At 62.7% G+C, this 56,474-nt stretch carries 53 protein-coding genes and 3 tRNA genes (2 of these 56 cut by a window edge); 32 read left to right on the forward strand and 24 right to left on the reverse strand.

Features of this window, described 5'->3' with window-relative positions; genetic code table 11:
- Positions 1-573 carry the 5' portion of a hypothetical protein gene (locus EU811_RS09825; protein ID WP_142938283.1) on the reverse strand. The gene continues 201 nt to the left of window position 1, outside the view, so only the first 573 of its 774 coding nucleotides appear in the window; its start codon is at positions 571-573; its stop codon lies beyond the left edge, outside the window.
- 91 nt (positions 574-664) lie between these two features.
- Between EU811_RS09825 and EU811_RS09830 the strand changes: the two genes are divergently transcribed.
- Complete coding sequence (locus EU811_RS09830) at positions 665-1,936, forward strand: MFS transporter (RefSeq protein WP_142938284.1); 1,272 nt, start codon at positions 665-667, stop codon at positions 1,934-1,936.
- A gap of 201 nt (positions 1,937-2,137) precedes the next feature.
- Positions 2,138-3,007: a zinc metalloprotease HtpX gene (gene htpX / locus EU811_RS09835; RefSeq protein WP_142938350.1), complete on the forward strand. Its 870-nt coding sequence runs from the start codon at positions 2,138-2,140 to the stop codon at positions 3,005-3,007.
- A gap of 59 nt (positions 3,008-3,066) precedes the next feature.
- Here the strand turns inward: htpX and EU811_RS09840 are convergent, their stop codons facing one another.
- Positions 3,067-3,558, reverse strand: a complete 492-nt coding sequence (locus tag EU811_RS09840) for a YajQ family cyclic di-GMP-binding protein (RefSeq protein ID WP_017200185.1) — start codon at positions 3,556-3,558, stop codon at positions 3,067-3,069.
- A gap of 182 nt (positions 3,559-3,740) precedes the next feature.
- Here EU811_RS09840 and EU811_RS09845 point away from each other — a divergent pair, with 182 nt between their 5' ends.
- A complete protein-coding gene (locus EU811_RS09845) occupies positions 3,741-4,007 on the forward strand; it encodes a hypothetical protein (RefSeq protein ID WP_017200186.1) in 267 nt (88 codons plus the stop codon).
- A gap of 128 nt (positions 4,008-4,135) precedes the next feature.
- Positions 4,136-4,217, forward strand: a tRNA-Tyr gene (locus EU811_RS09850).
- Positions 4,218-4,462: 245 nt separating this feature from the next.
- Here EU811_RS09850 and EU811_RS09855 read toward each other — a convergent pair.
- Positions 4,463-5,272 (reverse strand): potassium channel family protein, encoded by an 810-nt coding sequence (locus EU811_RS09855; RefSeq protein WP_142938285.1) that lies wholly within the window; start codon positions 5,270-5,272, stop codon positions 4,463-4,465.
- A gap of 46 nt (positions 5,273-5,318) precedes the next feature.
- Positions 5,319-5,540 carry a hypothetical protein gene (locus EU811_RS09860; protein ID WP_142938286.1) on the reverse strand — a complete coding sequence of 74 codons (222 nt, stop codon included), beginning with the start codon at positions 5,538-5,540 and terminating at the stop codon, positions 5,319-5,321.
- A gap of 163 nt (positions 5,541-5,703) precedes the next feature.
- On the opposite strand from EU811_RS09860, the gene EU811_RS09865 reads away from it, so the two are divergent.
- On the forward strand, positions 5,704-6,249 hold the full coding sequence (locus EU811_RS09865; RefSeq protein WP_142938287.1) for an acyl-CoA thioesterase: 546 nt from the start codon (positions 5,704-5,706) through the stop codon (positions 6,247-6,249).
- Here EU811_RS09865 and EU811_RS09870 read toward each other — a convergent pair.
- The 3 genes from EU811_RS09870 to EU811_RS09880 are packed head-to-tail and all read right to left on the reverse strand — an operon-like array spanning position 6,246 to position 8,753.
- Positions 6,246-7,046, reverse strand: coding sequence for an ABC transporter permease subunit (locus EU811_RS09870; RefSeq protein WP_142938288.1), 801 nt, complete (start codon positions 7,044-7,046; stop codon positions 6,246-6,248). The two genes, EU811_RS09865 and EU811_RS09870, sit on opposite strands and share 4 nt — an antisense overlap.
- Positions 7,039-8,079: an ABC transporter ATP-binding protein gene (locus EU811_RS09875; RefSeq protein WP_142938289.1), complete on the reverse strand. Its 1,041-nt coding sequence runs from the start codon at positions 8,077-8,079 to the stop codon at positions 7,039-7,041. Before EU811_RS09875 ends, EU811_RS09870 begins: the two co-directional genes overlap by 8 nt.
- Complete coding sequence (locus EU811_RS09880; RefSeq protein ID WP_142938290.1) at positions 8,076-8,753, reverse strand: TetR family transcriptional regulator; 678 nt, start codon at positions 8,751-8,753, stop codon at positions 8,076-8,078. Before EU811_RS09880 ends, EU811_RS09875 begins: the two co-directional genes overlap by 4 nt.
- A 142-nt stretch (positions 8,754-8,895) precedes the next feature.
- Here EU811_RS09880 and EU811_RS09885 point away from each other — a divergent pair, with 142 nt between their 5' ends.
- On the forward strand, positions 8,896-9,273 hold the full coding sequence (locus EU811_RS09885) for a thioredoxin family protein (protein ID WP_142938291.1): 378 nt from the start codon (positions 8,896-8,898) through the stop codon (positions 9,271-9,273).
- 106 nt (positions 9,274-9,379) lie between these two features.
- On the opposite strand, the gene EU811_RS09890 is transcribed toward EU811_RS09885, so the two are convergent.
- On the reverse strand, positions 9,380-9,658 hold the full coding sequence (locus EU811_RS09890; RefSeq protein WP_011775682.1) for a putative quinol monooxygenase: 279 nt from the start codon (positions 9,656-9,658) through the stop codon (positions 9,380-9,382).
- Between the two features lie 83 nt (positions 9,659-9,741).
- On the opposite strand from EU811_RS09890, the gene EU811_RS09895 reads away from it, so the two are divergent.
- Positions 9,742-11,433: an AMP-binding protein gene (locus EU811_RS09895; RefSeq protein WP_142938292.1), complete on the forward strand. Its 1,692-nt coding sequence runs from the start codon at positions 9,742-9,744 to the stop codon at positions 11,431-11,433.
- Here EU811_RS09895 and EU811_RS09900 read toward each other — a convergent pair whose 3' ends face one another.
- The 3 genes from EU811_RS09900 to EU811_RS09910 all read right to left on the reverse strand — a co-directional run bounded on the left by EU811_RS09900 (position 11,434) and on the right by EU811_RS09910 (position 14,289).
- Positions 11,434-12,246, reverse strand: coding sequence for an ABC transporter permease (locus EU811_RS09900; protein WP_142938293.1), 813 nt, complete (start codon positions 12,244-12,246; stop codon positions 11,434-11,436).
- Positions 12,246-13,214, reverse strand: a complete 969-nt coding sequence (locus tag EU811_RS09905; protein WP_187697115.1) for an ATP-binding cassette domain-containing protein — start codon at positions 13,212-13,214, stop codon at positions 12,246-12,248. Before EU811_RS09905 ends, EU811_RS09900 begins: the two co-directional genes overlap by 1 nt.
- 103 nt (positions 13,215-13,317) lie before the next feature.
- On the reverse strand, positions 13,318-14,289 hold the full coding sequence (locus EU811_RS09910; protein WP_142938295.1) for a DNA-3-methyladenine glycosylase family protein: 972 nt from the start codon (positions 14,287-14,289) through the stop codon (positions 13,318-13,320).
- Between the two features lie 155 nt (positions 14,290-14,444).
- Between EU811_RS09910 and EU811_RS09915 the strand changes: the two genes are divergently transcribed.
- From EU811_RS09915 to EU811_RS09935, 5 genes are all read left to right on the forward strand, one after another.
- Complete coding sequence (locus EU811_RS09915; protein ID WP_142938351.1) at positions 14,445-14,837, forward strand: VOC family protein; 393 nt, start codon at positions 14,445-14,447, stop codon at positions 14,835-14,837.
- 54 nt (positions 14,838-14,891) lie between these two features.
- Positions 14,892-16,277: a cystathionine beta-synthase gene (locus EU811_RS09920; RefSeq protein ID WP_142938296.1), complete on the forward strand. Its 1,386-nt coding sequence runs from the start codon at positions 14,892-14,894 to the stop codon at positions 16,275-16,277.
- Between the two features lie 52 nt (positions 16,278-16,329).
- A complete protein-coding gene (locus tag EU811_RS09925; RefSeq protein WP_142938297.1) occupies positions 16,330-17,493 on the forward strand; it encodes a cystathionine gamma-synthase in 1,164 nt (387 codons plus the stop codon).
- A 116-nt stretch (positions 17,494-17,609) separates the two neighbouring features.
- A complete protein-coding gene (locus EU811_RS09930) occupies positions 17,610-18,161 on the forward strand; it encodes a winged helix-turn-helix transcriptional regulator (protein WP_142938298.1) in 552 nt (183 codons plus the stop codon).
- A complete protein-coding gene (locus EU811_RS09935) occupies positions 18,158-19,579 on the forward strand; it encodes an MFS transporter (protein WP_142938299.1) in 1,422 nt (473 codons plus the stop codon). The genes EU811_RS09930 and EU811_RS09935 overlap by 4 nt, the downstream gene beginning before the upstream one ends.
- A gap of 158 nt (positions 19,580-19,737) precedes the next feature.
- On the opposite strand, the gene EU811_RS09940 is transcribed toward EU811_RS09935, so the two are convergent.
- Genes EU811_RS09940 through EU811_RS09955 form a run of 4 tightly spaced genes read right to left on the reverse strand, consistent with a single transcriptional unit; the run spans position 19,738 to position 26,019 of the window.
- Positions 19,738-22,824 (reverse strand): glycoside hydrolase family 2 TIM barrel-domain containing protein, encoded by a 3,087-nt coding sequence (locus EU811_RS09940; RefSeq protein ID WP_187697117.1) that lies wholly within the window; start codon positions 22,822-22,824, stop codon positions 19,738-19,740.
- The gene (locus EU811_RS09945; RefSeq protein WP_142938300.1) at positions 22,824-23,738 is read right to left on the reverse strand and encodes a carbohydrate ABC transporter permease; all 915 of its coding nucleotides are present in this window, start codon (positions 23,736-23,738) and stop codon (positions 22,824-22,826) included. The genes EU811_RS09940 and EU811_RS09945 overlap by 1 nt, the downstream gene beginning before the upstream one ends.
- Positions 23,735-24,688, reverse strand: a complete 954-nt coding sequence (locus tag EU811_RS09950; protein WP_142938301.1) for a carbohydrate ABC transporter permease — start codon at positions 24,686-24,688, stop codon at positions 23,735-23,737. Before EU811_RS09950 ends, EU811_RS09945 begins: the two co-directional genes overlap by 4 nt.
- Positions 24,685-26,019 carry an ABC transporter substrate-binding protein gene (locus EU811_RS09955; RefSeq protein ID WP_142938302.1) on the reverse strand — a complete coding sequence of 445 codons (1,335 nt, stop codon included), beginning with the start codon at positions 26,017-26,019 and terminating at the stop codon, positions 24,685-24,687. Before EU811_RS09955 ends, EU811_RS09950 begins: the two co-directional genes overlap by 4 nt.
- Positions 26,020-26,168: 149 nt before the next feature.
- On the opposite strand from EU811_RS09955, the gene EU811_RS09960 reads away from it, so the two are divergent.
- Positions 26,169-26,807, forward strand: a complete 639-nt coding sequence (locus EU811_RS09960) for a TetR/AcrR family transcriptional regulator (protein WP_142938303.1) — start codon at positions 26,169-26,171, stop codon at positions 26,805-26,807.
- A gap of 64 nt (positions 26,808-26,871) precedes the next feature.
- Here EU811_RS09960 and EU811_RS09965 read toward each other — a convergent pair whose 3' ends face one another.
- From EU811_RS09965 to EU811_RS09980, 4 genes are all read right to left on the reverse strand, one after another.
- Positions 26,872-28,047 carry an acyl-CoA dehydrogenase family protein gene (locus EU811_RS09965; protein WP_142938304.1) on the reverse strand — a complete coding sequence of 392 codons (1,176 nt, stop codon included), beginning with the start codon at positions 28,045-28,047 and terminating at the stop codon, positions 26,872-26,874.
- A gap of 133 nt (positions 28,048-28,180) precedes the next feature.
- Positions 28,181-29,707, reverse strand: a complete 1,527-nt coding sequence (locus tag EU811_RS09970) for an APC family permease (protein ID WP_142938305.1) — start codon at positions 29,705-29,707, stop codon at positions 28,181-28,183.
- Positions 29,704-30,909, reverse strand: a complete 1,206-nt coding sequence (locus EU811_RS09975; protein WP_142938306.1) for a glutathionylspermidine synthase family protein — start codon at positions 30,907-30,909, stop codon at positions 29,704-29,706. Before EU811_RS09975 ends, EU811_RS09970 begins: the two co-directional genes overlap by 4 nt.
- A 2-nt stretch (positions 30,910-30,911) precedes the next feature.
- Positions 30,912-31,610, reverse strand: coding sequence for a Tat pathway signal protein (locus EU811_RS09980; protein ID WP_142938307.1), 699 nt, complete (start codon positions 31,608-31,610; stop codon positions 30,912-30,914).
- 152 nt (positions 31,611-31,762) lie between these two features.
- On the opposite strand from EU811_RS09980, the gene EU811_RS09985 reads away from it, so the two are divergent.
- The 8 genes from EU811_RS09985 to EU811_RS10025 all read left to right on the forward strand — a co-directional run bounded on the left by EU811_RS09985 (position 31,763) and on the right by EU811_RS10025 (position 40,318).
- Entirely contained in the window at positions 31,763-33,283 is a 1,521-nt protein-coding gene (locus EU811_RS09985) for a sensor histidine kinase (protein ID WP_142938308.1), read from the forward strand.
- On the forward strand, positions 33,280-33,954 hold the full coding sequence (locus EU811_RS09990) for a response regulator (protein WP_142938309.1): 675 nt from the start codon (positions 33,280-33,282) through the stop codon (positions 33,952-33,954). Before EU811_RS09985 ends, EU811_RS09990 begins: the two co-directional genes overlap by 4 nt.
- 32 nt (positions 33,955-33,986) lie before the next feature.
- The gene (locus EU811_RS09995) at positions 33,987-34,643 is read left to right on the forward strand and encodes an MOSC domain-containing protein (protein WP_142938310.1); all 657 of its coding nucleotides are present in this window, start codon (positions 33,987-33,989) and stop codon (positions 34,641-34,643) included.
- A 394-nt stretch (positions 34,644-35,037) separates the two neighbouring features.
- Positions 35,038-37,203 carry a DEAD/DEAH box helicase gene (locus tag EU811_RS10000; RefSeq protein ID WP_142938311.1) on the forward strand — a complete coding sequence of 722 codons (2,166 nt, stop codon included), beginning with the start codon at positions 35,038-35,040 and terminating at the stop codon, positions 37,201-37,203.
- 496 nt (positions 37,204-37,699) lie between these two features.
- Positions 37,700-37,771, forward strand: a tRNA-Thr gene (locus EU811_RS10010).
- A gap of 61 nt (positions 37,772-37,832) precedes the next feature.
- Positions 37,833-37,906: transfer RNA gene (locus EU811_RS10015), tRNA-Met, on the forward strand.
- 65 nt (positions 37,907-37,971) lie between these two features.
- Positions 37,972-38,628, forward strand: coding sequence for an NAD(P)-dependent oxidoreductase (locus EU811_RS10020; protein WP_142938312.1), 657 nt, complete (start codon positions 37,972-37,974; stop codon positions 38,626-38,628).
- Positions 38,629-38,746: 118 nt separating this feature from the next.
- Positions 38,747-40,318 carry a Na+/H+ antiporter gene (locus tag EU811_RS10025; protein ID WP_142938313.1) on the forward strand — a complete coding sequence of 524 codons (1,572 nt, stop codon included), beginning with the start codon at positions 38,747-38,749 and terminating at the stop codon, positions 40,316-40,318.
- 27 nt (positions 40,319-40,345) lie between these two features.
- On the opposite strand, the gene EU811_RS10030 is transcribed toward EU811_RS10025, so the two are convergent.
- On the reverse strand, positions 40,346-41,569 hold the full coding sequence (locus EU811_RS10030; protein ID WP_142938314.1) for an ROK family protein: 1,224 nt from the start codon (positions 41,567-41,569) through the stop codon (positions 40,346-40,348).
- A 268-nt stretch (positions 41,570-41,837) separates the two neighbouring features.
- Here EU811_RS10030 and EU811_RS10035 point away from each other — a divergent pair, with 268 nt between their 5' ends.
- From EU811_RS10035 to EU811_RS10055, 5 genes are all read left to right on the forward strand, one after another.
- Entirely contained in the window at positions 41,838-43,070 is a 1,233-nt protein-coding gene (locus tag EU811_RS10035) for an ABC transporter substrate-binding protein (RefSeq protein ID WP_142938353.1), read from the forward strand.
- Positions 43,071-43,093: 23 nt separating this feature from the next.
- Complete coding sequence (locus tag EU811_RS10040; protein WP_142938315.1) at positions 43,094-44,038, forward strand: carbohydrate ABC transporter permease; 945 nt, start codon at positions 43,094-43,096, stop codon at positions 44,036-44,038.
- A complete protein-coding gene (locus tag EU811_RS10045) occupies positions 44,038-44,940 on the forward strand; it encodes a carbohydrate ABC transporter permease (RefSeq protein ID WP_160147637.1) in 903 nt (300 codons plus the stop codon). The genes EU811_RS10040 and EU811_RS10045 overlap by 1 nt, the downstream gene beginning before the upstream one ends.
- A 77-nt stretch (positions 44,941-45,017) precedes the next feature.
- On the forward strand, positions 45,018-46,772 hold the full coding sequence (locus tag EU811_RS10050) for a glycoside hydrolase family 13 protein (RefSeq protein WP_142938316.1): 1,755 nt from the start codon (positions 45,018-45,020) through the stop codon (positions 46,770-46,772).
- A 22-nt stretch (positions 46,773-46,794) separates the two neighbouring features.
- A complete protein-coding gene (locus EU811_RS10055; protein WP_142938317.1) occupies positions 46,795-47,754 on the forward strand; it encodes an aldo/keto reductase in 960 nt (319 codons plus the stop codon).
- A gap of 97 nt (positions 47,755-47,851) precedes the next feature.
- Here EU811_RS10055 and EU811_RS10060 read toward each other — a convergent pair whose 3' ends face one another.
- Genes EU811_RS10060 through EU811_RS10075 form a run of 4 tightly spaced genes read right to left on the reverse strand, consistent with a single transcriptional unit; the run spans position 47,852 to position 51,674 of the window.
- Positions 47,852-48,784, reverse strand: coding sequence for a TauD/TfdA dioxygenase family protein (locus EU811_RS10060; RefSeq protein WP_142938318.1), 933 nt, complete (start codon positions 48,782-48,784; stop codon positions 47,852-47,854).
- Between the two features lie 51 nt (positions 48,785-48,835).
- Complete coding sequence (locus EU811_RS10065; protein ID WP_142938319.1) at positions 48,836-49,756, reverse strand: ABC transporter permease; 921 nt, start codon at positions 49,754-49,756, stop codon at positions 48,836-48,838.
- Positions 49,756-50,643 carry an ABC transporter ATP-binding protein gene (locus tag EU811_RS10070; RefSeq protein ID WP_142938320.1) on the reverse strand — a complete coding sequence of 296 codons (888 nt, stop codon included), beginning with the start codon at positions 50,641-50,643 and terminating at the stop codon, positions 49,756-49,758. The genes EU811_RS10065 and EU811_RS10070 overlap by 1 nt, the downstream gene beginning before the upstream one ends.
- 2 nt (positions 50,644-50,645) lie before the next feature.
- The gene (locus EU811_RS10075) at positions 50,646-51,674 is read right to left on the reverse strand and encodes an ABC transporter substrate-binding protein (RefSeq protein WP_142938321.1); all 1,029 of its coding nucleotides are present in this window, start codon (positions 51,672-51,674) and stop codon (positions 50,646-50,648) included.
- 378 nt (positions 51,675-52,052) lie between these two features.
- On the opposite strand from EU811_RS10075, the gene EU811_RS10080 reads away from it, so the two are divergent.
- From EU811_RS10080 to EU811_RS10105, 6 genes are all read left to right on the forward strand, one after another.
- Positions 52,053-52,916 carry an HpcH/HpaI aldolase/citrate lyase family protein gene (locus tag EU811_RS10080; protein ID WP_142938322.1) on the forward strand — a complete coding sequence of 288 codons (864 nt, stop codon included), beginning with the start codon at positions 52,053-52,055 and terminating at the stop codon, positions 52,914-52,916.
- A 19-nt stretch (positions 52,917-52,935) separates the two neighbouring features.
- The gene (locus tag EU811_RS10085; protein ID WP_142938323.1) at positions 52,936-53,856 is read left to right on the forward strand and encodes a DUF2797 domain-containing protein; all 921 of its coding nucleotides are present in this window, start codon (positions 52,936-52,938) and stop codon (positions 53,854-53,856) included.
- Between the two features lie 120 nt (positions 53,857-53,976).
- On the forward strand, positions 53,977-54,201 hold the full coding sequence (locus tag EU811_RS10090; protein ID WP_142938324.1) for a DUF3188 domain-containing protein: 225 nt from the start codon (positions 53,977-53,979) through the stop codon (positions 54,199-54,201).
- 57 nt (positions 54,202-54,258) lie between these two features.
- Entirely contained in the window at positions 54,259-54,708 is a 450-nt protein-coding gene (locus EU811_RS10095; RefSeq protein ID WP_024817634.1) for an FAS1-like dehydratase domain-containing protein, read from the forward strand.
- 2 nt (positions 54,709-54,710) lie between these two features.
- Positions 54,711-55,148, forward strand: a complete 438-nt coding sequence (locus EU811_RS10100; protein ID WP_142938325.1) for a MaoC family dehydratase — start codon at positions 54,711-54,713, stop codon at positions 55,146-55,148.
- A 41-nt stretch (positions 55,149-55,189) separates the two neighbouring features.
- On the forward strand, positions 55,190-56,474 hold the 5' portion of the coding sequence (locus tag EU811_RS10105) for an MFS transporter (RefSeq protein ID WP_142938326.1). 26 nt of this gene lie beyond the right edge of the window; only the first 1,285 of its 1,311 coding nucleotides appear in the window; its start codon is at positions 55,190-55,192; the stop codon falls past the right edge of the window.

Here is a 56,474-nt window from a genome sequence, read left to right on the forward strand (position 1 = left end):
CGGCAAAACATCACGGACCAGCGCCACCGCCCGGACAGGCTCAATCACTGTGTGGTGCGGTCCTGCTTGCACCGCCCGCACCAGCGGACCGGGAATAGTGGAAGGCTCGACGGCGTCGCCCGCCCCCGGCTCAGAACTCATGGCGGCTTCTGGCCGCCTCCGCCGCAGCGCCTCACGGACGGCGGCATCGGTAGCTTCCAAGTGATCAGGCTCCCCGAGACGACGGTGGGCCGGCAACGAAAGCTGAGCCCCCGGCGTCGTGGTTTCTCCGTCCCAGCGCCCGAACAGATGGAACGTAGGTGTTGAAGACTCAGCCACAGGCTCGCCGATGGCGGAGCCCAGCGGATGCCAACGGTGGGCGAACATCACCGCGTAGCGGGTTGCCCCCAACACGTCATGGAGTGCTGCGCGCACAAGGTTGTGGCAGAAAAGCCAGTCGGTCGCTGATGCATGGGCGAACTCGGTGGCAGGGTCAGACAACCGGATCAGGATGTGCCCGGCCGTGAGGGGGTGGCGCGGCCGGGCTATTTCCCAAAACCCCGAACGGTACAGCAATCGTCGCTCCAAGCCCATGTCAACTCCTTCCCCGGGGTGAGCCTACCAAGCGTTATTGAAGGCGGGGAGAGTTACGGGAGGTTGCCTCAGGGGTAGTTAGGGTAAGACGGTGGCGAAACTATTGGCAGATATCACCCCTTTGAAGGAGAGCCCGGCTTTTCGGCGGCTCTGGCTGGGGGCCTCGGTAGCTGCCATAGGAACCCAATTGACCTTGGTGGCCGTTAGCCTGGAGGTCTACCGGCTCACACAGGAGAGCTTCTACGTGGGCCTCCTGGGCATCTTTGCGCTGGTGCCCTTGGTCATCGCCGGGCTTTACGGAGGCTCCGTTTCGGACGCCTACGATCGCCGCAAAGTTGCCCTCGTTGCTTCGCTTGTCCTATGGGCCACCACGGCCGCCCTGGCCTTGCAGGCGTGGCTGGAAATCGGAAACATCTGGCTCCTTTATGCGCTGGTGGCCGTACAAAGCGGCGCCCAAGGCATCAACGGCCCGGCCCGCAGTGCCATCATTCCGCTCCTGGTCCGCAAGGATCTGCTTCCCGCGGCCAATGCCCTGAGCATGCTGACGTTTGGGCTGTCCATGACCGCAGGGCCACTCCTGGCAGGCGTGCTCGTAGCCACCATCGGCTTCGGTTGGACCTACACCATTGACGTCATCAGCTTCACGTTCGCACTGTGGGGGCTCTTCAAACTCCCACCCCTCCCACCGTCCAAGGATGCCGTGCGGCCGGGGCTGCGTTCCGTGGTGGAGGGCTTCCGGTTCCTCGGCACCCGGCCCAACGTACGCATGACCTTCATCATCGACCTCATTGCCATGATCTGCGCCCAACCCCGGGCCTTGATGCCGGCCATCGGGGCAGTAATGATCGGCGGAGGCGAAACCACGGTGGGTGTTCTGCTTGCCTCCACAGCCGTGGGTGCTTTCCTGGCCGGGCTCTTTTCAGGGCCCCTGGGGAGAGTCCGCAAGCAGGGCAGCGCCGTGGTGTGGTCGGTGATCGGCTGGGGCGCGTCCATTGCCGGTTTTGGGCTGGTGGTGCTGCTGGCCGGCGACTCAGGGAAGGGTGGCGTCACCGCCTGGCTGATCCCCGCCGCGCTGTGTTGCGCCCTCGCAGGGATCTCGGACTCCATTAGCGCCGTCTTCCGTACCACCATCCTCCAGTCAGCCACGCCGGACCACATGAGGGGGCGGCTTCAGGGTGTGTTCATCGTGGTGGTGGCCGGAGGTCCCCGAGTGGGGGACATGCTGGCCGGCGGTGTCACCCAGTTCCTGAGTGAAGGCGGAGTGTTGCTCCTTGGGGGACTTCTCTGCATAGTCCTGGCCTGGGTGGCTTCGCGAATGCAGCCCGGATTCGTCGCCTACGACGCCAAGCATCCGGTGCCCTAGGCCACAAGGGTCACGCCTTGGCGTCCGGGCCGTTTCGCGTAGCCCCTTTTGCGTTGCGAGGCCTGCTCTGCAGGGTTTCGGGGACGTTTACCCTGCGTAGCGGGCCCCGCAACGTAGGCTGACAACGGAACACGACGGCCGCCGTCGGCGTTAATCCGTACAGAACCCCTGCCACAGCCGAGGAAAGTGACCAGATCTACCGTGCATAAACACAACAATGGACTCAAGACCGCGGCGCTCTTTGGTGTGCTGTGGGCGGTGTTGTTGGGTTTGGGCGCCATCATCGCGGCCGGGACGCGCAGTACCACGCCCATCTGGATCATGGCGTTGATCGGTGTGGGAACCACTGCTTATGGCTACTGGAACAGCGACAAGATCGCCATACGCTCCATGGCCGCCTACCCGGTCACCGAGGCGCAGGCACCGCAGCTCTACCAGATTGTTCGGGAGTTGTCCGCACGTGCCAACAAACCCATGCCCCGTATCTACCTTTCACCCACCATGACGCCCAACGCCTTCGCCACCGGTCGCAATCCCAAGAACGCTGCCGTGTGCTGCACCGAGGGGATCCTCCATCTGCTGGATGCCCGTGAACTCAGGGGCGTCCTGGGTCATGAGCTGATGCACGTGTACAACCGCGACATCCTCACTTCGTCGGTAGCTGCTGCCGTGGCCGGCGTCATCACTTCCGTAGGCCAGATGCTGCTGATCTTCGGCAGCGGCGACCGGCGCAACGCCAACCCGCTGGCCACCATCGCCATGGCCCTGCTCGCGCCATTCGCAGCGTCGCTGATCCAGATGGCGATATCCCGCACCCGCGAATTCGACGCCGATGAGGACGGCGCGGAGCTCACCGGCGATCCGTTGGCGCTCGCCTCAGCTCTGCGCAAGATCGAATCCGGCGTCACCCAGTTGCCGCTCCCGCAGGACCAGCGGCTGGTCAACGCCTCACACCTGATGATCGCCAACCCGTTCCGCGGTGGTGGCATGCGGCGTATGTTCTCCACGCACCCGCCCATGAAGGAACGGATCAACCGACTGGAACGGATGGCCGGGCGACCGCTTTTGTAATTGGCATAAACGTCGCTGGCCCGCTTTNNAAAGCGGGCCAGCGACGTTTTAGGAGGGGACTAGCTGCGGAAGTTTACAAACTGCAGGTCAGCCTCTTCGAACTTCTTGAGGATGTTCATGGTCTCCTGCAGGTCATCACGCGACTTGGAGGTGACGCGAAGTTCGTCGCCTTGGATCTGGGACTTGACGGACTTAGGGGCCTCATCGCGGATGATCTTGTTGATCTTTTTGGCGATGTCCTGGGCGATGCCCTCCTTGATGGTGCACTCCAGGCGGAACTCCTTGCCGGAAGGGAAAGGTTCGCCCTGGTCGAGGGACTTCAGGGAGATGCCGCGCTTGATGAGCTTGGACTGGAAGACATCCAGGACAGCCAGGACGCGGTCCTCGGAGTTGGCCTTCATGAGGATCTTCTCGCCGCTGAAGTCGATCTCAGCGCCGACGCCCTTGAAGTCGTATCGCTGCGCAATTTCCTTCTGGGACTGGTTCAGCGCGTTGGCAACCTCTTGCTTGTCTACTTTGCTTACGACGTCGAATGTGGATTCGCCTGCCATGACTCTCCTTAGGTTGGGGGCCCTGTGAGGGCGGGTTGGTCTGGCATCCAGCCTAGTACGGAAGGCGTCGGTTGGGGCCGGGCAGTTCATTCACAGTTCGCTCACAGCGCATGCAGGGTTGGAACAGAGGCGGGCGGTTGAGAGTTGAACCAGTTGGAAGAACGCATCCACGGAGGATCAGCATGAGCAGCAAGGCCGTCCAATCCATCAGCAAGTCCGCTTCTGCAGCAGCAGGGTCCATTGGCACGGCCGCAGTCGCCGCAGCAAGTGCTGTAGCCGCAGCAGCTGTGGCGGCATCGATTGTTCTGAGTCCGGTTCCCGATGCTGCCTCCCGTATGGACGGAGTGCATGCGGACTTGCTGCGCGCTGTGCAGCTCAACCAGATCACTGCCGAGCAGGCCGAAAAGTTCGAGGCCAAACTGGCCGGAAGGATCCTCGGAGAAGCCTGAAATCCCGCGAAATCCCGGGCGTCAGGCGCCGATTAGATTCTTCGCCGAAAGTTCTGTAAGGTTGTCTCTGCCTTCGGTTACCGGATCTAAAAGAAACGGTCTCCGGAAGTGATCTTCTTTTGAAGTTCGGCAGATTACCCGAGCGGCCAAAGGGGGCTGACTGTAAATCAGCTGGCAACGCCTACGGGGGTTCGAATCCCTCATCTGCCACCCAAGGAAAATCCCCGGAACCACTGGTTCCGGGGATTTTTTGTGTGCCCACGAGTAGTTTTGGCTTCTTGATACCGCTTCGCCCAGGGAGGCGCCCTAGGAGGGTGTGCGGCTACCACCCACTTTGATTGCACTAACCCTGCAACACGCAGGAATGCGGGGCGTGTCGCAATACCCGGGTCGCAAAGTAGGTGGTGACGGTACGGGGGATAGGGCCCGACGCCGGATAGGGCCTGACGCCGGGACTAAGCCTCGCGCTCCGGCCCGCGTTCTGCAGCCGGCCTGAGTTCCGTGGCCTGCCTGACTTCGGTGGCTTGCCGGAGCTCGGCGATCTCCATCCGCAGCGCGGCGATTTCCGTCACGAGGTCCGCCATCTCGGCGCGGACCGGTTCCTCGGCAGCTGCGGCCTTGACTTCCGCTGCTGCGGCCACCTCCTCGGCATTCTCCTCGATTCGTTGCAGGAGCCAGGAGGCAATGGACGCCGTGACCATACCCAGGACCGCGATCCCGCTCATCATCAGGGCGGCAGCCACCATCCTGCCGATGGGAGTTACTGGGTAGAGGTCTCCGTAGCCCACGGTGGTGATAGTGGTGATGGCCCACCAAGCGGCGTCTCCGAAGGTGAGAATTTTGGCGTCGGGCGCGTTCTGCTCAACGTCCAGCACGGCCAGGGCTCCGATGAGGATCAGCATCGCGGCTGCGCCAGCAACATAGGTGGCCACACGCCCGCGCAGTGTTTCGCCCACGGTGCGCTGCAGGACGGAGAGCAGCGTGACCAGCCTCAGAAGGCGGAGGGGGCGGAAGAAGGGGAGTATCACGATCAGAAGTTCGTGGAGATTCCAGAGGAACCACCGCATGCGGTCCTCGGCAAGCCAAAGATTAGCGAAGTAATCCACCGCGAAAATTCCCCACGTGATCCACAGAACCACTTCGAAGGGGATTGCCTCGGCCCCGCTGACGCGACCGATGACCTGCCACGCGTAAGCCGTGAGGAAAATCAATGCGGTGGCCATGAGGGGCCATTCAACCAGGTCCCTGTATCGCGCTTGAGTCATACGGGAATACTAGCCACAGCGAGCGCCCTGTCTTGACGGGGCGGGATCAGGCGGCCGGCGTCTCCAGCCAGTAGCCGTCCAAGTGGTGCACCAGTTGGCGCCCCAAGCCACCCTTGAGCTGGATCCACAGGGTACTGCGATCGTCGGTCATGCCATCGATGGTTCCCTCGATCCGGTTGCCGCGGGCATCCTGGAGGACCACGTGCTGGTGGCGGGAAAGTTCGGGCCAAACGTCGCCTTGCGGCCTGACGGTTTGCAGCGTGCTCATAGGGGTCCCCCTTGTATCTTCCATCAATATGAGTTTCAGACATTATTCACGTCTTTGATGAACCGGCGGTAGACGTTAGACATAAACCTGCTGCGCCCAAGAAAAGGGTCCACTATTCGGTTCATGCATTCCCCAACAAGTTACTGGTGGGTAACATTGAGTTATGCATTTGCTTCTTCGCACCCTCATGTTGCTGTTCACGTCCTCCAAGCGCTCGCCGCTCGGCGTTTGGGAAGAATCGTCGCTGCCCCTACGGGTTCTGCCCACTGACATCGACATCGCGATGCACGTCAACAACGGCATGTATTTCTCGTTGATGGACCTCGGCCGTTTCGACCTCATGGTCCGCAGCGGCATCTGGACAAGAATGCGCAAGCGGGGTTGGAGCCCGGTGGCAGCCGGTGAAACCATCGCCTTTCGCAAGTCTCTTCAACTCTGGCAGCAATACACCATCGAAACCCGCATCATTGGCCTGGACACGAAGGCCATCTATTTTGAACAGCGCATGGTAGTAGACGGTGAAATCTATGCGCGGGCGCACATCGCCACCCGCTTGGTCTGTAAGGGTAAGCCAGTTACGCAGGAAGAAATCATCGCTGAGTTCGGAGCGCCACCGGCTGACCTTGAGTTGCCCGAATGGATCCACGAATGGCGGGAAAACAATGCCCTTCCCGGATCGCGGCGGCCAGCGCCGCACGTCTGGAGCTAAACCCCCACATCGCGTCGCTGCAGCGCGACTGCGCCCAGCACAATTAGCCCCGCCGAAATGCCGTACAAGCCCGCGGTAGCTCCCCAGTCCGCGCCGTTGGCTACCGGGGAATTGCCGTATGCCCAGTGGTACGGCGAAAGGTTCAGCAACCACTGGACGTCGGGACTTTGCCGTCCCACGGCGTTGAACACATAACCAAGAACAGCTACGGCGGCACCGGCGGCGATCCCGTAGACTTTCCGGCCGCTCAGTGCCCCGGCGAAGAGCGCGGCGGTCCCGCTGAGAAGTGCCAGGGCTGCGAACAGCAGTACCGCACCTGCGAGATGTCCGACGTCGATGCCCAGTTGCGAGGGCCCGTTCAGTCCCAGCACCAACAGAAAAACAAGGACCGAAAGCAACGCAATGCGAACCACGATTGCCAAGGCGCGTTCAAGGACTATCTGCACCCGGGTAACACTGTGGGCAAGCGTCAGTTCCAGCAAGCCGGATTCTTCGTCGCCCCCTACGGCCGCGGCACCCCAGCCGATGGAGGCCATGGACATCAGCAGGAATCCGATCAACCCGAACATGGTGGCCTGGGTGTAGCCGGGTCCCGAAGCGATTTGATCGTAGTTCAGGGCTTTGGTCATCTCAGGAGGAAGCGCATTGATCAGGTCCTGCATCTGCGCACTGCCTCCAATCGAGGGATAGAGCGGCAGGTACAGCATGCATGCCGCCGACAAACCAACTGCCCAAGCAAGCGTTGAACGCCATGAGTCAGTCAGGGCCTTGGTGAACAAGGGGAGGATTCTAGGCACGGTGTGCTCCTCCCACGTGCCGGCCCTGTGTTTGACCATTTCCAAGCCCCGGAGGTTGGCCAAGCCCCGGAGACTGGCCCGGCTGAGAAGACTGGCCCGGCTGAGGAGTTTGGGCTGTGTATAGAGTGAGCACAGCTTCCTCCAGGTCCGGTTCTTCGAGGACCAGGTCCGTCAAGTTCAACCTGGCCAGCGCCTGAACCAAGGGCTGAACGTGGCCGGACAGCATCGCCGTGGCCTCAACTGTTCCGGATGTGTGACCGTCGGCCTTGAGCTCCCGCACCACCATATTGGCGACGCCTGGCACCCGGGCCAGCAGCGCGCCGACGTCGTGCGCTTCCGTTTCGGTGCTGGTGAACCGTACCTGCCGGACTGCTGCAGTCCGGAGCGCTTCCACGGTGGAAACGGTCACGATGCCGCCGTCGCGGAGGATGGCGACGGCGTCGGCGGCCTGCTGCACTTCGCTGAGAACGTGCGAACTGAGGAACACAGTTGCGCCGCCATCCACTGCCTCGCGGACCATCGCATGGAACACCTGTTGGACCAGGGGATCCAGGCCGCTGGTGGGTTCGTCCAGCACCAGGAGTTCGGGCTTATGCATGAAGGCCTGAAGCAGCCCCAGCTTTTGCTTGTTGCCTTTGGAGAGTTTCCGGGTCTGTCGATCCAGATCAAGGTTCAGCCGCTCGGCGAGTTCGTTGACATGCTTGGGGTCCACCGGGCCGCTGATCGCCGCGAAGTGCTCCAGCATGCGGCGCCCCGTGGTCCTGTTTTCCAAGTGAAGCTCGCCGGGGAGGTAGCCGATCCGGCGGCGGAGGGCAGTGCCGGCAGAACGCGGATCTTCTCCCAAAACGGAAATGGACCCCGCGCTGGGCCGAATAATATCCAGCAGGCAGCGCATGGTGGTGGTCTTGCCTGCGCCGTTCGGGCCAATGACGCCGAAGACTGTCCCGCGGTCAACCGCGAAATCGAGTCCGTGCAGGACTTCGCGGTGACCGAACTTTTTGCGTAAACCCTCGACGACGATTGCCTGGGTCACGGGGCATGCTCCTTTCCGTGGTTGCTGGTTTCTTGTTCAAGGGCGTCGCGGGCCGCATCCAGGAAACGCGCATCGGTGTAGAAGCCGTGCGTGTAAATCTCCAGGGCGGGCAGGGTCAGTTGCCGGAGAAGGTCGGGGCCGATGCCGTGCGGTTCAGGGTCCACCAGTCCCAGCGTCCGTGAGAGGTGCCGGCCCAGCATGAGGATTGAGAGGCTGTTGGAGGCGATCACGACGGCGGTGGACCGGACGTCGTCGAACGCCCTGATGGTTCCCGCCGCTATCCCGGCGTGGATGATGTCCTGCGTTTGCTTCACGACGGCGTCGAAGAAGGCGTCGCCGGCCTCGGATTCGTCGCTGAGGGTGCGTCGGATGTAGGTGATTTCGTCGGAGTATTGGTCGGGGTGGTTCATGTAGTCCTGGATCAGCTGCCGAGTGGAGACCGGATCGGTTTTTTCGCGGCCCTGGGTGGCTGTTTGCGCGAGGACATGCTGATCACAGGCATCACGAAGCCCGGTTTTGCTGCCGAAGTGGTGGATGACCAGGCCTGGGCTGACCCCTGCGGCAGAGGCAACTGACCTGATAGTTGCGCGGGCGAAACCATCGCGGCCGAAGATCCCAATGGCGGCGTCGCGGATCCGGGCCCGGGTGGTCAAATCCTCTGCGTTTGAACGCATGTTTCAAAGACTAAACACTTGTTCAATCCGGGACAAGGCTTGCTTTAAAACTTCCCTCTCGGCGTTTATTCCCGGTGACGCAGACAGCGAACAGGGAGCCCCTCCGCGGGACTTCGCGGGCGGGGTCGCGTACCGTGGAAGCATGGCTACAGTTGACATCACTGGAGAACAGTTCGCATCGACCATCGAGGACAATGACATTGTCCTGGTGGATTTTTGGGCATCTTGGTGTGCCCCGTGCCGTCAGTTTGCCCCCACGTACGGGGCTGCTTCTGAGAAGCACACTGACGTGGTGTTCGCGAAGGTAGACACCGAGGCTGAGCAGCAGCTCGCCGCCGAGGCCGGGATCACGTCCATCCCCACGCTCATGGCTTTCCGCGAAAAGGTTCTGGTCTTCTCGCAGCCGGGTGCCCTGAATGGCCCGCAGCTTGAGCAGGTCATCGAGGCCGTGAAGGGGCTGGACATGGAAGAGGTCCACGCGCACGTCGCCAAGGCACGTGCCGAGGCTCAGGAAAACTAAGACGCACCGGCGGCTTCGAAACATCGAGGCCGCCGGAAAGCATCGAGGTCGCCGGAAAATTCCGGCGACCTCGATGCTTTAAGGCGTTCTCGCAGTTTTGCGGCGATTACAGCCGTTCGAGCTTGACCGGCTCGGCAAGCAGAGCGCTGAGGGATTCGTTGAGGTCCTGGACGGCGATGCCCTTGGAGTGCTTTTCCAGAAGCTCTTCGGATTCCCAACGCTCGGTCAGGACGAGCTTTTCCTCGGTCGCTTCGGTCAGTTCGTAACGGATGCAGCCGGGCTCGTTGACGACCTCGTCGATCGCGATTTCCAAAGCGAGCTTCACGCGGAAGAACTCGCCTTCGTTGGGGATGAACGTGGCCTGCAGGTCAATGGGTGCACTCATGGTTCCAACCCTACCGGCAGGACACGCCGCCGCTGGAGGTGGTTACGGTTCTGTTGCGGGCAGTCCCTTGGTAGCGTTCCGTCATGTTGTCCTATACCGCCGGAGACACTGCCGTCCCGCTGCTCGAAGAGACCATTGGTGCCAATTTTGAGCGCGTCGCGGCGCAGTTCCCCTTGCGGGATGCGCTGATCGAGGCCGCTGCAACACCAGGCGGCGATGCTCGCCGGTGGAGCTACCAAAAGTTGAACGACGACGTCGATCACCTCGCCCGCGCACTGCTCGCCATGGACGTGGGCAAAGGTGAGAGGATCGGCATTTGGAGTCCGAACTGCGCAGAGTGGACCATCCTTCAATACGCCACAGCAAAGATTGGCGCCGTGCTGGTCAATGTGAACCCGGCGTATCGCAGCCACGAGCTGGAGTTCGTGGTGAAACAGAACGGCATGAGAATGCTGGTGGCCGCACCAAGCGACAAGAACAGCGACTATGTGGGCATGGCCAGGGATGCGGCCGGCAACTGTCCCGAGCTCCGGGAGATCGTTTTCCTTCCGGGAGCGCCGGAACTGGGACTCACTGTGGGCGTCCCCGTAGCCAACCACGAACTCACGTACAGCCAACTCCTGACCCGGGCAGACGGCGTCGGGCCTTCAGCACTGCGTGAACGCATGGCGGAACTGGACCCTCACGATCCCATCAACCTGCAATACACCTCAGGCACCACGGGATTCCCCAAGGGCGCCACGTTGACGCACCACAACATCCTCAATAACGGGCACTCGATCGGCCGGCTCCTGAACTACACCGAGCATGACCGGGTGGTGATTCCCGTGCCGTTTTATCACTGCTTCGGCATGGTGATCGGAAACCTGAATGCCCTGAGCTTCGGCGCGGCCACCATCATTCCAGGACGCGGGTTCAATGCATCGGCGGCGTTGGAAGCCGTGCAGGACTTCGGCGGGACTTCCTTGTACGGAGTGCCCACCATGTTCATCGCCGAGCTCGCGCTGGAGGACTTCACCTCCTACGATCTCTCCACGTTGCGGACAGGAGTGATGGCAGGCTCCTTGTGTCCTATCGAAGTGATGCGCCGGGTGATCGATGAGATGCACATGGTGGATGTTGCCATTTGCTACGGCATGACCGAGACCTCGCCCGTGTCCACCATGACCCGCCCGGGGGACACGCTGGAGCAGCGGACCAGCACGGTAGGCCGGTCAATGCCGCACCTGGAGAGCCGCATCATTGACCCGGGTTCCGGGGAAGTGGTGGAGCGTGGCGTGATCGGCGAGCTCTGCACACGGGGTTACTCGGTGATGCAGGGTTACTGGGGCCAGCCGGACAAAACCGCGGAGGCAATCGACGCTGATGGCTGGATGCACACCGGTGACCTGGCCCGCATGGACGAGGATGGCTACCTGGTGATCGAGGGCCGCATCAAGGACATGGTGATCCGTGGCGGCGAGAATATCTACCCCCGCGAGATCGAGGAATTCCTGTACCTCCACCCGTCCGTCCAGGATGTTCAGGTCATCGGCGTCCCGGACCAGAAATACGGAGAAGAGCTCATGGCCTGCATCATCCTCAAACCCGGTGTTGCCGCGCTGACGGTCCAGGACATTGCCGAGTACTGTCGCGGCAAACTGGCCCACTACAAGATCCCGCGCTACATCGACGTCCGCGAATCCTTCCCCATGACGGTCTCCGGCAAGGTGCGGAAGGTGGACATGCGGCAGGACGCGATTTCCCGGCTACATCTCCAAGCGCAAGGCAGGTAGTTAGTTGGTATTGCGCTTGATGGTCCGGATTCCCACCGCAAGCCCGACGGCGGCCGTCACCACAGCGGCCACGAGCCCCCACATGGTGTCCGTACCGATACGTCCGGCAAACAACTCACGTTCAGCATTGACCAGGTAGGTCAGTGGATTGAACAGGCTGGCCACCTTCATCCACCCCGGACCGGCCTCAATGGGCAGCATGATTCCGGAGAGGATCATCAGCGGGAACAGCAGGGTTTGCTGCACGCCCCAGAAGATCCATTCCTTGTTCTGCGAAACCAAGGCCAGCGAATAGGACAAAGCGCCCAGCCCGATGCCGAAGATGCCCAGAATGACCAGACCCAACACCACGTGCATGGGGTAGAAAACGAAGCCGAAGGGGATGCAGACCACGGCGATCAGCAAGCCCTGCAGTACCAAGGGAGCCCACTCCTTCAACGCCCGGCCAATCATCAGGGAGGACCGCGAGAGCGGCGTGGCAAGAATCCGCTCATAGGAACCGGTCATGAGTTCGTACTGCAGGTTGGAACCGGTCATGGAGGTGCCGAACAAGGCAATCATCACCACCACCCCGGGAAGGAACCATTGAAGCGTGGACTGGCCACCGAAGGCTGGAGCCCCCACGGCCGCACCCAGCAGTGGCCCGAACAACCCGAGGAACACCAGGGGTTGGATGAGGGAGAAAATCAGCGAGAACGGATCCCGCAGCGGCAGCAACATCTCACGCCAGAACACAAACCACGTGTCCGTCACAACGCTGCGCGGCCCCCGCTTCTGGAGAGTCACACCCGGGGCAACGGCTTGTTCAATCATCAGACTTCAGCTCCTTCCCGCAGGCTGCGGCCGGTCAGTTCCAGGAAAACGTCGTCCAGCGTTGGCGGTTTCAACTCCAGGGACTGGGCGGGAGCGCCGGCGTCGTGCATTTCCTTCAGCAACCCCGGCGCAAGCCGGGCACCGTGGGCCAGCCGAAGCCGGAAGCGGACTACGCCGTCGTACGCGTTTTCCTCCATGTCGCCTTCGGCGGCAGCGCGGCCCAGCAGCCCCCGCACCTCGGACGCGGCACCGGCGGCGACCTCCACTGCCAGGAGGTCCCCGGCAAGATTCGCTTTGAGCCGTGAAGCGGTGTCGTCGGCGATGATGGTTCCGTGGTCGATCACAATGACGCGCTCGGACATCGAATCGGCCTCATCCATGTAGTGGGTAGTCAGTACGATGGTGGTCCCGTGTTCCTCGCGCATCCGCATGATGTGCTCCCAGAGGTTGGCGCGGTTCTGGGGATCCATGCCTGTGGACGGCTCATCGAGGAACAGCAAGCCGGGCGAGTGCATCAGCCCGAGGGCAACGTCCATGCGTCGCCGTTGCCCGCCGGAAAGTTTGATGACCGTGCGCTTGGCGAGTTCGCTGAGGTCCAGGGAAGCCATGAGAGATTCGGCGCGGGCTTTGGCGTCTGTGGTGTTCATTCCGTAGAAGCGGCCTTGCATGATCAATTCGTCGATCACCCGGTAGCTGTGCCCGCCCCCGTTGCCTTGTCCGATGTACCCGATCCGGGCACGGACGCCCGCAGGATCCTTGTCCACATCAACCCCAGCTACGGTGGCGGAGCCGGACGTGGGTCTCAACAGCGTGGTGAGCATCCGCAGGGTTGTGGATTTGCCGGCGCCGTTGGGGCCCAGGAAAGCAACCAGTTCGCCGGGGGCGACGTCAATGTCCACGCCCTTCACGGCCTCGACGGTTTCCTTCTTCACGGTGAAGGTCTTGGTGAGCTTGTTGGTGTGGATCACGGTCACTCCAGGGACGGCTGGTGATGGCTCCTAAGCGCCACCGTATACCCGCCCGGAGAGGCCGTCCATGCCCCTGCGGACACCTTCGGTCCGCAATGAAAGCTCAGTGTCCGCGGTGATCCTGAACGGTCATCCGGGGCCCGAACGTGGGCTTGCGGAAGCCGCTGAGGTACAGCATCCGGACCAGCCGCTGCCTGTGTCCGCGCCACGGCTCCAGGAGCTCGATCATGCCTGCGTCGTCTGTTTTTTGTCCTGTCAGGGCGTACCCGACGTAAGCAGCCAGGTGGTAGTCGCCCACGGAAATCGAGTCCGGGCAGCCGTGGGTTCGTTGAACTACTTCTGCTGCGGTCCAAATGCCGATGCCCGGTATGGTCTGCAGCTTGGCGCCGGCTTTCGCCGCGTCCAGCCCGGCAAGACGTTCAAGCGCGACGGCGGACTGCAGCGCCCGCATGACAGTTGCCGAGCGCTGTGGTCCAACACCGGCTTTGTGCCACTCCCACGAAGGAATGGCCAGCCACTGCCTGGCGGTAGGAGGGACCAGAAGCCCGGCAGGAGCCTTACCCGGGGCAGGCGTTCCGTAGCGGTACATCAAATACCGGTACCCGCGCCGTGCCTCCAAAGACGTGACCTTTTGTTCCAGGACGGCCGGCACCAGTGCGTCCACCATCCGCCCGGTGGAGGGCAGCCGCAAAGCCGGGTTCCGGCGTCGGGATTCTGTGACCAAGCGCGGGAGGGTGGCATGGAAGGTGGGTTCGTCGAAGGCCGACCAATCGTCGTCGGCGCCCAGCAACCTGGGCACAGCGGCCACGGCGTCCTCCGCCCCGGGCCCCCAGGCCTGTGCGTCCACGAAGGATTCGGTCCCCAGCCCACCTCCCGAGAGGCGCAGCGTCACTGGGCCGGAGGGTGCGGTGAACGCCATCCAAAATCCGCTGGAATGCGTTGCGAAGGACGGATCCGCCTTGCCGCGCATGAGCGGAAACATGGTGTGGTCCAAACGGAAGGAACTGCCCGGATACCACCGGACGGCCGCATCTGCCGCGGCCGCGACAATAGGCGGAGCGTCTGCGATGGTCATATATTTATGGTCCCACGACCGGCTGACAATCTGCTGACGGTAACCCCTGACGGACCCCCTTAGGGCAGCAGCCGGCCAGGGCTAGACTCCGTGATGTGGCGAGGATGCGCCGCGCCATGAACCACCACAAATCCATGGAACAAGGAGCGCGAATCATGGCCGCCATTGTGCATTTCGAGATTCCTACGGACAATCAAGACCGGGCCAACACCTTCTACCGGAGTGCCTTCGGCTGGAACCTGAGTCCCATGCAGGGGATGGACTATACGATCGCCATCACAGCACCTTCCGATGAACAGACAGGCGCGCCAAAAGAGCCCGGTGCCATCAACGGCGCCCTGTTCCCACGGACCGACGCCCTGAAGACACCCGTCCTCACCCTGGACGTAGAGGACATTGATGCCGCGCTCAAGCAGGTGGAATCTGCCGGCGGCAGTGTGGTCCAAGCCAAGGAGGCCATGCCCGCCATGGGCTGGTATGCCTACTTCAAGGACACCGAAGGCAACGTTTTGGGCCTATGGCAGAACGACACCTCTGCCGGCGCATGATCGCTGACGGCGCCGGGTCCAGACCCTAAGCAACCAGACGGTAACTTTGTATCTATGAAGTATGCCCAGTCCGTGTTGGACCTCATCGGCAATACGCCGCTCATCAAGCTCAACCACGTCACCGAGGGAATCAGGGCCACCGTCCTGGTGAAGCTCGAATACATCAATCCCGGCGGATCCATCAAGGACCGGATCGCCGTGAAGATGATCGAAGACGCGGAAAAGGACGGTCGGCTCAAGCCGGGCGGAACCATCGTTGAGCCGACGTCGGGCAACACCGGGGTGGGACTGGCGCTTGTCGCCCAGCAAAAGGGTTACAAGTGCGTCTTTGTGGTGCCGGATAAGGTGGGCGAGGACAAGCGGGCCGTGCTGAGGGCGTACGGGGCCGAAGTGGTGGTGACGCCCACCGCGGTAGCACCTGACAGCCCGCAGAGCTACTACGGCGTCTCCGACCGTCTGGTCAAGGAGATCCCAGGCGCCTTCAAACCGGACCAGTTCTCCAATCCCGCCGCCCCTGGCAGCCACTTCGAGACTACAGGCCCGGAAATCTGGCGGGACACGGACGGCCGGGTCACTCACGTGGTCATTGGCGCCGGAACCGGCGGCACCATCACCGGTACGGGCCGCTACCTCAAGCAGGTCTCGGCGGACCGCGCGGATTCCGACGGCGGCCAGGTCAAGGTCATTGGGGCGGACCCGGAAGGCTCGGTCTACTCAGGCGGAACCGGCCGGCCGTACTTCGTGGAGGGCGTGGGCGAGGACATGTGGCCCGGCAACTACGATCCCGCGGTGCCGGATGACGTGATTGCCGTATCCGACGCTGACTCCTTCTCCATGACCCGCCGCCTCGCCCGCGAGGAGGGCCTGCTGGTGGGCGGTTCCTCCGGCATGGCCGTCGTTGCGGCGTTGCACGCAGCCAAGGACCTGGACGAGTCCGCCGTGGTTGTGGTGATCCTCCCGGACTCGGGCCGTGGCTACCTTGCCAAGATCTTCAACGATCAGTGGATGCGTTCCTACGGCTTCCTGGCCGGCGGCGAGGAAGCTTCCGTGGGCGAGGTGCTCAAATCCAAGACGGGAGAGATGCCGGACCTGGTCCACATCCACCCGAACGAAACGGTCCGCGATGTCATCAACATCATGAACGAGTTCGGCGTATCCCACATACCGGTTCTTTCACAGGAACCCCCGGTGGTGATGGGCGAGGTCCTCGGGGCAGTTGATGAGCGCAGCCTCACCACAAAACTGTTCCGCGGCGAAGCCAAGCTGGCTGACAAGGTCTCCGAACACATGGGCGAGCGCCTGCCCGTGATCGGCTCCTTGGAGACCCTTTCCGCCGCCCGGGAGCTGCTGTCCGACGTCGATACCCTGATGGTGACCTTCGCGGGAGCCCCCGTGGGAATCCTGACCCGGCACGACCTCCTGGCCTACTTGAGCAACTGAGCGCCCCGCGCCGATTCCACTGCAATCCCTGAACGAAACTAGAGGAGCTTCAATGTCTGCCATCAACAACGCCGGGTTCAACACGCGCGCCGTCCACGCTGGACAGGCTTTCGAACCGGTGACCGGCGCTGTTGTGCCGCCACTGCACTTCAGCACCACGTACGCCCAGGACGGGATCGGCAACCTCCGTTCAGGATACGAATACGGCCGTGGAGGCAACCCCACCCGCGACGCCCTCCAAGATCAACTCGCCGCCCTTGAAGGTGGCACGGCTGCGTTTTCCTTCGGCTCGGGTCTGGCAGCTGAGGATTCACTGATCCGGGCGCTTGCCCGGCCGGGGGACCACATTGTGCTGGGCAATGACGCCTACGGTGGCACCTATCGCCTGATCAACCGCGTGCTGGGGGACTGGGGCATCGGCAACACCCCGGTGGACATGTCCGATCTCGATGCCGTTGCTGCTGCTGTTGCTGCCAACAAGACGCGCCTGGTGTGGGTGGAGACGCCGTCCAACCCGATGATGAAAATCACGGACATCGAGGCGCTCGCCGCAGTAGCGCACGACGCCGGTGCCCTCCTTGTGGTGGATAACACCTTCGCGTCGCCCTACTTGCAGACCCCCCTCGCCTTGGGGGCCGATGTTGTGGTGCACTCCACCACCAAGTACATCGGGGGCCACTCCGACGTTGTTGGCGGCGCCGTTGTGGTCAAGGACGCGGATCTTGCCGAGAAGATCGGGTTCGTTCAGTTTGCGGTGGGTGCGGTTTCCGGCCCGATGGATGCCTTCCTGACTACCCGCGGTTTGAAAACGCTGGGTGTTCGCATGGACCGTCACAGTGAGAATGGCCAGGCTGTGGCCGAATGGTTGCTGCAGCGTCCCGAGGTTGAAGCCGTCCTTTACCCGGGCCTCCCGGATCACCCAGGTCATGAGCTCGCTGCCAAGCAGATGAAGAAGTTCGGCGGCATGGTGTCCGTACAGTTCAAGGGCGGCGAAGCGGCTGCCCGTATGGTCGCCGAATCCACCTCGGTGTTCACTCTGGCAGAGTCCCTGGGCGGCATCGAGTCCCTCATGAACTACCCCTCGGAGATGACCCACGCTTCGGTGAAGGGGACCGAGTTGGCTGTTCCGGTCAACCTTCTGCGCCTTTCCTGCGGCATCGAGGAAGCGGAGGACCTGATCGCAGACCTGGAACAGGCCTTCGCCAAAATCAGATAGTCCTTCGAATCCGGCTCTTGTTCGCACTCTCACCGGGGAAGTGAGGAACAAGAGCCGGATCTTTTCGCGTGCGCAACGCCTAGCTTTCTTTAGCGAAGTCAGCTAATTTTGTGCGCATGCCTCTTCGTTCTGACTGGTCTGCGCGCACGTGCAGCCTTGCCCGTGGGTTGGATGTCCTCGGCGACCCCTGGGGGAGCCTGGTCCTCCGCGAGATCTTCTTCGGCAACGGCCGCTTCGATGCGATCAAGCAACGCCTCGAAGTAGCCGACAACGTCCTCAGTAAACGCCTGGGATGGCTTCTGGACGCTGGGCTGCTCGCCCAACGCCCCTATCAGGACGGCGCCCGCACACGGCAGGAATACGTCCTCACCCCCAAGGGAGAGGACGCGCTTCCCGTGCTCAACGCCATCATCATCTGGGCTGAGAAACACCTGGACGCTCCCAACGAGGTGTCCCACATGAAGGTCATCCACACTGACTGCGGTCAAGCCACCATGTCCGCCGATACCTGCACCAGCTGTGGCGCCCGGCTGACCGCAGCCAACACCAGCTGGCACAGCTTCAAACGTAGCGACCATCCACTTCCGCTCGCCGTCGCACCCCTTGAAACCCGAAACACAGCTGAAACCCGAACTGCCGCTTCCCCTGGTACGGAGATCCCCGCATGACCGCTCCCGACGTAAAAGGGACCCCGCCCGAAGAAACACGGACCCCCACGGGAAAGACGGGCAAGCGCCGACGCCTTCACCCCGCCTGGATCGTTGCAGCGGTTGCCTTCCTGGCGCTGGTTGGAGCCGCCGGATTCCGTGCGGCGCCCGGCGTCCTCATGGTCCCGCTGCAGGAGGAATTCGGCTGGTCCACCACGGTCCTGTCCCTGGCCGTAAGCATCAACCTGGTCCTGTTCGGCTTGACGGCTCCGTTCGCCGCGGCCCTGATGGAGCGCTTCGGTATCCGGAAGGTCACCTCGCTGGCTCTCTGCCTCATCGGGCTCGGCTCCGCCCTGACGGTCTTCGTCAACCAGTCCTGGCAGATCCTGCTCACGTGGGGCCTGCTGATCGGACTGGGCACCGGTTCCATGGCCCTGGTCTTCGCCGCCACCATCGCCAACACCTGGTTCGCCAAAAGCCGTGGCCTGGTGATCGGCATCCTGACGGCCGGTAGTGCAGCCGGCCAGTTGGTATTCCTGCCCTTTATCGCGGCCCTTGCCCAAAACCCGGGCTGGCGCGGTGCATCCTTGCTCATCGCGGCAGGTGCGCTCGCCGTAGTCCCGCTGGTGCTGCGCTGGCTGCGGAACTCACCTGCCGACGTCGGGGTGTTGCCTTACGGTGCCGAGGAAGCCGCAGCGGCTGAACCCGCCGCCGCTGAATCTGACACGAAAGCCGCCGACGCCGGAACAACCGCTGCGACGTTAGGCAAGCCCGCCGCTGTGGTTGCTGTGCCGGGGGCAGGGGATTCTCCCAACGCCGCGATTCGTGCACTGCAGGTCCTCAAACGCGCGAGTAAAGTACGGACGTTTTGGGCATTGGCTGCGGGTTTCGCGATCTGTGGTGCTACCACCAATGGACTGATCGGCACGCACTTCATTCCGTCCGCACACGATCACGGCATGCCTGAAACCACAGCGGCGGGTTTGCTGGCCGTCGTCGGGATCTTCGACATCGTGGGGACCATCGCGTCCGGATGGTTGACGGACCGCTTCAACCCCAAAGTGCTGCTGGCTGTGTATTACCAGTTCCGGGGGATCGGTCTGCTGGTGTTGCCGCTGCTTCTGGGCTCGTCGGTTGAGCCGAGCATGATTATCTTCGTGGTGGTCTACGGGCTCGATTGGGTAGCCACCGTGCCTCCCACCGCCGCTATTTGCCGCTCGGTTTTCGGTGCCGACGGGTCTGTGGTGTTCGGCTGGGTGTTCGCAGCCCACCAGCTCGGGGCTGCCGTTGCGGCACTCCTGGCCGGGTTCATCCGCGATGCCACCGGGCACTACAACTACGCCTGGCTGGGCGCAGCCGCCATGTGCACGGTGGCCGCTGTCATTAGTGCCACCATCCGCAAGGATGCAGCTAAGAAGGAGCCCGTGGCGGTCGCCTGACACCCCTGCCCTTTCGTTGTGGGGCCCGCTCTGCGTGGTATTCCCGCGTCGAATCGCGCAAAACGGGCCCCACAACGCACGGGGGTGGTGTTGTGGGGCCCGCTCTGCGCGTTATTCGTGCCCGGAAGCATGCAGAGCGGGCCCCGCAACGGGGGGATCTAGCCCGCTTCAGTGATCCGGAACGTCAGCGTCCGTGCTTCCGGACGCAGCGCGTGGTCCGGCCAGACGTCCGGGCCGCACGCCCTGGACCCGAGCCCGTGCTGGGCGGCATCGAGGTACAAGTAGCTGCCCTTGCTTGCCGGCAACTCGTGCGGGTGGGCTGCGGCGGAAATCTCCTGCGCCGTGTGCCGTGAGAGTGTGAAACCGGGCAGGCGCCCAGGGGAATCAGGGATAGCGCTGAACCCCAGCCAGGGTTCTCCGGAGTTCTGCAGGTCCAGCGCGCGAACCGCACTCCGGTGTCCCGTTTCCTGCGGTTTGGCGTATTTCACCGAAAGCTCGTCGATGCCCGCCGAGTAGCGGCCCACAAGCGTTGCATGCATGCTGTCCGGGTAGGACTCACGGGGGCCAGCGCCGAACCACGACGCACCATCCACTGATCCGGGCAGGTCAAAGCGGACCCCCACCCTCGGCCAGATGATGTCCCACCCCGAGCTGGGAACAATGTCCAGACGGAGCCACAGCTCGCCGTCGGACAGCTGCCAGTTCTCCTCCACAGAGACCCAATGTGCGGCATCGGCTGCAGCGTAGCGGGTCCGGACGGAGACTCCCGATCCGCTGGCCGAGACCTTCTCCACCCTGGCCGTCAACCGGTCAAGACCGGCGGCACGCCAGATGCTCTCGGATGACGGTGCGGCAACACCGTCGCCGTTGTTGAGCCACGGATCGGCGAGGTCGTAGCTGCCCCGGCCGGCGCCGGCATCGTTATCGGTGGGAGCCCGCCACAATTCCAGGCGCGGCCCGGACACCGGCAGTCCGGCCAGCGAGACCAGCCGGCCGTCGTCAAAGACCCCGGGCCCTAGGGCAACCGTACCCGCCACTCCGTGGACGGCACGGTTGGCCGAAGACTGAGGGCGCGGGATGCTCAGACGAGGCGCAGCGTCTGAGAGTTGGAGCTGCGCAGCGGAGATCACGTGCCCGGCCTCGGCCCACGCTGTGTCCTTGCGAAGGACCGACTCCACAGTCAGCCAGCACTCTCCCGAGTCCATGGATGCGAACTCCGGCAACTCAATCAGCGCCGAATTCCCCGCGGGGAGGGGGACGCCGGCCGAGGTGACGACGTCGAGCTCACCGGACGCGGTCACCTCGCCGTCCACTTCGGTGCGCCAGCGAAGGACGACGTCGGACGCATCAGCGGTGTGCCGCAGGTTGGCAACGGAAACGGAACGGCGCGTGCCGCCGTCGTGCGTTTCCGTGCTGAAACCCAGGCGCAGGGGCGCGACGATCTGTTTGTACTCAAAGAGACCGGGGCTGGGCGTGGAGTCGGAGAGGACCATGCCGTCCATCACAAAGTTGCCGTCGTGGACCACTTCGCCGAAGTCCCCGCCGTAGGCAAAGAACTCGGTGCCGTTGGCGTCCGTGGTGCGGATACCGTGGTCCCGCCATTCCCAGACAAAGCCGCCATGCAGCCGCGGGTAGCGGTCCACCAGGTCCTCGTACTGGTCGATTGCGCCGGGTCCGTTGCCCATGGCATGGACGTATTCGCAGAGAATGAACGGTTTGGTGCGCTGGCGTGCGGACTCCGCCGCGGAACATCCCAGGAGCAGCGAGCCGGAATCGTCCCGGCCGATCGCTTCGGTTTCCGGCACGGAGGAGTACATCCGGGAATAGACGTCGGTATAAGCGCCGGTGTAGTCGCCTTCGTAGTGGACGGGGCGGCCAGTGTCCCGGGCATGCGTCCATGCGGACATCGCGGCCAGGTTGGAGCCGCTGCCCGACTCGTTGCCCAGGGACCACATGACGATCGAGGGGTGGTTCTTGTCCCGCTCCACGGTCCGTTCCATGCGGTCCAGGTACGCTTCACGCCACGCGGGATCATCGCTGGGGTTACCCACCCAGCCGTGCCGTTCAAAGCCGTGGGTTTCAAGATCGCATTCGAGGATCACCCAGAAGCCCATCTCGTCCGCGATGTCCAACAGGCGGGGATGCGGCGGGTAGTGGCTGGTGCGGATGGCGTTGACGTTGAACTTCTTCATCAAGGCAAGGTCCTGGCGGGCAAAGTCCTCGTCAAACACGCGGCCGCGGTCAGGGTGGGTCTCATGCCTGTTGACGCCATGGAACACCACGCGCTTGCCGTTCACCAGGAACCGGTCGCCCTCGATCTCCACGGTCCGGAATCCCAGGCGCAGCGAAATGGTTTCCCCATCGCTGGACACGGTGGCGTTGTAGAGGCGCGGAACCTCTGCGGACCAGGGCTCGACGGCGGCAATTGCCACCGGGGTGACGTCGGCAGGGGAGTTCCAGACGACGTCGACGTCCAGCTCGGGTACGGACAGCCGCACCGGGTAGGCGGCGTTGTCAGCCGTGATTTCGGGGTCGATGACGCCCGCGTTGTTGGCATAAGACGTGCGCAACCAGACGTCGTCGATGCCCTTCGCAGGGCGGGCCTGGAGGGTGACATCGCGGAAGATGCCCGGCATCCACCACTGGTCCTGGTCCTCCACGTAGCTGGACGCAGACCATTGATGGACCCGCACAGCCAGGACGTTCTGTCCGGGGCGTGCTGCCTCGGTGACGTCGAATTCCTGGGCGAGCCGGCTGCCGGTACCCACCCCGATCTCGCTGCCATTGAGCCACACCTTGTAACGGGATTCGATGCCGTCGAACCTCAGAACAAGGCGTTCGGTGTCCTTCCAGTCGGCGGGCAGTTCGAAGCTTCGGCGGTAATCCCCGGTGGGGTTCTCATCCGGGACATGGGGTGCATCGGTAGGGAAAGGAAACTGGACGTTGGTGTAGATGGGCCGTCCATAACGGTCATCGCCTTCCAGGACCCAGTGCGCGGGAACCGGGATCTGGTCCCAGGTGGAGTCATCCAGGGCTTCCTCGGCGACGCCTTCAGTGGGTTCGCCGGCGGGGAGGACACCTCGGCCGCCCGGGGTTCCGGGAGCCCCCGGGAGAAGCCGGAAACGCCACGTCCCGTTCAGGGAGATGGTGGGTGCGTCGGTGTGCAGCCAGGAACGGGCAGGGAGTCTCTTGCCGGATCCCGGACCGGTGTCAGTGATGTAGCTGGCGTCCAATGACGTGGTCATTACTTAACGGCTCCTTCTGTCAGTCCGCCGCGCCAGAAGCGCTGCAGGACAACCATGGCGATGCTGAGAGGAATGATGGAAAGCAGCACCCCGCCCGTGGTCAGTTCATAGAATTCGGGCAAACGGTCAACCTGGCTCAACCAGTTGTTCAGGCCCAGCGTGATGGGGTAAAGCTCGGAATCGGACAGCATGACCAAAGGCAGGAAGTAGTTGTTCCAGATGCCCACCAGTTGGAACAGGAACACGGTGACCAAGGCCGGCGTCAGTACCTTGAGCCCAATGGTGTGGAAGATGCGGAGCTCGCCCGCGCCGTCGATCCGTGCGGCCTCAATCAGCGAGGTATCCACTGTGGCTTGGGCGTAGATCCGGCAGAGGAACAGGCCGAAGGGTGAAACCAGGGAGGGCAGCAGGACGCTCCAGTACGTGTTGGCCAGGCCCATCTGGCTGAACAGCAGGAAGAGCGGCAGGGCAGTGGCAGTACCCGGAACCAGGACGCCGCCAAGGATGGTGCCGAACACCAGGTTGCGTCCCTTGAACTGGTACTTGGCCAAGGCATAGCCGCCTGCTGCGGCAAAGTATGTGGCCAGGAGCGCGCCGACACCTGCGTAGATGGCCGAGTTCAGGAACCAGCGGCCAAAAATGCCGTTGTCGTAGCTGACCACACGGCCGATGTTTTCCCACAGAGAGAAAGTGGGCGCGAACCAGAAGCCGTTGGTGGAGAAGAGGTCTTCCGTGGATTTCGTGGAGGCCACGAACACCCAATACACGGGAATCAGGAAGTACAAGGCCACCACCACCAAAAGTGCGGTGACAATGATGGTGGATGACCGCCGTCGTCCGGCCGAACGGTCCGGACCCGCCGATGTCTTGCTGCGGATGGCGGGAGTGGCGGGCTTCGTTGCTGTGGAGGTCATGAGGACTTCCTGTTCGTCAGTGCGAGGAAAGCGAAGGAAAGGGCGAAGGCGGCCACGGCGATGATGACCGACTGGGCTGCAGCGACGTTGTAGTCGTTGTAGGCGAACGCGGTGGTGTACGCGCTGAGATTGGGCGTGTATTGGCTGTCGATGGCCGGAGCAACGGTCTTGAGGACCTGCGCTTCAGCGAACAGTTGCAGCGTTCCGATGATGGAAAACACCGTGGTGAGCATCAGTGCGGGGCGGATCATGGGGAGTTGGATGCTCCGGGCAACACGCCACGTGGAAGCGCCGTCCACCTTGGCTGCCTCATAGAGTTCCACCGGGATGGCCTTGAGCTGCGCCACGATGATCAGCATGTTGTAGCCCGTGTAGCTCCACGTGACGATGTTGGCAATGGACCACAGGACGCTGTTGGCGCCCAGGAAATCGGGAGTCAAGCCAACGATCTTGGCTGCGTCAAACAGCGGGCTGAGCCCGGGCACGTACAGGAAGGACCAGAGGATGGTGGCGATGACGCCCGGTACACCGTAGGGGAGGAAGTAGGCGGCACGGAAGAAGCCAGGCCACTTTGCCGATGCTGACTCGAGCATGAGAGCCAACGCCGTGCACAGGACGATCATCACGGGAACCTGGACGATACCAAAGAGCAGCATTCGGCCAATGGACGCCACAAAGCTGCCGTCGGCCAGAGCCTGGGCGTAATTGCTGAAGCCGGCGAACTCACTGGTCACGCCGGCTTCACCGAAGAGCCCGCTGCGGGTCACCTTGGTAAAGCTGGACATGATGGCCACAACAATGGGCAGCAGGAAGGTGAGGACAAAGAGCCCCAGGAACGGAGCCAGCAGAAGCCAGGGGGCGCGTGCAGCAGCGCCGGCCCGCTTGCCCGGACGGTTTGGTGCCGTGGCGGCGGGGCGCTGCACTGTAGATGCGGTGCGGGTGGTGGTCATGCCGTTTCCTTCCGAATGCTGAGGCCCTTGTTCTTGAAAACGGTGATGATCTGCTGCTCGGAAGCTGCGATTGAATCGACCAATGAGGTACCGAAAGCCTTTTTGCGGAAGCCGTCGCTGAGGATGTTGAACGACTGCTGGGTCACCGGCCACCAGGACCAGTCCGGGTTCTGCTGTTGGGCGGCGGGAACAAAGACTTCCTCGTTATAGCGTTGGCCACCGAAGAACGCCGAGGGCTGCTGCCGATCCGTGCCAATAAAGTCGGGGTTGGGTGACCAGCCGATGCCGCTGTGCTTGATCTCGGCGTCGATTCCCTCTTTGGACGTGGTCAGCCACACCGCAAACTCGAGTGCTTCCTTGGGGTGTTTGCTGTTGGCCAACACCGCCGCCGTAGAGCCACCCAGGTAGCTGGAGCCAAAGCCGGTGTCGCCCCACGTGGGCATCGGCGCGACGCGCCACTTACCTTCGGAGCCACTGACGCCCTGCACCAAAGCATCGCCCCAGCTGCCGGTGATGGTGGAGGCAATGCCACCCTTGCCGGCGGCCGCAAACCAACCCGGGGAGAAGGCGCCGTACGCGGTGGTGACGAGGTCGTCGTCGATCGCTTTGTCGAAGAAACGCGCGGTGTTGAGCGTGGCGTCGTCGGTCATGTTGATGACCCAGCCATCCTCTTCCGGTCGCAGCCACTGGGCGCCGGCCTGCCCCGCGAAGGACGCGAAGGGAGAGGCATCGCTGATGGGGAAGCAGTCCAAGTAACTGTCCACGGAGCGAAGTTCGGCGGCTAAGGCAGCCCACTCGTCCCAGGTCTTCGGGGCGCTGCCCCCCACCTTGTCCAGGATGGCGGGCTGGTAGAACATGCCCATGGGGCCGGCGTCCTGGGGGATGCCGTAAACGCCCCCGGTGTAGCTGACTTGCTTCCACAGGGTGGGGTCGTACAAGTGTTCGTGTTCCTTGGCGCCATAGCGGTTCAGGTCAACCAGTCCGTTCACCAGCATGAACTCCGGGATGGACCGTAGTTCCACCTGAGCCAGGTCAGGTCCGCCGCCAGCGGCCAGGGCTGAGTACAGCTTCTGGTACCCGCCTGCGTTGCCGCCCGGGATCCACACCACATCCACTTGGATGTTGGGATTGGACGCATTCCAGACATCAGCGACGTTTTGGAAGTCCTTAAGCCAAGCCCAGTAGGTCAGCCGCACGGGCTCCCCGGCGGCGGGGATGGTTGGTGCGGCGTTGACGGACTGCGTTCCTGGAGTAGCGCACCCGCTCAGCAAGCCCATGGCTGCTGTTCCCAGGCCTGCGCCCAGGAGTTGTCTTCGCGTGAATCGGGTCACGAGCCTTCACCTCTTCGTGTCAGGTTGACGATGACGTGGCTGGGAATTCCTTCAGTCCGCCGCGGCAAGTGTGACTACGGTAACAGAAAATTCGAGTAGTCACTCGAATTTCATTTTTGAGTCGAAACACACATGTACACTGGCTAGCCATGACCACAAAGGACGTGGGCCGAGCAGCGCGGCGGGGCCCCTACGCAAAATCCGAAGAACGGCGCCGGACCATTCTTGATGCCGCCCATGAGGTGTTCGCTGCCCACGGCTACCGGGGCGGGTCACTGCAGGACGTTGCCGACCGGGTGGGGCTGAGCCAAACCAGCCTGCTGCACTATTTCCCGTCCAAGCGTGATCTCCTGATGGCAGTCCTGGAGCGACGCGACGAAATCACCGGCGATGCCTTCCCTGATGACATGGAAGAGGGCCTGGTCGATTCAGTACTCCGGACGGCGCTGTTCAACGAGAACATTCCGGGCCTGGTTGAGCTGTACACCATTCTGTGCGCGGAGTCCGTTACCGATTCGCATCCAGGGCGCGTTTACTTCACCGAGCGCTTCGATCGGCTGAGGAAAAGCTATGCACGGCGCTTCGCCGAGCTGGCTGCAGAAGGCAGGTTGAGGGCCGGCGTCGATCCTGATGAAGCTGCAATGTCCTTGGTTGCACTGTGGGACGGGCTCCAAACACAGTGGCTGCTGGCCCCCGACGACGTAGACGTGGTCAAGGGGCTCCGCGGCTACTTCAATCTGCTGGTCCTCCCCGAACCCAAACCCAACCCCAACCCCGAACCCAACTGAGTCGCAGTAGTGCGCGTTATGAGGCCGGCTCAAAACGCGCTCTACTGCGACTCAGTTGGGTGCGCTAGCCACGGAAAGCTCCGATGCCCGTGATGTGCTGACCCAGGATCAGGGTGTGGACCTCATCAGTTCCCTCATAGGTCCGCACCGACTCCAGGTTGTTGGCGTGCCGAAGCGGTGAGTAGTCCAAGGTGACGCCGTTGCCGCCCAGGATCGTCCGAGCCTCCCGGGCGATCTTGATGGCCTCGCGGACGTTATTCAGCTTGCCCAAAGAAATCTGCTGGGGCTGAAGATGGCCGGTGTCCTTCAAGCGGCCCAAATGAAGGGCCAGCATGGTGCCCTTCTGGATTTCCACCAGCATGTTCACAAGTTTCTCCTGCGTCAGCTGGTAGCCCGCCAGCGGCCGACCAAACTGGAGGCGATTGCCGGCATAATCCAACGCAGCTTCGTAGCAGTCCCGGGCCGCTCCCATGGCACCCCATGCGATCCCGTATCGCGCCTCATTCAGGCATGAAAATGGTCCCCGAAGTCCCGAGGCACCCGGGAGGATGGCTTCAGGACCCAGCCTCACGCCGTCGAACTTTACATCGCACTGAATGGAAGCGCGCATGGAGAGCTTCGGCTCAATCGGCGTAGCGCTCACACCGGAGGTCCCGGCGGGAACCAGGAACCCTCGGATGCCGTCTTCAGTGTTCGCCCATACCACCATGACGTCTGCAATGGTCGCGAGGCCGATCCAGCGTTTGGCACCATCCAGGACCCAACCGTCGGCTGTTTGGCGGGCAAAAGTTGTCATGGATGACGGATCAGACCCCGCCGTCGGCTCGGTCAGCGCGAAACAGCCGATCAGCTCCCCGGCGGCCATTCGAGGAAGCCATTGCTCTTTCTGTTCCTCCGAGCCCCACTTATGGATGGCCGTCATGGCAAGGGAGCCCTGGACCGAGACGAACGTGCGGATCCCCGAATCGCCGGCCTCAAGTTCCATCGCGGCGAGGCCATATTCGACGGCGGTCCGGCCGGGGCAGCCGTAACCGTCCAGGTGCATTCCCAGAACACCGAGCTCACCCAGCTCCGTTGCGATCCCGCGGGGGAAATGAGCGTCCTCGTACCAGCGTGCGATGTTGGGGCGGATCCGCTGTGCGGTGAAGTCGCGGACCCGCTCGCGGAGGGCCAGCTCGTCTGCCGTCAGCAGGGAATCGAGGGCAAGGATGTCGGAGGTGTTCGTCGTTGAATCGCTCATTCCAGCATCTTAAGCGGCCAACGCTGCGTTCCTCCCCGGTTAGTTCCCCGGTTCACCGAAAGAAGGGCCGGAAACGCCCGTGTCGCAGGGTGTTTCCGGCCCTTTCGGGAGACTAACTGGGGAGGAACGCAGCCTACTCGCCGCGGACCACACCCACCTCGGCGCGCTCACCGGTGAAGTAACCCCGGGTGGAGGGTGCGAAGCGGCAGACGACCGCCAACACAACGCCTAGGGCCAACAACAGTACGCCGCTGACGAACGCCCCGCCGATGCCGAAGATCTGCGTGTCGCCGTAGGCCGGGTCCCACATCTGCACTGCGGAGATGAAGAAAGCCGCAGCAAGGGATAGTGCACCAAGGAACGGCAGGATGCCGCGGAACCACAGGTTCCTGGCCGAATCCCGGAGCGTGGAGCGGAAGAACCATACACAGGAGAAACCAGTCAGCGAATAGTAAAACGCAATGAACAAACTGATAGCACTGATGGAGTCCGAGAGCAGGTTTTCACTCAGGAAGCTCATGGCAACGTAGTACACCACAGCCACCGCACCCATCACCTGAGTGGAGAAGCCCGGAGTCATGAAGCGCTCGTGGACCTTGCCGAACCGGGGAGGAAGCGCGCCGTGGACACCCATGGACAGGGTTCCGCGGGCGGTGGGCAGGATGGTGGTCTGCGTGGAGGACAGGACTGAGGCAAGCACAGCCACAATGATCAGCCAGCCCCAAGGACCCAGCACAACGTCTTTCATGGCCAGGAAGACGTCGTCCTGGTTTGCCTCGTTGCCCAGTCCGATGCCGTCGGTACCGATCGTGGCGTACATCATCACCAGGAGGGCCACGGAAACGTAAATCGCCAGAAGGACTGTGGCGGAGAGAACGGCGCCACGGCCGGGGGTCTTGGCAGGGTTTTCCGTCTCCTCATTCAGCGCCAGGCACGTGTCCCAGCCCCAATAAATGAACAAAGCCAGCAGGACACCATGAACCACGGCGCCGGGATCTGCAAAGGCGCCGGCAGGATTGAACCACTCAAAGTCGAAGGCCTGCCCTTCAGGCGCACCGCCTGCGATCCGGAAAACAATGGCCACCGCAAAGATGCCCAGCGAAATGTACTGAATGTAGGTCAGGGTGCGCTGTACATGCTCGCCCAAACGGATGCCGCGGTGGTTCACGTACGTCATGAACACAATGAACAGCACACCGGTGGCAGTGACCAGCCAGGTGTTATCGGCCAGTGAACCGTCGCCGATCAGCAGCCACACGTACTTGCCCGCGATTTGCGCCAGGTTGGCCAGCACCACCACACCTGCCAGGGCCACGCCCCAGCCGCCCATCCAGCCAGCCCACGGACCGAAGGCTTTGCGGGCCCAGAAGAACGTAGTACCGCAATCCGGCATGGCGCTGTTGAGCTCACGGAAAGCGTAGGCAATGAACAGCACGGGGATGAAGCCGAGGATCAGGATCAGGGGAGTGTAGTTGCCGTTGACTGCAACAATGAGTCCCAGCGTTGCCGCAAGCGAGTAGACGGGCGCGGTGGATGCAAGGCCCAGCATGACGGAGTCGCCCAGGTCCAGGATTCCGGCGTGGAGGCCTTTGGAAGGTACGACGGCGGTGCGGTCGCCGCCCGCTGAGCCGCCACCCGGCGTCGAGGTTTCTGTGCTCATAGTGCAGCTCCGTAGGCAGTAGCAGGGGGCGCGATGGGCGCCGGGGCGTCAATGGTATTGGGGACAAAGCGGCAGAAATAGTCCGTGATGGGTCCGTCTGATTCGCGGATTCCGCAGCCCACGGATTCGCCATCCACTACCCACAGGCCCAGGACAGGATGGTTGCCGTCGAAGTCGGGGAGGGAGTGGTACTGCTGGAAACACCAGCCTTCGCGACCATAACCACCTGGCTGTTGGATTTCGATGCCGGGGGCGTGAATGCGAATGTTATCGCCCTCGCGTCCATGCAGCGGCTTGGCCACCCATTCCTTGAGAGGACCGGGATCGCCGAGGTAGGCAGGCAGCAGGTTCTCATGATTGGGGTAGAGGTGCCACAGCGCAGCCAGCAGGGCTTTGTTGGACATCAGCATCTTCCACGCCGGCTCAACCCAGCGCGGGTTGTGGGCGCGCTGAAGGAGACGGTGTCCGAAGGGTTCCTTCATCATCAGTTCCCACGGGTACAGCTTGAACATGGTGCTGATCATGAAGTTGTCCAGGTCCACGAACCGGTTCAGGTTGGGGTCCCAGCCAATATCGGACATATTGATCCCGATGGTGGTCCAGCCGCCCTGGCTTGCAACATCCCGCATGTACGCCGCCGTCATCCAGTCCTCGCCGGATTCCTCCGCCTCGGAGTGGGCAACATGCAAGGTGCTCATGCCGGTGCGGAACTGCAGCTTCTTCCACTGACGGATCAGGGCCTCATGGATTCCGTTCCACTGGTCCTTCTCCGGGAAGACGTCCTGCAGCCAGAACCACTGAGCCACGGAAGCCTCGATCAGCCCGGTAGGGGTATCGGCGTTGTACTCCAGCATCTTGGCCGGACCACCCTTGCCGTCATAGATGAAGTCGAAGCGACCGTAAATATCCATGTCGCCGGCCTGCAGCGACTCCCCGGCCAATTCCAGAGCCTGCCGCCCGATGCCGATATCGCCCATGGCCCCGGTGGCGAGGTACTTCGCCGCCTCCAAGCACATGATGTGCATGTCCTCGGCGGTTTTCTCGAGGTTTTCCACCTCGTCTTCGGTGAATTCGTAATAGGCCGATTCGTTCCAGTACTCGATGTTCCGGCCATCGGGCATGGTGGTAGTGGAAAATACCAGGCCCTGTTCTTCGATCTTCTGCTTCCAGTCCGGCCTGGGCTCGGAGGGGAGTCGACGCACGCCTAGCCCCCCGAGCTTCCGCCGCTTTTGGAGCTGCTGCCAAAGCCGCCGCGGCTGACCGTGCCGCCCTTGGTGCTGTACCCCTTGGAAGCCTTGGCGTCCGTGGGCACATTCTTGGTGTAGCTCGGGTAGGAGCTGCGGTTTTGGCCCACGGCAGGCACGCTGGCCCCGCGGGAATAGAAGTACCAGGCGTAGACCCCTGAACTGCGGCCCGCCGAACTGCTGTTGTCGCACTGGTTGTCATCAACGCGCTCGCCGGTTTCCTCATTGAAACAGACCTGCGCGTAGTCAGCTTCCTCCTTGTTGCTGGCCACAATCGCAGTGATGGTTCCGGCCAGGAGGGCAGTCACACCCAGACCCACCACCAGGGTGCGGCGATGCGAGCGCTTCTTCTTCTTGGCCGCCTCCGCCTCACCGCGCTCGCGTTCTTTAGCGAAGGGGTCAACCACGGGGAGGGGTTGGCCGGGCTTGGGTGCTCCAGCCCCAGGCTGGGGTGCCCCGGCGGGCTTTTTCCTGCGCTTGCCGGTGCTGCCCTGCGCCGGTTCTTTCTCGACGGGCGTGAACAGCTCAGGGTGGAGCTCGGGCTTGGGTACCTGCCACGGAGGAGGCTTGGGCGGATTGTTGCCCGCCGCAAAGTCGCCGTTGTTGTCCCTGCTGCCGCCGTTGTTGCCGGCTGCGTCAGGGCTGTCATTCGGGCCCATGTATATCCCCCTGGATAGACCGTTGAAGTGTCCGGCGCCACGCCGGACCAGAATACTCAGAGCAAGCCTAGTCCCTGTGCGCCGCGCAGGCACGGGTGACGGCCGTGAATGGGGATAAGTCCCCATGTTTGGAAGCATGTAAGGATGTAGCCATGGCGGGACCTGAAGCAAACAGCAACGGCGACGACGGCGTGCTGCTGCGGCTCCCGCCGATCCTCGGCATCGGCACCGCCCGGGTGATCACGGGCCTGGTGTTGGCTGTTGTGTTGCCGCCAGGCATTGAACTCATGGTCACGGTCCTCGGATTCCGCAACTTCGCGATCATCATGCTGTTGCAACTGGCAGTAGCTGTTGCGGTGGCGGCCATTGGTGGTTTGTGGCCGGCTGTGGTGGCCGCGGTGCTGGGCAGCTTCCTCCTTAACTACTTCTCCGCGGACCCGGTGGGGTCCCTCTCCATCGCCGATCCCACCACCTTGTTTACGTTGGTGGTTTTCCTTGCGGTGGCCTGTGGGGTTGCCCTCGCGGTGGGCCTTGCCAGCCGCAGGGCGCAGGAGGCAGCCCGCTCAGGTGCAGAGGCTACGGCCTTGAGCGAGCTGGCCCTACGCATCCTGAGCTCTGATGGGAGCCTGGAGTCCTTCCTTGAGAAAGTCCGCAGCAACCTGGGAATGGAAGCGGTGACGCTACTGGGTTCATCGCAGCAGGGCGCGTCAGCCGGTTCGACGCCGGAGTGGCGGGTCCTGGCGGGTGCCGGCCCGAACCCGCCGGTGACCCATGCCGCCGCAGACCATGCCGCCGTCGTCGATCCCCATTACACGTTGCTGCTGCGCGGCGGACCGTTGTCAGCCCACCAGCAACGGATGCTGGCCGCCTTCGGGGCTTTTGTTGTGGCTGTCCGGGATCGGCAACAGTTGGTGAAAAGCCGGAGGGACAACGTGAGGTTGGCTGAAGGCAACAAGATGCGCACCTCCATCCTGCGAGCCGTCTCCCATGACCTCCGGACTCCTTTGGCCGGGATTAAGCTCGCTGTCAGCAGCCTGCGCCAGGACGACGTGACATTTCCTCCCGACGTGGAACGGGAGCTGCTGGAGACCATCGAAGAGTACGCCGACCGCTTGGACCATTTGGTGGACAACCTCCTGGACATGTCGCGCATTACGGCGGACGCGGTCAATCCGCTGCTGACGGGCATTGTGTGGGCTGAGGTGTTGCCGCAGGCGCTAAGGGGGGTCCCCAGGGAGCGGCTGCGCAATGAATTGCCGCCCAATCTTCCCCCTGTGCAGGCCGACGCCGGCATGCTTGAACGGGTGGTGGCCAACATTGTGGAGAATGCCATGAAGTATGCGCCGGAGTCCGATGTGGTCCTGACGGCGCGTGCCGGAGAGGGCATCACCCTGGGGGACTGGCCCGCCAGCGAACTGAGAATCATCGATCACGGCGGGGGAGTGGGGCATAAGGAAGTGGTGGATATATTCCAGCCGTTTCAACGCTTTGGTGATTCCCCATCGCAGTCGCCTGCAGGCGGGATCAGCGCCGGTGGCGGGATCGGATTGGGCCTGGCCGTGGCGAAGGGCTTCAGTGAAGCCATGGGCGGCAGGCTTGCTGCGGAGCCGACGCCGGGCGGTGGCCTGACCATGGTGGTCACGTTGCCGCTGTGGACCGGGGGTGCGCAATGACGCTGGTGCTCATTGTTGAGGATGAAGCCCGTATTGCCCGCGCCATGCAGGTGACCCTCCAAGCGCATGGCTATCAGGCGCTGACCGTCGGCACCGGTGCCGAGGCCTTGCAGGCTGCGGCCAAGCAACCAGTGGAGATTGTGGTGCTGGACCTCGGGTTGCCGGACATGGACGGAGTGGAGATCATTCGTCGCATTCGCGGGTGGAGCAGCATGCCAATCATTGTGCTGTCCGCGCGGCACGCCTCTGAGGACAAGGTAGAAGCGCTCGACGCCGGTGCGGACGACTACGTGACCAAGCCCTTCGGTTTGGATGAGCTGCTTGCGCGGCTTCGGGTCGCCTCGCGCCGGGTTGTTACCGAACATGAGGAACCAACACTGGCCACCACGGACTTTATGGTGGACCTGGCTGGCAAGAAGATCATCAAGGATGACGCGGAAGTGCGCCTGACACCCACGGAGTGGAACATCCTGGAGCTGCTGGTCCGTAATAAGGGGAAGCTGGTGAGCCAGCAGCAGATCCTCACCCAGGTGTGGGGGCAGGCGTATGCGAAGGAAACGCAGTATTTGCGCGTATATATTGCCCAGCTTCGGCGGAAGTTGGAGCGGGATCCTGCCGAACCAAGGCACCTTCACACGGAAGCGGGCATGGGCTACCGTTTCGATCCTTAATCCTGGCCCCTTGCGTCCGTACACTGTTGTCCATGAACACCGCATCCCTCCTTGCCGTCTGCCGTGTGCACCAGTTGCTGCCCGACCCCGAGGGGAGCGTGGGCGTCACCGGCATGGACAAGCGCCCCGTGGAGGGGCCGGTTAAGGTCCACAGACTCGGACTGCATGGCGATGTGCAGGCAAACCGGGTTGATCACGGCGGGGAGGACCAGGCTCTGTACGCGTATTCGCAGGCTGATGCTGACTATTGGTCAGGTGAGCTGCAGCGGGAGATGCCAGCCGGAATTTTCGGCGAGAACCTGCGCGTCACCGGCATCGAAACCACCGGGGCTGTCATTGGCGAACGTTGGAAGATCGGTTTGGATGTGGAGCTGGAAGTCACCTCACCACGGGTTCCGTGCGCCACCTTCCAACGGGTGATCGGCGAGCCGCAATGGGTGAAGCGTTTCACGCAGGCCGGCCGGGTTGGCACCTACCTTCGGGTGATCAAGACAGGCACCATTTCCGCGGGGGATCACATCCACCGCACTTTCGTCCCCCGGCACGGAATTACCGTGGGTCAGTGGTTTAGTGAGCCCACTCCGGAACTGGTCCAGATCCTGCTCGATGCCGATGCCGACGGCGAGATCCGGTTGCAGGAGGACTACCACCCCGTCTTCGAAAAGGTCCTGCGCAGAAACGGACTCTAGGTCCCCACCGTGTGGCCGTAGATCCGGGTGTGAACAAGCTCACCCCGCCCTTGTGCTCCCTCGGGTCGCGCTGATGGGCCTGCGTGCCCTACACTTGAAATATCCCCCACTCCGGAAATCCCTTTATCCTGCCCAATTCTTGAGGCAGGACTGGTAAGTGTTGGGGCCCGCAAATGTGTGTGGGCATTTTCATAGGGAGAGCCGGCTAAAGAAAACGCTGTACAGACTGCTGGGATAGCAGCCAAGAGATGCAGCGGGAAGTCCTGCCATGGGATTGCGATAGCGCCGGACTTCTTGCGACAAACAGGGCACCTTTCCTGTTTCTCGCGACGAGTAATGCGGCCAAGCCCAACCGGGCCGCGCCGACTGCCCTATGGATGAGGAATTTCCCCCTATGACCGAAAATCTCAACGAAAACTTCGACGCCCAGACCGCCGAGTCCGCTGCTGTAGCTGAGACCTCCGCACCCGCCGAAGCTGAAGCACCGGCTGCTGCCGCTGCCCCCGTCGAGACTCCTGCAGCTGAGACTGCAGCCCCCGCCTTCACCGAAGCTCCTGCCCCCAAGGCAGAGGACGAGGACGAAGAAGGCGTCAAGTTCGTCGATCTTGGCATCGATGGACGCGTCCTGGCCGCCCTGCAGGATGTCGGCTATGAGAAGCCGTCCCCCATCCAGGCAGCCACCATTCCGTTGCTGCTCGAAGGCCGCGACGTCGTAGGCCTCGCCCAGACCGGTACCGGCAAGACCGCGGCATTCGCCGTTCCTGCCCTGTCCCGCCTGGCTGAACTCCACGACCTCAACGGCCCGTCCCGCAAGACCCAGGCGCTTGTCCTGGCTCCGACGCGTGAACTGGCCCTCCAGGTTGCTGAGGCATTCACTTCCTACGCCAAGCACATTGACGATTTCACCGTCCTCCCGGTGTACGGTGGCTCCGCTTACGGCCCACAGCTGGCCGGCCTGCGCCGCGGTGCACAGGTAGTTGTCGGCACCCCCGGCCGCGTGATTGACCACATCGCCAAGGGTTCATTGGACCTCTCCGAGCTCCAGTACCTGGTGCTGGACGAAGCTGACGAGATGCTGCGCATGGGCTTTGCCGATGACGTTGAGCAGATCTTCCAGCAGACCCCTGATACCCGTCAGGTTGCGTTGTTCTCCGCCACCATGCCGGGCCAGATCCGCCGCATGTCCAAGCAGTACCTGAACAACCCGGCTGAGATCTCGGTGAAGTCCAAGACCACCACCGGTGCCAACACCAAGCAGCGCTACCTGCAGGTCATGGGCCCGCACAAGCTGGACGCCCTGACCCGCATCCTCGAAGTTGAAGAGTTCGACGGCGTTATCGCCTTCGTGCGCACCAAGATGGCTACCGAGGACCTCGCCGACAAGTTGAAGTCCCGCGGTTTCCAGGCTGCCGCCATCAACGGCGACATCCCGCAGCAGCAGCGCGAACGCACTGTTGACGCGCTGAAGGAAGGCCGCATTGACATCCTGGTTGCTACCGACGTCGCCGCCCGTGGCCTTGACGTTGAGCGCATCAGCCACGTGATCAACTACGACATCCCTCACGATACCGAGTCCTACGTGCACCGCATCGGCCGCACGGGCCGTGCGGGTCGTTCGGGTGACGCTATCCTCTTCATGACGCCGCGTGAGAAGTACTTGCTGCGTTCCATCGAAAAGGCGACGCGTCAGCCGGTTGAGCAGATGCACCTTCCTACTGCCGAGACTGTGAACACCCTGCGTCTGGGCAAGTTCGCAGAGCGCATTACGGAGACCCTCGCATCCGAAGACGTTGCCGCGTTCCGCGACCTCATCTCCTCCTACGAGGAAGAGCACAACGTTCCGGCCTCTGAGATCGCCGCAGCCCTGGCCGTCATGGCGCAGGGTGGACAGCCTCTGCTGGTGAAGGAACTGCCTGCAGCTCCCGAGTACCAGAAGCGTGAGCGCTCCAAGGATGGCTTCGGCTCACGTGGGCCGACCCGCGCGCTGACCGAGGGCAACGCCACCTACCGTATCTCCGTGGGACGCCGCCAGCGTGTCATGCCGGGTTCGATCGTAGGCGCCATTGCCAACGAAGGCGGCATCTCCTCCGCACAGATCGGCGGCATCGATATCCGCTCGGACCACTCCTTGGTGGAGCTCCCGGCAGACCTGAGCGCCGATCAGTTGCGTGCATTGTCCCGCACCCGCATCGGTGGTGAGCTGATCAACCTCGAGCTGGATAACGGCCGCAGGCCCAACAGCGAGCGCGGCGGCTACTCCGGTGGCGGCGCTGGCGGACGCGGTGGCTACGGCGACCGCGAAAACCGCGGTGGCGGAAACTTCAAGGGTTCCGGCGGCTTCAAGAAGGACTTCCGTAAGTCCGACGGCGAGCGTACCTCCGCTGACCGCGGTGGCCGCTCCTACAGCGACCGCTCCGAGCGGACCGCAGGCAGCTTCGGCGACCGCGATCGCGGCCAGGCCAGCGGATCCCGCTTCGGCGGCCACGGTGATGGTGCACGCAAGCCCCGCAGTGGCGGCGAAGGCGGACACCGCGATTTCAACCGCAAGGGCAAGTGGTAAACACTTTCGCAAGTGGTAAACACTAAGTAGTTCCCGTCAGGGGGTCGGCTATCGAGCCGGCCCCCTGACGTGTTTAACGCTTACCTCCGGGTCCTGGTGGCTGCGCGCCGGTGTGCGGCGGGAATTTCCCATGAGGCGGGTTCCGTGCGGCCGCGGACGCTGCAGCAGCGCAGGAGGCCGCTACGGGGGCCGGACAGCCAGGTCCAGTGGCGCCGCGGGCCACTGAGGTTGTGGTGGAGCAGGGTGACACCATGAACGGGATCGCCGCGCTGTATGGGTGGACCTTGGTTCCCTGATTGCCGCCATCGCGGATACGGTGCCAAATCCGGACCGGATCTACCCTGGACAGGTGCTCCGGTTGCCCTGAAGCTTGCCTGTTTGAAGCCGAAAATAGATCAAGGATTGAGCGTCTTCGCAAATTGTGTCGGCGCTGTCTTTTCGCGTTTTTTCGCCGATTTGTAGCTTCCGAAAACGTCCGGTAGAGTATTTACTCGTTGCCCCCCTAGCTCAGTGGTAGAGCGCGTTCTTGGTAAGAACGAGGTCACCGGATCGATTCCGGTGGGGGGCTCTGGATGAGGGCCTGTGTCAAGGCGGTTTTGACCGGCTTGACACAGGTTTTTCTCATTCGTGGCGGTGTAGCTCAGTTGGTTAGAGCGCACGACTCATAATCGTGAGGTCGGGAGATCGAGCCTCCCCACCGCTACAGAGCAAGACCCCGCAGCTTCTGCCTGCGGGGTCTTTTTTCGTTGAGTGGGACAGAATGGTTTCATGAGCCGAATCGCAATCATTGGTGGCCACGGGAAAGTGGCCCTGCATCTGTCCCGCATTCTTAGTGGCGAAGGTCACGACGTCACATCCTTCATCCGAAATCCCGACCATGTGGCAGATGTCACGGAGACCGGTGCCTCGGCTGAGGTGCTGGATGTGGAGAACTCGACGACGGCGGAACTCGCCCAGGCGCTCAAGGGCCACGATGCCGTGGTCTGGTCGGCAGGAGCCGGTGGAGGGAATCCTGACAGGACCTATGCCGTGGATCGGGACGCAGCCATCAGGTCGATGGACGCCGCCGCAGAGGCGGGGGTTAAACGGTATGTGATGGTTTCTTATATTGGTGCTGCCAAGGACCACGGTGTGCCCGCCGACAACCCGTTCTTTGCCTATGCCGAGGCCAAAGCGGCGGCCGACGATTACCTGCGGGCTACCGAGTTGGACTGGACCGTCCTGGGCCCTGGAACCCTGACCGACGAGCCGGCCACGGGTCAGATCCAGACTGACCCGGAGAACCCCGGTAGCGGCACGGAGACCTCACGGGCCAATGTTGCCTTGGTCACTGCGGCGGTGCTGGAGTTGCCGGGCACCATCCACCGGACCATCGCCTTTAAGGACGGATCCAAGGACGTGGTGGATGCCCTCACGGAGGACTGATCCTGCACTGGAGACGCGGACCACGCACAGGGTGAGCCTGCGCACCGGGATATGTTGGTAGGGACCTTTTTCGGCTTCGCCCGGGGAAGGGCCTTACAACCTCTGGGGAAGCAGGAACATGGATCAGTTGGCGCTCATTGTCGGGTTGCTGCTCGCGACGGTGGTGGCAGTGGGCTTGGGGGACAGGCTTCGGCTTCCGTACCCGGTGTTGATGTTGCTCCTGGCCGTTGGGCTGACCTTCATACCGGGCTTTCCCGAGTTTGAGATTTCGCCGGAACTGATCCTGCCGATCTTCCTTCCGCCCTTGTTGTTCGCGACCGCGCAAAAGAGCTCCTGGGCGGTTTTTCGCGTACGCTGGCGGACACTGCTGCTGTTGGCCGTGGCCCTGGTGGTGGTCTCCACTGCAGTAGTGGCTGGTGCTGCCTGGCTGATGATCCCGGGTATCGGCATTCCGGCGGCAATTGCGCTGGGTGCCATGGTGGCCCCTCCGGACCCCGTTGCGGTGGAATCCGTGGCGGGTCGTGTGCACATGCCGCGACGGCTCATCACTGTCCTCCAGAGCGAAGGACTCTTCAACGACGCCGCGGCAATCGTGATCTTCCAGGCAGCGGTTGCGGCAACCATGTCCGGCAAGGAAGTTGGCCCCCAGGTCATTCCCCAGTTTGTCATTGGCGCCGCACTGGCCGTGGTGATTGGCGTCGCGATGGGTTGGCTGACCAAGTTCATCACTACGTTGGTGACGTCCATGGTTGCCCGCAGTGCCGTGACCCTGGTTGTTCCCTTCGCCGCCTACATCCTCGCGGAGGAGCTGCACGCCTCAGGTGTGGTGGCCGTCGTCGTCACCGCCTTGGAACTGCAGCGCCATACGCGGCCTCAGGATGCCGCCGAACGCATCACGCGGACCGCCTTCTGGGACGTGGTGGAGCTGCTGGCAACCGGGCTGGCTTTTGGGCTGGTGGGGCTGGAAATCCGTCACGTCATCCGCGATGAAGGCACGGCTATCTTTGGCATGATCGGCATGGCGGTGGTGATCTGCGTCCTGGTGTTTGTGGTGCGCTTCCTGTGGTTGGGTCTACTCGCCCTCACCGCTCGAAAACGCCGAAACCTGTTGCAGCCAACCTCGCCCAAGGAAGTGTTGATCCTGACATGGTGCGGCATGCGCGGCCTCGCCACCCTGGCGCTGGCCCTGGCACTCCCCATGACGTTGCCGGACGGCAGCGACTTCCCGGCCCGCCACGAGATCCTGGTGATCGCCTGCGCGGTGCTCCTAGCCACCCTGGTCCTGCCCGGGCTCACGCTGCCGTGGCTCATGCGGGTCCTGGATGCGACCGAGGACGGATCACACGAACAGGACGCCGCGAAGGTCCTGGCTAAGCGTGCACAGTCTGCCGCCGTGGCCGCTCTGAAGGACCACGACCTCATGAAGGAACTCCCGGCCGAGAAGGTGACCTTGGTGAAGGAGAAGATGCGCCGCCTTCACGCTGAGCTGTTGGACGGCACATTGCAGAACGAGTCCGTCGCCGAGAAGCGTAAGCGTGGACGGGAACTCTCCATTGCCGTGCAAACCATCGCCCTGGACGCAGCCCGCCAGGAAGTGGTGGCGGCCCGCAATGAGCCAGGCACCGATCCGGAAGTCGCTGACAGGGTCCTCCGGCAACTGGACCTGCGGACCATGTCCATGCCGGATTAGGATCGACACCGGACGGGGCTCAGCGAATCAACTGGCCGTCACTTGCTGTGACAGTGAGGCCGGGTAAAGATCCAGTGCGTGTTCCTCGACGTAGTCCAGTGCGTGCCGGATTGCGCCGAGGGAGACAATGCCGTCCCCGAGGGGCGAGGTTGCCAGGCGCGGGGGAGTGAAGGTGAACTCTGTCATCTTTTCCTCTATGCCCGGAATCAGTGTGTGGGCCGAGGCCGCCACGGCCCCGGCTATGACCACCAGGTCCGGGTTCACCAACGTACTGACTGAACCGATGACCCGGGCCATGCGTTCGGACAGGCGGTCCAGCACGGTTCGCGCGGCGTTATCGCCCTCTGCTGCGGCTTCGAAGACCATCTCGGCGCTTAGGGATTCGGGATGGCCGCCACAGAGAGTGTGCAGCGAGGTCGTGGCGCTGGCTTCCATGGCTTCGCGGCCCCACCGTGCAGCGTAGTGGGCAATTCCGTAGGTGTCTCCCACGCCTTCCACGGTGTCCAGGTAGCCCAGTTCACCGAAGCCTCCGAGCTGGCCGCGGAGCAGGCGTCCGGATTCAAGGATGCCCGAGCCCAGGCGGTCACCGGCCAACATGACTACGAGGTTGTCCACTCCTTGCGCGGTGCCCTGCCACCGTTCGGCCAAGGCGGCCAGGTTGGCGTCATTTTCCAGGAGGACATGCCAGCCGTGCCGCTCAGCGACGATCCTGCGGACGTCGAAGGACCTCCAGAATTCCTGGACGGTGAGGACTTCGCCGTCGCGGCTGACCGGTGCAGCAACCCCCACGGCGACCGCCAGCACGGAATCCGCAGTGACTCCTGCCTGCTTCAGGGCGTCTGCGGCAATGCGGTCCAGCACGTCGGCGCGTTCATCGGCAGAGAGGTTGAAGGCACGGAAGGGCATGGTGACCCTGGACAGGGATGCCCCTGCCATGTTCGCCACGATTGCCGTGATCTTGGTGGCGCCGATGTCGATGCCGATGACGCTGGCCGCGTCGTCGTCGAACACGAAGCGGCGGGCCGGGCGTCCCTTGACGTAGTCCCCGGTACCCCGCTGGTTCTCCAACTCCCGGAGCCAACCGAGCCGGACCAGTTCATCGCAGATCGATATGACGGTGGCGCGCGAGAGTCCGGTGGAGTCCATCAACTCGGTTCCGGTGAGGACACCGGCGCCGCGCATGGCCTTGAGCATTGCGCTGGCGTTGACCCGGCGTACCAGTTGGGTTGACGGTGCAGTCCCGCTCAGCATGGGGTACTCCAAACTCTTGGGCGTCCATCGGGAGCGATGGAACGATCTCTCTAAATTTAGTACATAAATTTAGATTGTGACGCAATTCCGCCCAAAAGCTTGACCCTGTGGTGCACGTCACTCAGACTAGTGATAGGTCATAAATTTATCTCCTATCTAAACTCGGGCTGGTCAGTAGCGATCTCCCGGGCACGGCGGCCACAGCGGTCCGCACGACGAAAGGACCACGGAGTCTGTGAAACCTACGCGTAAGAAGCGCCTTGCGGCGATGACCCTCGGACTGGCCCTATTGGCCGGTCTCCTCTCCGGTTGCACGGGGGAATCGGGCAAGGAAACCATCCGCTTCACGTTCAGCAAGCGCGAAGCCATTGGCTTCATGACCAAGCTGGTTGCCGACTACAACGCCTCCCAGAACGACACCGAGGTTGTCCTGGACACCTCGGGGGTGGATGTGGTGTCCGCGAGCTTCGTCCGGGGAAATCCGCCGGACATCGCCTTGGCGAACTACAACATGGAAACCTCACGCTTTGTCCAGCGGGGCGCCTTGAGCGATCTCTCCGGTACGGCAGCCGCGTCAAAGATCCGGGAAGATCTCCAGCCGTTGATGGACCAATACGGGACCTATCCGGACCGCACCAGCGCGCTGCCGTACTCGATCATGGCCTCCTCGGTCATCTACAACAAGGAAATCTTCGCGGCCAACAACATCAAGGTGCCCACCACCTGGAGTGAGTTGACCGCAGCATGCGAGCAACTCAAAGCCGCTGGAGTGACGCCGTTCTACGCCACGTGGAAGGACGACTGGACCATCGCCCAGGGCTGGTTCGACTACTCGGTGGGTGGCCAGGTGGACACGCTGGACTTCTTTGACAAGCTTTCCGCCGAAGGCGCCAACGTGGGGCCAAAATCTGCAGTGTCCTTCCAGAAAGACTTTGAAAAGCCTGTTGGCAAGATGCTGGAACTGGCCTCGAAGTACGTCAACAAGGATGCTGCAAGCCGGGCCTACGGCGACGGCAACCTGGCCTTCTCCCAGGGCAAGGCTGCCATGTACCTGCAGGGTCCGTGGGCCTTCAGCGAGATCGCCAAGACGGCCCCTGACCTGAAGCTTGGAACCTTCCCGCTGCCCATGACCGAGAACCCCGAGGACCTGCGCGTGCGCGTCAACGTGGATCTCGCGGCATGGATCCCGGAGGCCTCCAAGCACAAGGAGGCCGCGCAGGACTTTCTCGAGTACCTTTACCGGCCCGAAGTAATCGATGCCTACAACAAATCTCAGCTGGGCTTCACGCCCACCAAGGACTCTGCGAACGTCCCCGACCCCCGGATTGAAGGAATGGTGCGGTACTACGAGCAAGCCCAGGTCTACCAGGGTCCTTCAGTGCTGGTACCAAAAACCATCCCGATCATGAACTACACGCAGGCACTCGTTTTCGGCGCCAGCCCCACCTCCACCCTTAGCACCCTCGACGCAGATTGGGCGCGGCTGGCTTTCCGCCAGTAGCGCTGAAGCAGGGAGTCAACATCATGTCCATCATCACCACCCCCACCACGTCCGGGCAGGACGGCCGGAAGCAGGATTCGGCCAAGCAGGGCCGTCAGCAGCAGGGCAGCAAGCGCCGGGTCGAGCCGATCTTCTACTTTTTCCTCGTCCCCAGCCTCATCCTCTTCACGTTGGCCATCACCGTTCCGGGAATCATCGGCATCTTCTTCAGTTTCACCAACTCGATCGGAATCGGTGACTGGGAATTTGTCGGCCTGACCAACTACATTGCGATTTTCAGCGATCCCGCCATCCTGCAGAGCTACCTGTTCACGTTCGGGTTCTCCATCGTCACCGTGATCGCCGTGAACGTGGTGGCGTTCCTCCTGGCCGTCGGGCTGACCTCACGCATCAGGATGAAATCGGCGCTGCGGACCATTTTCGTCATCCCCATGGTGGTCTCGGGCATCATCATCGCCTATGTCTTCAACTTCCTGTTCTCCAACTCGCTGCCGTCCCTGGGTGCCGCTGCCGGGATTCCCTGGTTGGAGAACAGCTTGCTGGCAAACCCGGACCTCGCCTGGGTAGCCATTGTGTTGGTCACTGCCTGGCAGGCTGTGCCGGGTGCACTGCTGATTTATATCGCAGGACTGGTGGCCGTGCCGGGCGACGTCTATGAAGCTGCGGAGATCGATGGAGCCAGCAAGTTCCAGCAGTTGGTCAAGATCACGCTTCCGTTGGTGTCGGGCTACGTGGTCATCAACATCATCCTGGGATTCAAGGGCTTCCTGAACGCCTACGACATCATTGTTGGCCTGACCAACGGTGGCCCGGGCACGTCCACCCGAAGCATCGCGATGACCGTCATCTCGGGCTTCAACGGCGGCGACTACGCCTACCAGATGGCCAACGCCACGATCTTCTTCGTAGTAGCCATTGTTATCTCTCTCGTACAGCTTTCGCTGACTCGCGGACGGAATGCACTCTGATGACCAATCAAGCCACCCTCGCCATCACCGAGCCCACCACCCAGCCCACCGGAAAGAGCCGGCGCCGGTCCGAGTCCGCCGTCGAACGCGTGAACTGGCCGGCAACCACCATCCTCATCCTGTGCGCGGTCACCGTGCTGCTTCCCCTGTATGTCACGGTCTCCATGGCGTTCAAGACCCAAGGGCAAGCCGTGGACGGCAACGCCTTCTCCTTTCCCGCCCCGTTCAGCATTGAGGGCTTTGTCCAAGCCTGGACCCTGACCAACTTCCCGGTGGGGGCTGCTATGTCTTTGCTGGTGACAGCGGGGACCGTGGTGGCCACCATTGTCCTGGCTGCCTTCGCCTCGTACGCGATCGTGCGCAACTGGGAGCGTCGGCTGTTCAGGTACTCGTTCTTCTACCTTCTGGGAGCAATGTTCATTCCGTTCCCCGTAGTTGCGCTGCCGCAGATTCAGCTCACGGGCCGCCTTGGCTTGGATAATCCGTTTGGCGTCATCCTGCTTGCCACCATGTTCCAGCTGAGCTTCAGCGTCCTGCTCTTCACTGCCTTCCTGCGCTCCATCCCGATGGAACTCGAAGAGAGCGCCAGGATTGACGGCGCAACTACGTGGCAGACTTTCTGGAAGCTGATTTTTCCGTTGCTGGCGCCGATGAGCGCCACCGTGGGCATCTTCGCCTTCCTCTACGCGTGGAATGACTTCATGATGCCCTCGCTCATCATCTCGGACCCGTCCCTCCAGACGCTGCCGGTGCGGCAGAACCTGTTCCAGACCCAATTCAGCAACAACTACCACGTGTCATTCGCGTCGTACCTGATGGCGATGGCTCCGGCGATCATTGCGTACTTGTTCACCCAGCGCTGGGTCATGGCAGGGGTGACCCAGGGTGCGGTCAAGGGCTAAGCACTGTTGACCTTCAACCTCCGGGCGTTTCATACTGGTCCGGGACATAAATTTAGATTCTAAATCAAAGGAGTTTCGTGAGTACTTCCGCCACGCAGGCACACCGTACCGATTCAGACCGCATGGCCGATCCGAACTGGTGGCGTCAGGCAGCCGTTTACCAGATCTACCCGCGCAGCTTCTACGACGCGAACGGTGATGGACTCGGGGACATCAAGGGCATCACGGCCAAGGTCCCGTACTTGAAGGAGTTGGGGATCGACGCCGTCTGGCTGAGCCCGTTCTACCCGTCGGCGCTCGCGGACGGCGGCTACGACGTTGACGACTACCGCAATGTGGACCCCAAGCTGGGCACCCTTGAGGACTTCGATGAGATGGCCGCTGCCCTCCACGCCGCAGGAATCAAGATCGTGGTGGACATCGTTCCCAACCACTCCTCGGACCGGCACGAATGGTTCAAGGAAGCGCTGGCCTCGCCCAAGGGCTCCGCGGCACGCGACCGCTACATCTTCCGCGACGGCCGGGGCGAGAACGGTGAGTTGCCGCCGTCGGACTGGGACTCTGTCTTCGGCGGACCCATCTGGGACCGCATCACTGAACCAGACGGCACTCCCGGCCAGTGGTACCTGCACATCTTCGCCAAGGAGCAGCCGGACTTCAACTGGGAGAACCCGGAGATCCGCGAGGACTTCCTCAAGACGCTGCGCTTCTGGTCGGATCGCGGCGTGGACGGGTTCCGCATCGATGTTGCCCACGGCATGGCCAAGGACCTGTCCGAGCCGCTGCCCATGAAGGCTGACTTGGAAGCCAAGGCACACGGTACGGATGGCTTCACCGATGGCTCCCACCCATTCTGGGACCGTGATGAAGTGCACGAGGTCTACGCCGAGTGGCGCAAGCTCTTCAACGAGTACAACCCGCCGCGCACTGCCGTTGCCGAGGCCTGGGTTCACGAGTCCCGCCGTGCCCGCTACGCCAGCCCTGAGGGACTGGGCCAGGCGTTCAACTTCGACCTGCTTCAGTCCGATTTCGATGCCGCGTCCTTCAAGAAAATCATCACGGACAACCTGGTAGCCGCCAAGGAGTCCGGGGCCTCATCCACGTGGGTTTTCTCCAACCACGACGTCGTCCGCCACGCCACCCGCTACGGTCTGCCCAAGGGGGGTTCCGTGGCGCAAGGAACCAACGCGGCCCAGGACATCACCGGCGGAGAGCCCAAGGGTCAGGACGGCAAGGGCTGGCTGCTGGCCGGCGCGCCGGCAGAAGAGCTCGACGTCGAACTCGGCTTGCGTCGTGCCCGCGCCGCAACGCTCCTGCTGCTCGCCCTTCCCGGTTCTGCCTACCTCTACCAGGGCGAAGAGCTTGGCTTGCGCGAAGTCTCGGAAATTCCCGATTCCGAACGCCAGGACCCGTCCTTCTTCCGTAACCCGGGCGTTGAGATTGGCAGGGATGGTTGCCGCGTGCCCTTGCCGTGGACCGAGGAAGGTTCTTCCTTCGGTTTCGGTGCTGGCAAGGCACACCTCCCGCAGCCGGAGTGGTTCAAGGATTACGCAGTTGCCACCCAAGAGGGAGTGGAAGGCTCCACACTGGAGCTTTACCGGAAGGCACTGAGCCTGCGCAGTGAACTCCAGACTGACGAGGAACTTCAGTGGGTGGAGACCGGCAACCAGGACGTACTGCACTTCAGCCGCCCCGGTGGCTGGCACACGGTCACCAACTTCGGCAGCAAGCCCGTTGAGCTTCCGGAGGGAAGCATCGTGGTAACCAGCGGCCCGCTGGAGGATGGCAAGCTGCCGTCAGACACCACGGCGTGGATTGTCAGCAACGCCTAGGGCCTGCGGACAATACTGAAGTATGACTACTGCGAACGGGCGGGGACGCCTGATCTATGGCTGTATGGGACTCGGTGGTCCGTGGGACGGCACGTCCTACGGGGCGTCGGAGATTGATCAGGCCGCGGCGGTGATCGAAGCCGCGCAGGGAATTGGCATTGGGCTTTTCGACCACGCGGATATCTATCGCAGCGGAAAGTCCGAGGCTGTCTTTGGCGAAGTCCTCGCCCGTTCGCAGGGTCTGCGCGAAAAGATCCAGCTCCAGACTAAGTGCGGGATCCGGCTGGGGGAGCGCGGGTTGGAGACGCATTATGATCTCTCCCGCGAGGCCATCCTTGAACGGGTCAACCAGAGCTTGAAGCGGCTCCAAACGGACTACGTGGACGTGTTGCTCCTGCACCGTCCAGATCCGTTGATGGACCCGCGCGAGGTGGCGGACGCCGTCGGGCAGTTGATGGCCGAAGGCAAGGTGCGGCAGTTAGGCGTGTCAAACATGTCCGGCGCGCAGATCGCCTACCTCCAGGATGAGTTGGAGACGCCCATTGTGGCGAATCAATTGGAAATGAGCCTGCTGCACCGGGACTGGCTGGAGAGCACTGTGCTGGTCAACCATGCAGAGGGGCTTGAGTACAGCTTCCCGCACGGGACTCTTGAACACTGCATGGCCAAGGGTGTTGAACTGCAGGCGTACGGTTCACTGGCCCAGGGGCGCTATACGGGTGCGCAGCCTGAGGAGTTGTCACCGGCCGAGTCGGCAACGGCGGGCATGCTGGAACGGTTGGCGGGGGAGAAGGGCACCACGCCGGAATCGGTGCTGCTGGGTTGGCTGATGAAGCACCCCGCCAGGATCTCGCCAGTTGTGGGCACCACCAACCCTGCGCGCATCAAGGCCTGCGCTGATGCCGCCTCCGTTGCTGCCACCATGACCCGCGCCCAGTGGTACGGCCTGTGGGTGGCAGCGCGTGGGATCAACATCCCCTAACCCCGGTTTTAAACCAACTGAGTCGCAGTTGTGCGCGTTATGACCTCTCTAAACGCGCTTAACTGCGACTCAGTTGGGTGCGGACAGCAACACACAGCTACGAGGCGGGGCTGGCCGGAGCCACCACGGAGTAGGTGCTCGAGTCACCCTGCAAGGCTTGGCTGGGCTTGCCATCGATGCTCACCGGGATGTCCCCGGCAATGGTCACACGGTTGAGTTTGCGCGGCTGGCCATCGTAGTTGTCTGGGGCATAGTGCTGGGTGATGCGGTTGTCGAACAGGACCACTTGGTTGGGCTCCCAATTCACCCGGACCACATTCTCCGGGCGCGTCACGTAAGCCTGCAACAGACGGATGATGTCCTTTGACTCAGTGTTGGACAAGCCCACAATCCGAAGCCGCTGCGCGAAGCCCCCAATGAACAATCCGCGCTCGCCGGTCAACGGGTGGACCCGCACCACAGGGTGGGCGGTTTCGAACTTCAGCCGGGTGAACTCCTTGCGTCGCTCCTCCGCGTTGGAGTGCTCAAGGTTCTTGGGCACCGAGTAGTCGTAGTCGTTGGTGTGAATGGCCCACAGGTTGTCTGCGAAGCTGCGCAACTCCTCGGGCAGGTCCTGATATGCGCCGGCCGAGGACGCGATCAGGGTCTCGCCGCCGTATGCCGGAAGGTCGATGCTGCGCAGCGTGGAGGCCTGCGGCGGGTTGACCACGAAAGTGACGTCCGTGTGCCAGTTGTTGGCCGAGCCGTTCTCGCTGTCCACAGGCAGGACATTCTCTTCGCCGTCCACGGAGGCCACAGTGGGGTGTGCCTTGGTCAGCGGACCGAAATGCGAAGCGAACTTCACCTGGGCTTCGTCTGTGAGGATGTTGGCCTCGCGGAACACCAGTGCCTTGTGCTCGTTCAGTGCTGCCCGGATCTGCGCCACCGTTTCGTGGCTAAGGTCACCGCTGATGTCCAAGCCACGGATTTCGGCGCCGATGCGGGAGCCGAGCTTTGCGAACTCGAGTTTGGTTTCGGTAATGACGGTCATGGTTCTTTCCTTACTTGTTGTGATGGTTGCGGCAAGAGCCGCGGGGTGGGTCTAGGAAGCGGCGGCGCCAACAGCGGTCCGCCAGCGGGAGAAGTGCCGTTCAAGGGCTACCAACAGGAAGTTCACGCCGAGCCCCAGCAAGGAAACCGTGAGGATGCCGGCGTACATGTCCGGGATGAGGAAGCTGCTCTGTGCATTCACGATCAGATAACCCAGGCCGGCCTTGGCTCCCACCATTTCGGCGGCGATCAACACCAGGATGGATGCGGTGCCGGCCATGCGGATGCCCGTGAAAATGGTGGGAACCGCCGAGGGCAGGATGACTTTCTGGAACAGCCGGAAACTGTTGAGCCCCAAAGAACGCGCGGCCCTGATCAACAACGGGTCCACGGTCCTGACGCCGGCAATGGTGTTCAGGAGCACCGGGAAGAACGCAGCGTAGGCCACGATGCTGATCTTGGATTCCTCACCGATACCCAGCAGCAGCGTGAACACCGGAAGCAGAGCCAACGCGGCGGTGTTGCGGAAAAGCTCCAGCAAGGGATTTAGGACCGAGTTCAGCCGCCCGTACCAGGCAATAAGCAGGCCCAGCGAGACACCCGCCACCAGGGCAGCACCGAAACCGGCAACTGAGCGTGTGAGGCTGGCTGCGATGTGGCCCTGGATGGTCCCGGCTTCGAAAAGCTTGCCCCAGGCCACCAGCACTTCGTGCAGCGGCGGGAGGAACACCCTGGTGGACGGGCTGGCCAGGTACGTCGGCCCAAGCTCCCAAAGCGCCAGGAATGCCAGGATCGCGGCGGACTTCCACAGACCCGCCCCCACCGCCCCGGTTACTCGTCGCACCAGGCCAGGTGCCGGCGTCGTACCGTCTGCCGCTGCCGTCGAAGTAGTGGAATGCTCGACGGCGGCACTGGGGTCGGGCGCGAAGCCCGTCTTGGGCGCGGCTTCTGTTTGCGTGAGCGTGGTGGTCATCAGGCGGCACTCCTTTCGGTGATGGTTGCCTGTTCGTCCGGTGCGCTGCCATCAGGCAGGATTTTGCGGTGGCCGGCGTCCTGGGCTCGGCGGACTTCGTCGTGCAGGAGCGTCCATACCTGGTGGCGGTGCTCAACGAAGGCTGGGTGAGAGCGGATGTCCTCATCGCCGTCGCGGTCCGGAATGTTGATGTCCACGATTTCCTTGAGCCGGCCGGGCCTCGCGCTGAGAACAGCCACGCGCTCGCCGAGGTACACGGCTTCATCGATGCCGTGGGTGATGAAGACGATGGTCTTGCCCGTGGCTTTCCAGATCCGGAGGAGTTCGTCCTGCAACTGCTCGCGGGTCTGGGCGTCCAACGCAGCAAACGGTTCATCCATCAGCAGCACATCGGGCTCGTACGCCAGGCTCCGGGCGATGGCCACGCGCTGCTTCATTCCGCCGGAGAGCTCATGCGGGTAGCGGTCCTCAAAACCGGCAAGCCCCACCAAAGCCAGGTATTCCTTTGCTTTGGCAGCCCGTTCACGACGGTTCAGTTTCCTGCCGTCAGGGCCCGCTCCCTCAAGCCCGATGGACACGTTGGCAGAGGCCGTCCGCCACGGGAACAACGCGTACTGCTGGAACACCACAGCGCGGTCCTTGCCCGGACCGGTGACAGCTTTGCCGTCCACCAATACCTCGCCGGAGGTGGGCGTGGAGAGCCCGGCCAGCAGGTCCAGGAGCGTGGTCTTGCCCGAACCGCTGGGACCCACCAAAGTGAGGAACTCGCCGTCACGGACATCCAGGCTCAGCGAATCGATGGCGGTCAGCCGGGTAGCTGCCGTGTCCTTCGTTGCCCGGACCGTGAATTCCTTGGTGACGTTCCGGAGACTGATTTTGGCTGTCATAACTATCCCTTCTTCGCTGCAGCGAGCTCGTTGAACTCGTTCGTGTAGTACTTGGAGGGTGAGAGCTTGTCCTTGACGATCCCGGCTGAGCTGAGCCAAGCCTCCCAACGGGTGAAGTCTTCGTCCGTGATGACCCCGGCGTCCGGAACTCCGGGGCTCTTCCAGAACTTCAGGTTTGCGGTGCTCTCATTGCGTCCACGGCTATCGATGATCTTGGTGAAGCGGGCAATGACTTCGTCACGGGGTGTTTCAGCTGCCCACTTGATGGCTTTGGCAACGCCGGTGGTGAACGTGCGGGTGGTGGTGGGGTTCTTTGCGATGAAGTCGTTGCGGAGCACGATCTGTCCGCCGGCGAAGGTTCCGAACAGCTCCACGTCACTAAACAGTGACCTCAGTCCGCCGGCCTCAATGGCCCGGTCCTGCAGCACACCGCCCAGCGTTCCGGCGTCCACTTGTCCCCGGCGAATGGCTTCCTCAGTATCGTTCGGCGCCAACGGGACCAACTGAACCTGCTTGATGTCGTCCTGACTGAGTCCGTTCTTGGTCAGCCAGGTGTTGATGACGGCTTCGTGGTGTGCGCCCAGAGTATTGACAGCGACCTTCTTGCCGATCAGGTCACGGGGTTCCTTGATGGTGCTATCGGCCTTGACGTAGTAACCGCTGAAGGTCTTCTCGTCGGAGCCGTAGTAGTTGGTCACTGCCTTGACGGGAGCGCCGGCTTCGATCAGCTTGACCACCGCTCCGGAGAACGCGCCGCCAAAGTCGGTCTGGTTGGTCGCAGCGGACTGGATGTCCTGCGGGCCGCTGGTGGTGTTTCCCACCCAGTTCAATTTCAGGTCCCCGAGGTAGCCCAGGTCGGCAGCGAGTTCAGGAAAGGTGACGTTGTTAGCGGAGCCTTGATACCGAAGTTCCTTCACTTCGTTACCGGCTGGCGCGCCAGGTCCGGCTTCGGCTGCACCGCCGCAGCCGGACACCGTCAGCGCAAGTACGACGGCGGCCGCGACGCTCAGCAGGGGCAGGTGCAGTTTCATGGGAGCTACTTTCGATGGATTGGGATGTGTTGGGTGGCCGGCTGATGCATGAGTTTGCAAACCCGTGCAACGGCTTGGAAACGATGTAAACCCATCCCGACGCCGGGTGGGAAGTGCCGCGGTAACGCCCGGAAACGCTGCGAAACAGCCCGAAACGGAAGGAAATCCGGGGCCATTCCCGGCAACTCTGGGACACAAAGACGCCGTGTTGAGCCCTATGAACAACAGCGACAGGCGGGCCGGATATGACTGGCCGGTACCGGCGTCGGGCGTTCATACTGCCGGACCCCACAGTCATATGGGGTTTAGTTCGTATTGATCCTCACAAGCGGGCGGAATTCTTCGCTGTGCAGGGCGCTGGCCGGATACGGTAGATACATGACGTCTAGCATCGCCGCCGAATCAGTTCGGCCTACCCGCAATATTCCCGCCGACATCGCCCGTTCATGGCTCCTTGTGAATGCCATGAAAACGGAGCTTTTTGACGAATCTGCGGGTTCACGGGCAGACGCGATCATCCTTGACATCGAAGACGCAGTTGACCCTTCGCAGAAGGACATGGCCCGAGAGAACGTAGTCAACTGGCTGACCGCCGGTGGCAAGGCCTGGGTCCGCATCAATGACGCAACCAGCAAGTTCTGGGCCGATGACCTCGCCGGCCTGCGCGGCACCCCCGGCCTGCTCGGCGTGATGCTGGCAAAGACCGAGTCCTCAGACCAGGTCACCGAGAGCTTCCACCGCATGGATGGCAAGACCCCCGTCATCGCGCTGGTTGAGTCAGCCCTTGGCATCGAGGAAGCCAACCACATTGCCCGCGCGCAGGGTGCTTTCCGCCTGGCGTTCGGCTCCGGCGACTTCCGCCGCGACACCGGCATGGCAGCTACCCCGGAGGCCATGGCGTACCCGCGTGCAAAGCTCGTTGTCGCCAGCCGCGTAGGTAACCTGCCGGGCCCCATCGACGGTCCCACCGTCGGTACCAACCACCCCATCTTGCGTGAGCAGACCGGCATCACAGTGACCATGGGCATGACCGGCAAGCTTTGCCTGGCCATCGACCAGACCACTGTGATCAACGAGGTCATCAGCCCCACGCCGTCGGACGTCGCCTGGGCCACGGACTTCATGAACGACTTTGAGGCCAACGGCCGTGTCATCCGCGATGGCTCCGACCTCCCGCGTCTGGGCCGCGCCGAAAAGATCATGAAGCTCGCAGTGGCCTTCGGAGTCCAGCCTTCCCTGTAAGCGTGCTGGTCAGGTAAAGATGCTGGTCCACGGAGTCGCGTGGGATTCGTCGTCCCCTTCGCTGCGTATCTTCACGCCGGACGAGGAGTTCGTTGATATGGCGTTGGCCCGGGGTTCAGCCCTGGGCCTGCGCGTTCTCCCGGGTTTGTGGTGCCTTGGGCACACGAAGGTCCACGGCCCGGGGGACCGCACCCATGTTCCGTGCCGCAGCGGTTCCCCAGCCGAGCGTGGAAAGCAATGCGGGGCCTGCTTTGCGCGGGACGACTCCCGCCTGATGCACGACTTCCACCGCGGAACATCCGTTCCCACCGGCCTCCGTGCTTACCTGATGCAGCCTCATTGGCTCTATGTGGCCACGTTCGCGAACGGTGCCACCAAAGTGGGGACTGCCTCTGCGCCCCGAAAATGGAACCGGCTTGCTGAGCAGGGAGCTGTGCACGCTTCCTATGTGGCACACGCTGAAGACGGACGCGTTGTTCGCGTTCTCGAGGACCTCGTGACCCGCGAACTCGGCCTCGTCCAGCAAGTCCGCTCCGCGGCCAAGGTGGCGGGCCTCGTGGAGCCGCGTGCCGCCGTCGAGCTTTCAACCGTGAACCGTCAGCACGCGGGCAGGGTGCGTGAGTTGCTGGGCGGGCTGGCCATGACAGGCTACGCCGTTGTGGAGGAAGAGTGGGGGCGGCCGGCATTGGCCGACGCGTTGTGCACCGCCCGCGCCCAGGGCGGCTTGCGGCACCCCTACCCGGCAACGTTCGACGGCGGCGGGCACGGTTTGCGGATTCATTCAGTGTCAGGGGCGATCGCCTTGGCGGCCCTGCCCGACGCAGCGGGGACCGAGGTGGAGGGCAGTTTTGTGGCGGACCTGGGTGCGTTGAAAGGCCGCAAGATCGAGTTCGGCCCCCACACCACGGAAATCCCGGCCCTGCAGGACTCCCTCTTCTAGCGTTCCCTCCCGGCAACGACCCTCGAGTTGCGAGGCCCGCTTTGCAGGGTATTTCGGGTTCCAAGGGTGCAGAGTAGGCCTCGCAACACCCGGCCACAACACACCAAGTAGACTTGGACGGTGCTGGAACAATTTTGGGCCACGGCCTCCACATCGTACAAAGTGCTGGTTTTCGGTGCCATGGGACTGATCGCCGTCGGGCTCGTCCTGTCCATTGTGGGGAACACGTCAGGGAACCAAGGCCTGGCCATCGCTTCGTTGCCCATCATTGGCGTTGGCCTGCTGCTCCATGTCACTGGACTGGTGGTTCGGGGACAGAAGATCCGTAAGAGCTACAAGAAGTAACGTCTTCACCTCGCCAACGCGCTGCGTCCGGGCTCCCGGGGCCGATAGGGTTGGAGCATGAGTATCAATCCGGACTTGCAGGGCCGAAGCTACCCTGCCGCAGAGGTATACGACGTCGGCCGTGAAAAGATCCGCGAGTTCGCCAAGGCTGTGAAAGCCAGCAACCCCGCGCATTTTGATGTTGAGGCAGCCAAAGCCTTGGGCCACAGCGACCTCGTTGCACCGCCAACGTTTGCCATCATCGTCGCCCAGCGTGCTGACGCCCAGCTGGTCCAGGATCCCGAGTCGGGCATCGATTTCTCCCGCGTGGTCCACGCAGATCAGCGTTTCACGCACCACCGCGCCATTGTTGCCGGTGACCGCCTCGTGGCCGAACTGCACGTTGACGGTGTCCGGGCCATGGGCGGGGGAGCCATGATCACCACCCGCTCCGAGATTTCCACCGAAGCCGGCGAGAAGGTCGCCACCACAACCTCGTCCATCCTGGTCCGCGGAGAGGGACAGTAACCATGAGCCCTACATTCGAAGAACTGACGGTCGGCCAGGAAATCGGTACCCGCAGCATTGACGTCACCCGTCAGGACCTGGTGAAGTACGCTGGAGCATCGGGCGACTTCAACCCGATCCACTGGAACGAATCTTTCGCCACCTCCGTGGAACTGCCGGGCGTCATCGCCCACGGCATGTTCACCATGGGCGCCGCAGTGCAGCTGGTGAGCGACTGGGCCGGGGACCCTGCCGCCGTCGTCGATTACCAGACCCGCTTCACCAAGCCCGTCCTTGTTACCGATACCACTGGCACCGATGAGGCCGGCGCTGTCATTGACGTGACCGGTGTTGTGGGAGCGCTCGACGCCGATGCCCGCACCGTGCGCGTCGACCTCACCGTCGTTGCGGGTGGACAGAAGGTCCTCATGAAATCGCAGGCGGTTGTGAAGGTCTCTTGAACCTAACGAACACCACTCAACGGCGCGCCACTCCGACTGACATGTCGCGGTGGCGCGCCGCTGTTCTTGCTTCCTACGCGGCCAGCGGCATCGCCTTCGCCACGTGGGTTTCCCGGCTTCCCGCCATTCGCGACGGACTGAATCTCACGCCGGGTGGCATCGGCCTTTTGCTGATGTGCATGACAGTGGCGTCCTTCATTTCGATCTCGGCTTCGGGCCTGATTGTACTGCGGCTCGGTCCTCAGCTGACCACGAGGATCGGCAGCAGCATGGTGGGGGCGGGCCTTGTCACTGTGGGTGTTGGAACCTCCTTGGCGGCCAACCCCTTGGTGGTGGCGGCAGGCTTGATCATCCTGGGCCTGGGTACGGCCAGTTGGAATACCGCATCCAACGTGGAAGGGGCCTCGCTCGAACGCGAATTGGAGCGGCACATCATGCCGCATTTGCACGGTTCCTTCAGCCTCGGAACGGTAGCCGCTGCGGGCTTCGGCGCCTGGGCGGCCGCCATCCACATGCCGGTGTTCTGGCATTTTTTAATCTCCGGCGTAGTAGTGACGGCGTCTGTGGTCACCGCTACCTTTTGGTTCCGCGCCGAAAAGACCGCTGCAGTGACAAAGACCTACCACCCTGAAGAGACCGATACTTTCCAGGACCCCTCAACTGGCCCGCTGCCCATCATCTCCGGCGAGCCGGACGGCGCCCAGCCGGACGGCGCTCAGCCGGATGCCCGTAAGACTGCCGTCCCGCTGGACAACAAGCGGCTCGTGGCTTTGGCATGGCGTGATCGTCGGACTCTACTGATCGGTGTCCTGGTCCTTGGCCTGGCATTGGCCGAAGGAGCCGCGGGGGACTGGGTGGCCCTGGCACTTGCCGACGGTTATGGGCAGTCCGATGCCGCTGGCGCTGTGGGTTATGGGCTCTTTGTGACGTTCATGACCATTGGCCGTTTCGCGGGAACGGTCATCCTGGACCGTTTCGGGCGGGTGGTGGTGATGCGCTGGTGCTCGGCAACCGCCGTCGTGGGTCTTTCACTCTTTGTGTTTTCTCCGGTTCCGTGGCTCGCGTTCGTGGCGTTGGCGGTGTGGGGTCTGGGCGCTTCGCTCGGGTTCCCGGTGGGTATGTCCGCCGCCGCCGATGATCCAGTGCACGCGGCGGCCCGTGTATCGGTAGTTTCCACCATTGGTTACGGTGCCTTCCTGTGTGGCCCTCCGCTCCTGGGGTTGCTGGCTGAACATTTCGGCATCCTGCATTCGCTGCTGGCACCCCTGGTTCTGCTGGTGGTCAGTTTCTTCCTGGCACCCCTGGCTGGCCGCAAGGCGGCGGAGT

Source organism: Arthrobacter sp. TS-15 (assembly GCF_006964045.1).
Taxonomy (GTDB): domain Bacteria; phylum Actinomycetota; class Actinomycetes; order Actinomycetales; family Micrococcaceae; genus Arthrobacter.

Bases quoted from the DNA above. Each gene is read 5' to 3' on its own strand.
- EU811_RS09855 (WP_142938285.1), bottom strand. From the start codon at position 5,272: ATGACTCAAGCGCGATACAGGGACCTGGTTGAATGGCCCCTCATGGCC.
- EU811_RS10065 (WP_142938319.1), bottom strand. From the start codon at position 49,756: ATGACCACCACGCTCACGCAAACAGAAGCCGCGCCCAAGACGGGCTTC.
- EU811_RS09940 (WP_187697117.1), bottom strand. From the start codon at position 22,824: ATGACCACGTCATTGGACGCCAGCTACATCACTGACACCGGTCCGGGA.
- EU811_RS09865 (WP_142938287.1), top strand. From the start codon at position 5,704: ATGCATTTGCTTCTTCGCACCCTCATGTTGCTGTTCACGTCCTCCAAG.
- EU811_RS09970 (WP_142938305.1), bottom strand. From the start codon at position 29,707: ATGAGCACAGAAACCTCGACGCCGGGTGGCGGCTCAGCGGGCGGCGAC.
- EU811_RS09990 (WP_142938309.1), top strand. From the start codon at position 33,280: ATGACGCTGGTGCTCATTGTTGAGGATGAAGCCCGTATTGCCCGCGCC.
- EU811_RS09925 (WP_142938297.1), top strand. From the start codon at position 16,330: ATGTCTGCCATCAACAACGCCGGGTTCAACACGCGCGCCGTCCACGCT.
- EU811_RS10000 (WP_142938311.1), top strand. From the start codon at position 35,038: ATGACCGAAAATCTCAACGAAAACTTCGACGCCCAGACCGCCGAGTCC.
- EU811_RS09945 (WP_142938300.1), bottom strand. From the start codon at position 23,738: ATGACCTCCACAGCAACGAAGCCCGCCACTCCCGCCATCCGCAGCAAG.
- EU811_RS09895 (WP_142938292.1), top strand. From the start codon at position 9,742: ATGTTGTCCTATACCGCCGGAGACACTGCCGTCCCGCTGCTCGAAGAG.
- EU811_RS09930 (WP_142938298.1), top strand. From the start codon at position 17,610: ATGCCTCTTCGTTCTGACTGGTCTGCGCGCACGTGCAGCCTTGCCCGT.
- EU811_RS09885 (WP_142938291.1), top strand. From the start codon at position 8,896: ATGGCTACAGTTGACATCACTGGAGAACAGTTCGCATCGACCATCGAG.
- EU811_RS09960 (WP_142938303.1), top strand. From the start codon at position 26,169: ATGACCACAAAGGACGTGGGCCGAGCAGCGCGGCGGGGCCCCTACGCA.
- EU811_RS09890 (WP_011775682.1), bottom strand. From the start codon at position 9,658: ATGAGTGCACCCATTGACCTGCAGGCCACGTTCATCCCCAACGAAGGC.
- EU811_RS09920 (WP_142938296.1), top strand. From the start codon at position 14,892: ATGAAGTATGCCCAGTCCGTGTTGGACCTCATCGGCAATACGCCGCTC.
- EU811_RS10055 (WP_142938317.1), top strand. From the start codon at position 46,795: ATGACTACTGCGAACGGGCGGGGACGCCTGATCTATGGCTGTATGGGA.
- EU811_RS10095 (WP_024817634.1), top strand. From the start codon at position 54,259: ATGAGTATCAATCCGGACTTGCAGGGCCGAAGCTACCCTGCCGCAGAG.
- EU811_RS09845 (WP_017200186.1), top strand. From the start codon at position 3,741: ATGAGCAGCAAGGCCGTCCAATCCATCAGCAAGTCCGCTTCTGCAGCA.
- EU811_RS09950 (WP_142938301.1), bottom strand. From the start codon at position 24,688: ATGACCACCACCCGCACCGCATCTACAGTGCAGCGCCCCGCCGCCACG.
- EU811_RS10020 (WP_142938312.1), top strand. From the start codon at position 37,972: ATGAGCCGAATCGCAATCATTGGTGGCCACGGGAAAGTGGCCCTGCAT.
- EU811_RS09965 (WP_142938304.1), bottom strand. From the start codon at position 28,047: ATGAGCGATTCAACGACGAACACCTCCGACATCCTTGCCCTCGATTCC.
- EU811_RS10080 (WP_142938322.1), top strand. From the start codon at position 52,053: ATGACGTCTAGCATCGCCGCCGAATCAGTTCGGCCTACCCGCAATATT.
- EU811_RS09915 (WP_142938351.1), top strand. From the start codon at position 14,445: ATGGCCGCCATTGTGCATTTCGAGATTCCTACGGACAATCAAGACCGG.
- EU811_RS09980 (WP_142938307.1), bottom strand. From the start codon at position 31,610: ATGGGCCCGAATGACAGCCCTGACGCAGCCGGCAACAACGGCGGCAGC.
- EU811_RS10040 (WP_142938315.1), top strand. From the start codon at position 43,094: ATGTCCATCATCACCACCCCCACCACGTCCGGGCAGGACGGCCGGAAG.
- EU811_RS09880 (WP_142938290.1), bottom strand. From the start codon at position 8,753: ATGCGTTCAAACGCAGAGGATTTGACCACCCGGGCCCGGATCCGCGAC.
- EU811_RS10100 (WP_142938325.1), top strand. From the start codon at position 54,711: ATGAGCCCTACATTCGAAGAACTGACGGTCGGCCAGGAAATCGGTACC.
- EU811_RS10085 (WP_142938323.1), top strand. From the start codon at position 52,936: ATGCTGGTCCACGGAGTCGCGTGGGATTCGTCGTCCCCTTCGCTGCGT.
- EU811_RS10035 (WP_142938353.1), top strand. From the start codon at position 41,838: ATGACCCTCGGACTGGCCCTATTGGCCGGTCTCCTCTCCGGTTGCACG.
- EU811_RS09910 (WP_142938295.1), bottom strand. From the start codon at position 14,289: ATGACCATCGCAGACGCTCCGCCTATTGTCGCGGCCGCGGCAGATGCG.
- EU811_RS09935 (WP_142938299.1), top strand. From the start codon at position 18,158: ATGACCGCTCCCGACGTAAAAGGGACCCCGCCCGAAGAAACACGGACC.
- EU811_RS10025 (WP_142938313.1), top strand. From the start codon at position 38,747: ATGGATCAGTTGGCGCTCATTGTCGGGTTGCTGCTCGCGACGGTGGTG.
- EU811_RS09900 (WP_142938293.1), bottom strand. From the start codon at position 12,246: ATGATTGAACAAGCCGTTGCCCCGGGTGTGACTCTCCAGAAGCGGGGG.
- EU811_RS10030 (WP_142938314.1), bottom strand. From the start codon at position 41,569: ATGCTGAGCGGGACTGCACCGTCAACCCAACTGGTACGCCGGGTCAAC.
- EU811_RS09860 (WP_142938286.1), bottom strand. From the start codon at position 5,540: ATGAGCACGCTGCAAACCGTCAGGCCGCAAGGCGACGTTTGGCCCGAA.
- EU811_RS10060 (WP_142938318.1), bottom strand. From the start codon at position 48,784: ATGACCGTCATTACCGAAACCAAACTCGAGTTCGCAAAGCTCGGCTCC.
- EU811_RS10075 (WP_142938321.1), bottom strand. From the start codon at position 51,674: ATGAAACTGCACCTGCCCCTGCTGAGCGTCGCGGCCGCCGTCGTACTT.
- EU811_RS10070 (WP_142938320.1), bottom strand. From the start codon at position 50,643: ATGACAGCCAAAATCAGTCTCCGGAACGTCACCAAGGAATTCACGGTC.
- EU811_RS09995 (WP_142938310.1), top strand. From the start codon at position 33,987: ATGAACACCGCATCCCTCCTTGCCGTCTGCCGTGTGCACCAGTTGCTG.
- EU811_RS09985 (WP_142938308.1), top strand. From the start codon at position 31,763: ATGGCGGGACCTGAAGCAAACAGCAACGGCGACGACGGCGTGCTGCTG.
- EU811_RS09840 (WP_017200185.1), bottom strand. From the start codon at position 3,558: ATGGCAGGCGAATCCACATTCGACGTCGTAAGCAAAGTAGACAAGCAA.
- EU811_RS10045 (WP_160147637.1), top strand. From the start codon at position 44,038: ATGACCAATCAAGCCACCCTCGCCATCACCGAGCCCACCACCCAGCCC.